Annotated in this window: 55 protein-coding genes, 2 tRNA genes and 3 pseudogenes (1 of these 60 only partly in view); 25 read left to right on the plus strand and 35 right to left on the minus strand. The window is 72.8% G+C overall.

What is annotated here, in order from left to right:
- Positions 1 to 62 precede the first annotated feature (62 nt).
- The 3 genes and pseudogenes from AB0D08_RS12005 to AB0D08_RS12015 form a co-directional block, all read right to left on the minus strand.
- A complete protein-coding gene (locus tag AB0D08_RS12005) occupies positions 63 to 851 on the minus strand; it encodes an HAD family acid phosphatase (RefSeq protein WP_033819078.1) in 789 nt (262 codons plus the stop codon).
- 736 nt (positions 852 to 1,587) lie between these two features.
- On the minus strand, positions 1,588 to 2,154 hold the full coding sequence (locus AB0D08_RS12010; RefSeq protein ID WP_359888106.1) for a hypothetical protein: 567 nt from the start codon (positions 2,152 to 2,154) through the stop codon (positions 1,588 to 1,590).
- Positions 2,155 to 2,266: 112 nt separating this feature from the next.
- A pseudogene (locus AB0D08_RS12015) lies at positions 2,267 to 2,404 on the minus strand (fasciclin domain-containing protein); the annotation flags it as partial.
- Here AB0D08_RS12015 and AB0D08_RS12020 point away from each other — a divergent pair.
- Complete coding sequence (locus tag AB0D08_RS12020; protein ID WP_359888109.1) at positions 2,382 to 2,810, plus strand: anti-sigma factor; 429 nt, start codon at positions 2,382 to 2,384, stop codon at positions 2,808 to 2,810. The pseudogene AB0D08_RS12015 and the gene AB0D08_RS12020 overlap by 23 nt on opposite strands.
- A gap of 125 nt (positions 2,811 to 2,935) precedes the next feature.
- Here the strand turns inward: AB0D08_RS12020 and AB0D08_RS12025 are convergent, their stop codons facing one another.
- From AB0D08_RS12025 to AB0D08_RS12035, 3 genes are all read right to left on the minus strand, one after another.
- Positions 2,936 to 3,202, minus strand: a complete 267-nt coding sequence (locus AB0D08_RS12025) for a hypothetical protein (protein WP_082526330.1) — start codon at positions 3,200 to 3,202, stop codon at positions 2,936 to 2,938.
- A gap of 208 nt (positions 3,203 to 3,410) precedes the next feature.
- Positions 3,411 to 4,205 (minus strand): alpha/beta fold hydrolase, encoded by a 795-nt coding sequence (locus AB0D08_RS12030; RefSeq protein WP_359888112.1) that lies wholly within the window; start codon positions 4,203 to 4,205, stop codon positions 3,411 to 3,413.
- A gap of 172 nt (positions 4,206 to 4,377) precedes the next feature.
- Positions 4,378 to 5,286 carry an NADP-dependent oxidoreductase gene (locus AB0D08_RS12035; RefSeq protein ID WP_033819081.1) on the minus strand — a complete coding sequence of 303 codons (909 nt, stop codon included), beginning with the start codon at positions 5,284 to 5,286 and terminating at the stop codon, positions 4,378 to 4,380.
- Between the two features lie 157 nt (positions 5,287 to 5,443).
- On the opposite strand from AB0D08_RS12035, the gene AB0D08_RS12040 reads away from it, so the two are divergent.
- Positions 5,444 to 6,034, plus strand: a complete 591-nt coding sequence (locus tag AB0D08_RS12040) for a TetR/AcrR family transcriptional regulator (protein WP_033819082.1) — start codon at positions 5,444 to 5,446, stop codon at positions 6,032 to 6,034.
- Positions 6,035 to 6,166: 132 nt separating this feature from the next.
- Here the strand turns inward: AB0D08_RS12040 and AB0D08_RS12045 are convergent, their stop codons facing one another.
- A complete protein-coding gene (locus tag AB0D08_RS12045; protein WP_359888115.1) occupies positions 6,167 to 7,132 on the minus strand; it encodes an alpha/beta hydrolase in 966 nt (321 codons plus the stop codon).
- 111 nt (positions 7,133 to 7,243) lie between these two features.
- Positions 7,244 to 7,651, minus strand: a complete 408-nt coding sequence (locus tag AB0D08_RS12050; RefSeq protein ID WP_033819084.1) for a hypothetical protein — start codon at positions 7,649 to 7,651, stop codon at positions 7,244 to 7,246.
- Positions 7,652 to 7,846: 195 nt separating this feature from the next.
- Between AB0D08_RS12050 and AB0D08_RS12055 the strand changes: the two genes are divergently transcribed.
- Together AB0D08_RS12055 and AB0D08_RS12060 are read left to right on the plus strand one after the other, a co-directional pair.
- Positions 7,847 to 8,821, plus strand: a complete 975-nt coding sequence (locus AB0D08_RS12055; protein WP_359888117.1) for an ArsR family transcriptional regulator — start codon at positions 7,847 to 7,849, stop codon at positions 8,819 to 8,821.
- A gap of 69 nt (positions 8,822 to 8,890) precedes the next feature.
- Complete coding sequence (locus AB0D08_RS12060) at positions 8,891 to 9,730, plus strand: alpha/beta hydrolase (RefSeq protein WP_359888118.1); 840 nt, start codon at positions 8,891 to 8,893, stop codon at positions 9,728 to 9,730.
- Here AB0D08_RS12060 and AB0D08_RS12065 read toward each other — a convergent pair.
- The gene (locus AB0D08_RS12065) at positions 9,720 to 10,244 is read right to left on the minus strand and encodes an AAA family ATPase (protein ID WP_359888120.1); all 525 of its coding nucleotides are present in this window, start codon (positions 10,242 to 10,244) and stop codon (positions 9,720 to 9,722) included. The genes AB0D08_RS12060 and AB0D08_RS12065 overlap by 11 nt on opposite strands.
- Before the next feature lie 190 nt (positions 10,245 to 10,434).
- Here AB0D08_RS12065 and AB0D08_RS12070 point away from each other — a divergent pair, with 190 nt between their 5' ends.
- The 4 genes from AB0D08_RS12070 to AB0D08_RS12085 all read left to right on the plus strand — a co-directional run bounded on the left by AB0D08_RS12070 (position 10,435) and on the right by AB0D08_RS12085 (position 15,237).
- Positions 10,435 to 11,913, plus strand: a complete 1,479-nt coding sequence (locus AB0D08_RS12070) for a hypothetical protein (protein ID WP_359888123.1) — start codon at positions 10,435 to 10,437, stop codon at positions 11,911 to 11,913.
- A gap of 60 nt (positions 11,914 to 11,973) precedes the next feature.
- Positions 11,974 to 13,287 (plus strand): AAA family ATPase, encoded by a 1,314-nt coding sequence (locus AB0D08_RS12075; RefSeq protein WP_359888125.1) that lies wholly within the window; start codon positions 11,974 to 11,976, stop codon positions 13,285 to 13,287.
- On the plus strand, positions 13,284 to 14,654 hold the full coding sequence (locus AB0D08_RS12080) for a VWA-like domain-containing protein (protein ID WP_359888128.1): 1,371 nt from the start codon (positions 13,284 to 13,286) through the stop codon (positions 14,652 to 14,654). Before AB0D08_RS12075 ends, AB0D08_RS12080 begins: the two co-directional genes overlap by 4 nt.
- Positions 14,655 to 14,826: 172 nt before the next feature.
- Complete coding sequence (locus tag AB0D08_RS12085) at positions 14,827 to 15,237, plus strand: hypothetical protein (protein ID WP_051814020.1); 411 nt, start codon at positions 14,827 to 14,829, stop codon at positions 15,235 to 15,237.
- A 142-nt stretch (positions 15,238 to 15,379) separates the two neighbouring features.
- Here AB0D08_RS12085 and AB0D08_RS12090 read toward each other — a convergent pair whose 3' ends face one another.
- A complete protein-coding gene (locus AB0D08_RS12090; protein ID WP_051814019.1) occupies positions 15,380 to 15,934 on the minus strand; it encodes a GNAT family N-acetyltransferase in 555 nt (184 codons plus the stop codon).
- Between the two features lie 169 nt (positions 15,935 to 16,103).
- Between AB0D08_RS12090 and AB0D08_RS12095 the strand changes: the two genes are divergently transcribed.
- Positions 16,104 to 16,200 (plus strand) — tRNA-OTHER (locus tag AB0D08_RS12095).
- 29 nt (positions 16,201 to 16,229) lie between these two features.
- Here the strand turns inward: AB0D08_RS12095 and AB0D08_RS12100 are convergent.
- Positions 16,230 to 16,670, minus strand: a complete 441-nt coding sequence (locus AB0D08_RS12100; RefSeq protein WP_149038573.1) for a hypothetical protein — start codon at positions 16,668 to 16,670, stop codon at positions 16,230 to 16,232.
- Between the two features lie 142 nt (positions 16,671 to 16,812).
- Here AB0D08_RS12100 and AB0D08_RS12105 point away from each other — a divergent pair, with 142 nt between their 5' ends.
- Together AB0D08_RS12105 and AB0D08_RS12110 are read left to right on the plus strand one after the other, a co-directional pair.
- Positions 16,813 to 17,466 carry a TetR family transcriptional regulator gene (locus tag AB0D08_RS12105; RefSeq protein ID WP_033824539.1) on the plus strand — a complete coding sequence of 218 codons (654 nt, stop codon included), beginning with the start codon at positions 16,813 to 16,815 and terminating at the stop codon, positions 17,464 to 17,466.
- 266 nt (positions 17,467 to 17,732) lie between these two features.
- Positions 17,733 to 19,304, plus strand: coding sequence for an MFS transporter (locus AB0D08_RS12110; protein ID WP_359888131.1), 1,572 nt, complete (start codon positions 17,733 to 17,735; stop codon positions 19,302 to 19,304).
- 65 nt (positions 19,305 to 19,369) lie between these two features.
- Here the strand turns inward: AB0D08_RS12110 and AB0D08_RS12115 are convergent, their stop codons facing one another.
- The 4 genes and pseudogenes from AB0D08_RS12115 to AB0D08_RS12130 form a co-directional block, all read right to left on the minus strand.
- Entirely contained in the window at positions 19,370 to 19,654 is a 285-nt protein-coding gene (locus AB0D08_RS12115; protein ID WP_359888133.1) for a hypothetical protein, read from the minus strand.
- Positions 19,655 to 20,181: 527 nt separating this feature from the next.
- Positions 20,182 to 21,489 (minus strand): pentapeptide repeat-containing protein, encoded by a 1,308-nt coding sequence (locus AB0D08_RS12120; protein WP_359888135.1) that lies wholly within the window; start codon positions 21,487 to 21,489, stop codon positions 20,182 to 20,184.
- Positions 21,490 to 21,684: 195 nt separating this feature from the next.
- On the minus strand, positions 21,685 to 22,533 hold the full coding sequence (locus AB0D08_RS12125; protein WP_359888137.1) for a serine/threonine-protein kinase: 849 nt from the start codon (positions 22,531 to 22,533) through the stop codon (positions 21,685 to 21,687).
- Positions 22,534 to 22,833: 300 nt separating this feature from the next.
- Positions 22,834 to 23,187: pseudogene (locus AB0D08_RS12130) on the minus strand (MFS transporter); the annotation flags it as partial.
- Here AB0D08_RS12130 and AB0D08_RS12135 point away from each other — a divergent pair.
- Both AB0D08_RS12135 and bfr read left to right on the plus strand, forming a co-directional pair.
- Positions 23,162 to 23,888: pseudogene (locus AB0D08_RS12135) on the plus strand (FTR1 family protein); the annotation flags it as partial. The pseudogenes AB0D08_RS12130 and AB0D08_RS12135 sit on opposite strands and share 26 nt — an antisense overlap.
- A gap of 64 nt (positions 23,889 to 23,952) precedes the next feature.
- Positions 23,953 to 24,429, plus strand: a complete 477-nt coding sequence (gene bfr, locus AB0D08_RS12140) for a bacterioferritin (RefSeq protein WP_359888140.1) — start codon at positions 23,953 to 23,955, stop codon at positions 24,427 to 24,429.
- A gap of 64 nt (positions 24,430 to 24,493) precedes the next feature.
- Here the strand turns inward: bfr and AB0D08_RS12145 are convergent, their stop codons facing one another.
- The 3 genes from AB0D08_RS12145 to AB0D08_RS12155 are packed head-to-tail and all read right to left on the minus strand — an operon-like array spanning position 24,494 to position 26,101.
- Positions 24,494 to 24,775, minus strand: coding sequence for a DUF6510 family protein (locus AB0D08_RS12145; RefSeq protein ID WP_033824513.1), 282 nt, complete (start codon positions 24,773 to 24,775; stop codon positions 24,494 to 24,496).
- A 1-nt stretch (position 24,776) separates the two neighbouring features.
- Positions 24,777 to 25,532 (minus strand): ferredoxin reductase, encoded by a 756-nt coding sequence (locus tag AB0D08_RS12150; protein WP_033824512.1) that lies wholly within the window; start codon positions 25,530 to 25,532, stop codon positions 24,777 to 24,779.
- Positions 25,502 to 26,101 carry a molybdopterin-dependent oxidoreductase gene (locus AB0D08_RS12155; RefSeq protein ID WP_033824511.1) on the minus strand — a complete coding sequence of 200 codons (600 nt, stop codon included), beginning with the start codon at positions 26,099 to 26,101 and terminating at the stop codon, positions 25,502 to 25,504. Before AB0D08_RS12155 ends, AB0D08_RS12150 begins: the two co-directional genes overlap by 31 nt.
- A gap of 239 nt (positions 26,102 to 26,340) precedes the next feature.
- Here AB0D08_RS12155 and AB0D08_RS12160 point away from each other — a divergent pair, with 239 nt between their 5' ends.
- Both AB0D08_RS12160 and AB0D08_RS12165 read left to right on the plus strand, forming a co-directional pair.
- Positions 26,341 to 28,254, plus strand: coding sequence for a M12 family metallo-peptidase (locus AB0D08_RS12160; RefSeq protein WP_359888143.1), 1,914 nt, complete (start codon positions 26,341 to 26,343; stop codon positions 28,252 to 28,254).
- A gap of 213 nt (positions 28,255 to 28,467) precedes the next feature.
- Positions 28,468 to 28,725 (plus strand): hypothetical protein, encoded by a 258-nt coding sequence (locus AB0D08_RS12165; RefSeq protein ID WP_359888145.1) that lies wholly within the window; start codon positions 28,468 to 28,470, stop codon positions 28,723 to 28,725.
- A 38-nt stretch (positions 28,726 to 28,763) separates the two neighbouring features.
- Here the strand turns inward: AB0D08_RS12165 and AB0D08_RS12170 are convergent, their stop codons facing one another.
- From AB0D08_RS12170 to AB0D08_RS12190, 5 genes are all read right to left on the minus strand, one after another.
- Complete coding sequence (locus AB0D08_RS12170) at positions 28,764 to 29,330, minus strand: hypothetical protein (RefSeq protein WP_359888146.1); 567 nt, start codon at positions 29,328 to 29,330, stop codon at positions 28,764 to 28,766.
- A gap of 135 nt (positions 29,331 to 29,465) precedes the next feature.
- Positions 29,466 to 30,506, minus strand: coding sequence for a hypothetical protein (locus AB0D08_RS12175; RefSeq protein WP_359888149.1), 1,041 nt, complete (start codon positions 30,504 to 30,506; stop codon positions 29,466 to 29,468).
- A 275-nt stretch (positions 30,507 to 30,781) separates the two neighbouring features.
- The gene (locus AB0D08_RS12180) at positions 30,782 to 31,192 is read right to left on the minus strand and encodes a transglycosylase SLT domain-containing protein (RefSeq protein ID WP_033824508.1); all 411 of its coding nucleotides are present in this window, start codon (positions 31,190 to 31,192) and stop codon (positions 30,782 to 30,784) included.
- A gap of 596 nt (positions 31,193 to 31,788) precedes the next feature.
- The gene (locus tag AB0D08_RS12185; protein WP_359888152.1) at positions 31,789 to 31,986 is read right to left on the minus strand and encodes a hypothetical protein; all 198 of its coding nucleotides are present in this window, start codon (positions 31,984 to 31,986) and stop codon (positions 31,789 to 31,791) included.
- 353 nt (positions 31,987 to 32,339) lie between these two features.
- Positions 32,340 to 33,332 carry a helix-turn-helix domain-containing protein gene (locus tag AB0D08_RS12190; RefSeq protein WP_359888153.1) on the minus strand — a complete coding sequence of 331 codons (993 nt, stop codon included), beginning with the start codon at positions 33,330 to 33,332 and terminating at the stop codon, positions 32,340 to 32,342.
- Positions 33,333 to 33,384: 52 nt separating this feature from the next.
- On the opposite strand from AB0D08_RS12190, the gene AB0D08_RS12195 reads away from it, so the two are divergent.
- The 5 genes from AB0D08_RS12195 (at position 33,385) to AB0D08_RS12215 (ending at position 39,765) form a co-directional block, all read left to right on the plus strand.
- Complete coding sequence (locus tag AB0D08_RS12195) at positions 33,385 to 33,780, plus strand: cupin domain-containing protein (protein ID WP_359888156.1); 396 nt, start codon at positions 33,385 to 33,387, stop codon at positions 33,778 to 33,780.
- A gap of 313 nt (positions 33,781 to 34,093) precedes the next feature.
- Positions 34,094 to 34,546, plus strand: a complete 453-nt coding sequence (locus AB0D08_RS12200; protein ID WP_033824504.1) for a DUF1801 domain-containing protein — start codon at positions 34,094 to 34,096, stop codon at positions 34,544 to 34,546.
- Positions 34,547 to 34,979: 433 nt separating this feature from the next.
- Complete coding sequence (locus AB0D08_RS12205) at positions 34,980 to 36,371, plus strand: ATP-grasp domain-containing protein (RefSeq protein WP_359888159.1); 1,392 nt, start codon at positions 34,980 to 34,982, stop codon at positions 36,369 to 36,371.
- Positions 36,368 to 38,407, plus strand: a complete 2,040-nt coding sequence (locus AB0D08_RS12210) for a PEP/pyruvate-binding domain-containing protein (protein ID WP_359888161.1) — start codon at positions 36,368 to 36,370, stop codon at positions 38,405 to 38,407. The genes AB0D08_RS12205 and AB0D08_RS12210 overlap by 4 nt, the downstream gene beginning before the upstream one ends.
- A gap of 71 nt (positions 38,408 to 38,478) precedes the next feature.
- Positions 38,479 to 39,765: an MFS transporter gene (locus AB0D08_RS12215; protein ID WP_359888163.1), complete on the plus strand. Its 1,287-nt coding sequence runs from the start codon at positions 38,479 to 38,481 to the stop codon at positions 39,763 to 39,765.
- Between the two features lie 52 nt (positions 39,766 to 39,817).
- Here the strand turns inward: AB0D08_RS12215 and AB0D08_RS12220 are convergent, their stop codons facing one another.
- The gene (locus tag AB0D08_RS12220) at positions 39,818 to 40,873 is read right to left on the minus strand and encodes a PAS domain-containing protein (RefSeq protein WP_359888166.1); all 1,056 of its coding nucleotides are present in this window, start codon (positions 40,871 to 40,873) and stop codon (positions 39,818 to 39,820) included.
- 526 nt (positions 40,874 to 41,399) lie between these two features.
- Here AB0D08_RS12220 and AB0D08_RS12225 point away from each other — a divergent pair.
- The gene (locus AB0D08_RS12225) at positions 41,400 to 41,714 is read left to right on the plus strand and encodes a hypothetical protein (RefSeq protein ID WP_359888168.1); all 315 of its coding nucleotides are present in this window, start codon (positions 41,400 to 41,402) and stop codon (positions 41,712 to 41,714) included.
- A gap of 70 nt (positions 41,715 to 41,784) precedes the next feature.
- Here the strand turns inward: AB0D08_RS12225 and AB0D08_RS12230 are convergent, their stop codons facing one another.
- Positions 41,785 to 42,720, minus strand: a complete 936-nt coding sequence (locus AB0D08_RS12230) for an NADP-dependent oxidoreductase (RefSeq protein ID WP_359888170.1) — start codon at positions 42,718 to 42,720, stop codon at positions 41,785 to 41,787.
- 271 nt (positions 42,721 to 42,991) lie between these two features.
- Here AB0D08_RS12230 and AB0D08_RS12235 point away from each other — a divergent pair.
- From AB0D08_RS12235 to gap, 3 genes are all read left to right on the plus strand, one after another.
- Positions 42,992 to 43,088: transfer RNA gene (locus AB0D08_RS12235), tRNA-OTHER, on the plus strand.
- Positions 43,089 to 43,158: 70 nt separating this feature from the next.
- Positions 43,159 to 44,115, plus strand: a complete 957-nt coding sequence (locus AB0D08_RS12240) for a helix-turn-helix domain-containing protein (RefSeq protein WP_051814013.1) — start codon at positions 43,159 to 43,161, stop codon at positions 44,113 to 44,115.
- Positions 44,116 to 44,253: 138 nt separating this feature from the next.
- Entirely contained in the window at positions 44,254 to 45,252 is a 999-nt protein-coding gene (gene gap, locus AB0D08_RS12245) for a type I glyceraldehyde-3-phosphate dehydrogenase (RefSeq protein WP_033824499.1), read from the plus strand.
- Positions 45,253 to 45,505: 253 nt separating this feature from the next.
- Here the strand turns inward: gap and AB0D08_RS12250 are convergent, their stop codons facing one another.
- The 9 genes from AB0D08_RS12250 to AB0D08_RS12290 form a co-directional block, all read right to left on the minus strand.
- Complete coding sequence (locus tag AB0D08_RS12250) at positions 45,506 to 46,363, minus strand: siderophore-interacting protein (RefSeq protein WP_359888174.1); 858 nt, start codon at positions 46,361 to 46,363, stop codon at positions 45,506 to 45,508.
- Positions 46,363 to 47,892 carry an MFS transporter gene (locus AB0D08_RS12255; RefSeq protein ID WP_359888177.1) on the minus strand — a complete coding sequence of 510 codons (1,530 nt, stop codon included), beginning with the start codon at positions 47,890 to 47,892 and terminating at the stop codon, positions 46,363 to 46,365. Before AB0D08_RS12255 ends, AB0D08_RS12250 begins: the two co-directional genes overlap by 1 nt.
- A gap of 225 nt (positions 47,893 to 48,117) precedes the next feature.
- A complete protein-coding gene (locus tag AB0D08_RS12260; protein ID WP_359888178.1) occupies positions 48,118 to 48,522 on the minus strand; it encodes a nuclear transport factor 2 family protein in 405 nt (134 codons plus the stop codon).
- A gap of 333 nt (positions 48,523 to 48,855) precedes the next feature.
- Complete coding sequence (locus AB0D08_RS12265; RefSeq protein ID WP_359888181.1) at positions 48,856 to 49,341, minus strand: NUDIX domain-containing protein; 486 nt, start codon at positions 49,339 to 49,341, stop codon at positions 48,856 to 48,858.
- A 32-nt stretch (positions 49,342 to 49,373) separates the two neighbouring features.
- A complete protein-coding gene (locus AB0D08_RS12270; protein ID WP_359888184.1) occupies positions 49,374 to 50,264 on the minus strand; it encodes an aminoglycoside phosphotransferase family protein in 891 nt (296 codons plus the stop codon).
- Complete coding sequence (locus tag AB0D08_RS12275; protein WP_359888186.1) at positions 50,261 to 50,431, minus strand: hypothetical protein; 171 nt, start codon at positions 50,429 to 50,431, stop codon at positions 50,261 to 50,263. The genes AB0D08_RS12270 and AB0D08_RS12275 overlap by 4 nt, the downstream gene beginning before the upstream one ends.
- Entirely contained in the window at positions 50,428 to 51,798 is a 1,371-nt protein-coding gene (locus AB0D08_RS12280; RefSeq protein ID WP_359888189.1) for an NUDIX hydrolase, read from the minus strand. The genes AB0D08_RS12275 and AB0D08_RS12280 overlap by 4 nt, the downstream gene beginning before the upstream one ends.
- A 475-nt stretch (positions 51,799 to 52,273) precedes the next feature.
- Positions 52,274 to 52,516, minus strand: a complete 243-nt coding sequence (locus AB0D08_RS12285; RefSeq protein WP_149038569.1) for a hypothetical protein — start codon at positions 52,514 to 52,516, stop codon at positions 52,274 to 52,276.
- 13 nt (positions 52,517 to 52,529) lie between these two features.
- Entirely contained in the window at positions 52,530 to 52,706 is a 177-nt protein-coding gene (locus AB0D08_RS12290; protein ID WP_359888192.1) for a hypothetical protein, read from the minus strand.
- Between the two features lie 527 nt (positions 52,707 to 53,233).
- Here AB0D08_RS12290 and AB0D08_RS12295 point away from each other — a divergent pair.
- A complete protein-coding gene (locus AB0D08_RS12295) occupies positions 53,234 to 54,508 on the plus strand; it encodes a helix-turn-helix domain-containing protein (RefSeq protein ID WP_359888194.1) in 1,275 nt (424 codons plus the stop codon).
- Between the two features lie 369 nt (positions 54,509 to 54,877).
- On the opposite strand, the gene AB0D08_RS12300 is transcribed toward AB0D08_RS12295, so the two are convergent.
- Positions 54,878 to 55,089 carry the 3' end of a hypothetical protein gene (locus AB0D08_RS12300; protein WP_359888197.1) on the minus strand. 409 nt of this gene lie beyond the right edge of the window, so only the last 212 of its 621 coding nucleotides appear in the window; its start codon lies off the right edge, out of view; the stop codon is at positions 54,878 to 54,880.

A 55,089-nucleotide genomic window follows, 5' to 3' on the forward strand; every position in this document is an offset into this window, starting at 1 on the left:
CGCCCGCAGCCGGGGGGGCGGCGCGGCCGGGCTCCCCGGCCGCGCCGCCGCACCGACCGGGATCAGGGCAGGTAGTACATCGGGTTCGGGATCTTGTACGTCTTGCCGGCGTGGCCGCCGGACAGGTCGCTGTACTGGTCACCGAAGTTGGCGACGATCTCGTAGCCGAGGCTCTCGATGTGCGCGCGGGTGCCGGACTTGTACTCGATGGTGGTGCAGGTCGCACCACAGGGCAGGTACGCCGGCGGGTTCTCCTTGTTCTTCAGGTACAGGTGCGAGGCGTCCGCGGTGGGGAAGCCGACGGCGGCCAGGTTGGCCGCGGTGTACGAGCGCTGCGCCTCGGGACGGCCGGTGACGAAGAAGACGGTGTAGCCCTGCTGCTCGGCCCACTGGGCCAGGGTGTTCATACCGAACACGGCCGGCATGGTCTTGGTGGCGATGTACTGAGCGTTGCCGGCGGGGTTGTAGACGAAGGTCGTCTCCAGCTCGTAGTTGTACGTCGACAGCGAGGTGTCGTCGACGTCGAGCACGATCGCCTTCTTCTTCTTGCCCTTGTCGTGGCGGGCCCGGTTGTCCAGGTACTTCTTGGCGTCCTTCTCGATCCCGGCGACCTGGTTGGCGTAGTTGCTGGTCGGCGACGCCCAGTGCTCGCCCTGCGCGTCCACGGTGTCGCCGTAGTACGCCTTGATGTCGCTGACCTCGTTGGTCATGTTGGTGATCTGACGGTCGGTCCGCGGCGCCTTGGTGTCGGCGAGCGCGTAGCCGCCTCCCGCGACCACACCTCCGACCACCACGCCGACGGCGAGCGTGGCGATGGTCCGTGAGCGGTTCCCGAGAGTCCTGCCGGCCATTGTGGTTCCTCCCCAGCGCTGCGCCGGAAGGGGAACGCCAGTCGTCCCCTCGTGGCCCCGGCGAGCGCGTGCGGGGATGAACGTACGGGCGGGTAACCAGGCAGGTCAAGCAGACTCTACGCGCAATGTCTACGCGCGCTGTCTACGCGCCTCGTCTACGCGTGATGCGTGCGGTCCGTCCGATCGCCGCCGGGCCCGCCGGGTCCTGCCTGTCACCGCGCCGGCCGCTCGAAACGCCGCCGCCTCCGCGGCCGTACCGCCGTCTTCCGGTGCCGCGCCCACCAGGTGCTCCGCGGCCGGTCGTCGCGCGCCATCCCGATGACCGGAGGTGCAGCAGTCCGGCCGCCTCCGGCCGGTGGAGCGCCCGGAAGGTCGTCCTGCGGGCGTCGGCGGTCGTCCGAGGCCGTCGCGGTCGAGCGGCGAGGACCGGAACCCGCCAGGCAGGTCATTGCTCATGAAGGCGGCGAGGAGGCGCAGATCTCCGGCACGCCCGCATGCCGCCCGGTGTCGTCGCGGCGCAGGCGGCTGTGGCGGCCGACAGGTGACGGGCCCGCGGGCGGCGTGGGCGAACGGTGTGCCGGGCCCCGCGAAGCCGCCGTCGTCGCGGGTTCGGCGCGGGCGGCGGTCGGCTTCGCGAGGCGCGGGTGGCCCGCCGGTGGACCGACGGGCGGAGCGGGCGGTGCTGACGGTCCGTGGCCGGTGACCACGGTGGGGGAGCGGTCGTCCAGGATGCGGGTCAGCGGCCGAACAGCCGTCGCAGGCCGCGGCGTTCGGGCTTCGCCGGCGGGCCGGTCGGGGTCGGGTGGACGGCGGAGTTGGCGGGCGCCGATTCGGACAGGAGGTCGACCACGGCGGTCAGGAAGCCGGACAGTTCGGCTGCCGGGCCGGTGCCGAGGTTGAGGTGGCTGCCGTTCGCCCATTCACCGAGCACCGTGTACGGCTCGCCGGTGAACGGGTTCATCGCGTGTTCCAGGGTGAAGTACCGGCAGTGGTCGGCGCCGCCGGGCTGGACGACGGCGGTGTAGTAGGCCTCGGCCGCCGCGGAGGGCCGCGGCAGCACGACCACCAGCAGGCGGTGCGGGCCCAGCGTGATCAGGTCGGCCCTCAGGCCGTCGCTCGGCAGCCGTTCCCCGGCGGGCAGCCGACCGCCGAAGTCGTCCCAGAGGGAGGCCAGCGCGGCGCCGGTGCCCTCCTCCGGGATGCGGTCCAGCATCCGTGGCCCGAGGTCCATGGCGAGGCCCGCGAGCACCTTGTGCGCGAACTGGTAGTGGTGCGGCCGGGGGTCGTTCTCCACGAGGTCCATGGCGTGAAAGTATGCCGATCGCACCGGGCTGGGCCGAATCGTTTCTCCGACAGGTGCCTTGGTGTGACGGACTGTCGGAGGTCCGGCGGGGCAGAACGCTCCGGGCGGTCGTTCACGAGGACGGCATCAGGACGGTGTCAACGAGGTACACCGTGGCGTTCGCGGTCCGGACGTTGCCGCAGACGATCTCGGCGCTGCCGTTGACGGTTAAGTCGGCGCCGGAGCCGGTGACCCTCACCTCCGCGCCCTGGCAACGGCAGTCCCTCACGCTCGCCTACTACCGCGGCCTCACCTGCCGGGAGGTCTCCGACCTGCTCTACGCCCCCCTCAGCACGGTCAAGACCCGGATGCGCGACGGACTGATCCGGCTGCGCGACTGCCTGGGGGCGGACGCGACTGCCGTCCGGTCCGAACACCGCGACCGGGCCGCCTTCCTCGCCGCCGACCTCCCCGCCCTGCCGGCCGGCAAGGCGTACGAGCTGTGGCTGGACGACGGCGGTGCCGCCCGGCCCGCGGGGCTGCTCCACCACTCCGACGGCAGCCTGATCCTGGACGGACCCCTCGACGGCGCCCGCGGCACAGGTGTGACCGTCGAACCGGCCGCCGGCTCGGCCGGCCCCACCTCCGACCCGGTCCTGCTGCTGCCCCTCACCTGACGCACCGCGCGCGCCGCGTACGGCTCGAGGGGGCCGGGGCCCGTCGGCCACCGCTGTTCTCGGCGTCACCTTCCGTGACTCCGCGGGCCCCGACGGCCGCTCGGTGCCTGCTGTGTGACGCTGGATCAGGGATGCTGTGGCGGCCCGGCGAGCGGGCTCATCCGGAGGTAGGCGGGGCGGTGTGTCCCGCGGGGCGGCGGGGGAGTGGTGCCGGGTGCCGTCGCTGCGGGCGGAGGGTGGCGGTAGAGCGCGGTGCCGGCCCGGATGAACGCGGTGTAGGCGTCGGGGTCGGTGGGGTCCGAGCTCCACCGGGCCTTCGCCCGTTGCCAGGCGAGCAGCAGGTCGGCTCGGGCGGGCGGTTCCTGCTCGGTGTGGGGCCGATGGCTGGTCACGGCCGACATCGTAGGCCGGGCCCCGGCGGCGGCCGTCCGGCGCGCCCGGTGCGGTGCGGCGGAGACCGCGGACGCGCGGGTGCGGTGGGCCGATCGGGTGGATCCGAGGGGCCGGGCAACGGCGGTGCCGCACACCGGCGTTCGGCTCGGGACGGGCGGTCCGCCTGCTGTCGTTCTCCGGCCGCCGGCCCGTTCGTTGTCCGCTCGGTCAGGCGCGGTGTTCGGCGAGGAAGGTGGTGATGAGGTTCTGCCACTCCTCGGGGCGTTCGACCATGGGCAGATGGCCGGTGGGGATCTCGGCGAGCCGGGCGCCGGCGATGTTCTCGGCGAGGTGGCGGTGCAGGGCGGGCGGGACGAGGTGGTCGACGGTGGTGGAGATGATCAGCGTGGGGACGCGGATCGCCTCGAGGTCGTCGCGGACGTCGATCCGGGTGGCGAGTTCGGCGTGCTCGGGGGTGCCGTCCGCGATGTCGGCCGCCGCATGGGTGACGGCCTGCGCGAGTCGGTCGGCGGGCATGGCCTCCAGGGCCTGGGGGCTGAGGGCGTGCGGGAAGAGGAACTCGCTGACCAGGTGACGGTCGCCGGTGGCGGCGAGCCTGCCCCAGACCCCGAGGGTCAGGGCCTGCTGGTTGTTGGGGTGGGCCATGGTGGCGGTCAGGACGAGGGCGGTGACGCGTTCGGGGTGGCGCGCGGCGGCGCGGATGGCGACCGGGCCGCCGAGCGAGTAGCCGTGCAGGGCGAAGGTCTCCAGGCCCTCGGCGACGGCGGCGGCGACGAGTTGGTCGGCCATCGCGTCCAGCGACAGCGGTGCGGTGGCGCGGGGGGTTCCACCGCTGCCGGGGTAGTCGACGCCGACGACGGTGTGGTGGGTGGCCAGGCCGTCCAGGACGGGTCCGTAGGTGCCGGCGAAGCTGCTGCCGGCGCCGTGGGCCACGGCGAGGCCGGGTCCGGAGCCGAGGCGGGTGCGGGCGTAGGTGGCGTCGGGGAGGTCGCGTGCGGACATGAGTGATCTCGCTTTCGGGAGGGGCGGCCGGTGTTTCTGCTCCGTTGCGGGAGGCAGGGCCCGGTCATGGAGGACGAGGAGGTACGGGCCGGGGCAGGCGGATTCGGTGGGGCCGTCGTGCCGGCTCCCGTACGAGGTGGAGCGGGAGCCGGGCGGGGACGGCGATCCTCGGTCAGGGCAGGAGGACGGTCTTGCCCCGGGCGCGCCGGGCCTCGATGTCGGCGTGGGCGCGGGCGGCCTCGGCCAGGGGGTAGGTGGCTCCGATCGGCAGGTCGAGCCCGCCGGCGGCGACCCGGTCGGCCAGCTCGGGAAGGGCCTGCGGGAAGCGGTCGGTGGGGTCCGCGCCGGTGAACCGCACCCCGTGCTCGGCGGCGGCCATGTCGGCGATGGTGATCACCCGGGACGCGTCCCCGGTCAGGGCGACCGAATCCGCGAGCACGCCCGCACCGGAGGCGTCGAACACCCGGTCCACGCCCTGCGGCGCGGCAGCCTTCACCCGTCCGGCCCAGCCGTCCCCGTAGGCGACCGCGGTCGCGCCGAGTGCGGTGAGCCGGTCGAGGTCGTGGGCGCCGGCGGTGGCGACCACGTTGACACCGCGGGCGAGGGCCAGCTGGAGTGCGAGGGTGCCGACGGAGCCGCCAGCGCCGTGGACCAGCAGGGTCTCGCCCGCGCCGAGGTCCAGGTGGTGCAGGCCGCGGTACGCGGTCTCGCCCACGGTCACCAGGGCGGCGGCGGTCTCGAACGAGACCTCCGCGGGCTTGGCGACCGGTCGCTCCAGCAGTGCGTACTCGCTGTAGCCGCCGGCGGCGGCGACACCGAACACCTCGTCGCCGACCTCGGCAGCGGCGCCCTCACCGGCTCGGTCGACGACGCCGGCCACGTCCCAGCCCGGCAGGTGGGGGAAGTCCACCGGCATGATGCCGGCCATCATCCCGGAGCGGATCTTCAGGTCGATCAGGTTGACGGCGACGGCCCGGACCTTGATCCGGACCTGGCCGGGACCCGGCTCGGGGGCATCGACCTCGGCCAGGGTGAGCACGTCAGGGCCGCCGTAGCGGGTGAAGGTGATCGCGGTGGACATCGGGACCTCCAGAAGAGGGGGCGGGGCACCCACCGGGAATCATCCGGCGTGTGTGATTTCCCTTTCAGGTGTATCACACGGTCTGTATGAAACGCGAAGCCGATGTGGAGTGGTTCGCGTCACACGCTGTGTGTGATTCCTGGATAAGGTGGACCCCATGACGTCCAAGCCGCCCGTGCACCTCCGCCAGCCGAACCCGGACAACCCCCGCGTCCGGCGCACCCGGGAACGCATCCTCGCCGTCGCCCGCGAGCTGCTGCCCGAGGTCGGGCTCACCGGGCTGACCTACGCGCTCCTGGCTGAACGGGCCGGCGTCACCCGCCAGACCATGTACCGGCACTGGCCCACCCGGGCCGCACTGCTCTCCGACCTCACCCTGCAGGGCCCCGACCTCGGCTACCCCGAACCCGGCACCGACGTGCGGACCGTCGCCACCGAGTGGCTGGTCAGCCTGCGCGCCGGTATCACCGTCCCCGCCACCCGGGCCGCCGCCCTCGCCATGGCGGCCCAGGCCGACCACGACCCCGACAGCGCCCAGGCCCTGCAACGCATCGTCGAGGACCGCCACGCCGCCCTCAACGAACTCCTCGAACCGTCCGGCCTGAAGATCACCGCCGAGCAGTACACCCTGCTCTACGGACCGCTGCTCGCCCGCCTCTTCTTCGACCGCGCCGAAGCGAGCGACGACTTCATCGACACCACCGTCACGCAGTGGCTCGCCACCGTCGACGGCGTCACCGGGCAGTGACCGGCGCCGCCGTCGCGGCAGCCTCGCTCGCCGCAGCTGCGCCCGGAACGGCACAGCACCGGGCGCGGCGCCCGTACGGGCGCCGGTCGACCCGGTGCGGGCGGACCGTCGCCGCCGTGGCTCGATGCAGCGTCAGCCGATCCGCTCGAGCAGGTCGGTGACATCCGCGAACACCCTCTCGCCCGCCGCCGCGGCGGCGGGCGAAAGGGTGTCGAGGGTGAGGAAGCCGTGCACCATGCCGGCCTCGCACCGGTGGCCGACCGCGACGCCCGCCGCAGCCAGCCGCGCGGCATAGGCGTCGCCCTCGTCCCGGAGCGGATCGTGCTCCGCGGTGACCAGGACGGTCGGCGGTAGCCCGCCGAGATCGACGGCGTGCAGCGGGCTGACCCCGGGGTCGGCGAGCCGGGACGGGTCCGGCACCCACTGCTCGGCCCCCCAGGCGACGTCGTCCGTCGTCAGGCCCCACCCCGTGGCCTTCGACCGCGCGCTGGGACGGGAGAGGGTCAGATCGGTGTTGGGGTACGCCAGGACCTGGGCGGCCGGCAGCGGTCCGCCCCCGTCGCGCAGGCGCAGGCAGGCGAGCGCGGCGAGGTTCCCTCCGGAACTGTCCCCCATGACCAGGGTCGGCCCGGCGACCCCGGTACGGGGGTCCCCGCCGGAGAGCGCCCACCGGAGGACGTCCACGCAGTCGTCGACGGCGGCCGGCCACGGATGCTCCGGGGCCCGGCGGAAGTCGACACTCAGCACGGCCGCCCCGGTCCCGAGCGCGAGCCTGCGGCACAGCCGGTCGTGCGACTCCAGATCGCCGATCGTCCACATCCCGCCGTGCAGGAACACCACCAACGGACCGATCGCGGCCGACGGCCGGTAGAGGCGGCCCCCCACGGCCGTCGGACCGACCGTCAGGTCCTCGATGTGGGCGATCCCGGGGCCCGGGGGCCGCGCCTCGGCGCGGAGCCGCTGCGCCCGCCTCAGCTCCGCCGCGCCCATGGCACGGGCCGGAGGTCCGGGGTCCTGCCGCACGGCCGCGATGAAGGCGGCCAGTTCGGCATCGGCCAGTTCGGCATCGGCGAGCGGGGGATCGGTGGGGTCGGCCATGCAGGCCAGGATGCCACCTCGATCCGAACGGCCGTACCCAGAACCGGGTTTCCGGTCCGAAGCCCCCGTGCCGCACCGGCCACGGGCCGACGAGGTTTCACGGGCGGCCTGTCAGCACATGTCGAAGCTCCAGACCGGGTTGAAGTCGGTGTCCGCCGAGGACGTGCCGGGGCTGGCGTGTCCCACGATCTCGCCGCCGGGCCCGCGGAACCAGATGATGTGGCCGGAGTTGTTGACCCAGGAGCCGTGGGCGTTCCAGTAGTCCATGGTGTAGTGGTTGCACGAGGTCGGGAACGCCCACGTGTGGAAGTTGTCGTACTGGGTGTGCGCGAACATGCAGAAGCTGCCGGACGGACAGCTGCTGCCGAAGAACATGCTCTGGGCCACCCCGTTGCGGCGGATGACACCGTTGTTGTTGTCGTTGGTGCCCGCCTGTGCGGTGGCTGCCACCGCACCACCGGACAGCAGCAGGGCTGCGAGCGCTGCCACGACGGTGGAGGTCCTGCGTCGGTTGAACATGCTTCTCCTCGGTGCTGACGTCGTCAGGGATTTCGCCGGTCGGCCGGCGCCGCGATCCCCGCTGCTGCGGGGGCGGCGGGACCAACCTTGCCCCCTGCGCCGACCGGCGCACGAGCTGTTCACACCGGCCTTAAAACCCGTGGTCACACGGGTATACAGTGATGTGCTCGAGCTGTCGGCGGACCGGGGGGAACCGTGCTCAGGCTTCACTTCACCATCGACGACCTGGCCGACACCCGGCTGGCCACCGCCCCCGACCTGGCCCTGGAGACCGTGCTGAGCCTGCGGGTGCTGGACGCCGGCGCGAACGACCTGCGGTTTCGCCAGTGGCGGCGGACGCTGCAGCACAGGTGGGACCCGCACAGCCTGCTGCTGGGCGACCTGTGCGCGCCCACGGTGCTGCCGGCCTTCCTGACCGACCACATCGAGCCCGACCCCCGGGCGACCGCGGCCTCGGCCACCGGACCCGACCTGGCGCACCGCCGCGCCTACATCGAGTTCCTGGCCAAGTTCCGGCCGCTGACGCCGTTCGCGCGCCGCCTCGCCGACGAGGACCTCGGGGCCCGCGCGCTGTTCGGCCGCGCCCTGGGCGGCTACCAGGCCACCGCGATCGACCCGTTCCGGTCCCAGATCCACACACTCGTCGCGGCCGACCGGGCCCGGACCGCGCACAGCGCCGCCGCCGGCATGCAGCACCTGTTCGACTCCCTGCACCCGTGCGTCCGGTGGAAGTCCCCGGTGCTGGAGGTGGACGTGCTGCGCCCCGACGACGTCGACGTCCACCTCAACGGGCGCGGTCTGCTGCTGCAGCCCACCGTGTTCGGCTCCGCCCACCCGGTGGTCGCCGGTTACAACACCCCCGACGGCCGGCCCACCCTGTGCTACCCGATCCGCAGTCAGGCCCTGCTGGGCCGGGACGACATCGTTCCGGTACGCGGTCTGGTCCCCCTGCTGGGACGCACCCGCACCGCCGTGCTGACCGCCATCGCCGAGAGGGGCCTGCACTCCACCGGAGAGCTCGCCCGCCACATCGGCTGCAGCCCCGCCGCGGTCAGCCAGCACACCACCGTCCTGCGCGACAGCGCGCTGCTGCGGACCGACCGGGTCGGCCAGAGCGTCCGCCACGTCCTGACCGACCTCGGGGAAGCACTGCTCGACGCGAACCGCTGATCGGCCGGCCCCCTGCACGAGCGAGCCCCAGGTGAGGGGGCGCGGGACCGATGGTGCATGCTCGCGGACATGACTGAGTTCCGTGCGACATCGGCCGACGGCACGCGCATCACCGCTCTCGACGACGGCCGCGGTCCGACCCTGCTGCTCGTGCACGGGGGCGGTGAACGGGCCACCTCCTGGGGCGGGGTGACGCGGACGCTGACCGGCGACTTCCGCGTCGTCCGGATGGACCGTCGGATCTACGTCCCCGGCGCCGTCATCGAGCCCACGCACTCGGTCGCGGTCGAGGCCGCGGACATCCTGGCCGTCGCCGGGGCGCTCGACCGGCCGGTGCTCCTGGTGGGGCACTCGTCGGGCGCCGTCGCCGCCCTGGAAGCGGCGCTGCTCGCACCGGCGGCGTTCGCCGGGCTGTTCCTCTACGAGCCGCCGATGCCGACACGGTCACTGGTCGGCGGCCGGGCGGCGAGGCGCGCACGGGCCGCACTCGCCGCCGGTGACCCGGCCGAGGCCGTACGGATCCAACTGCGCGACATCGTCCGCATGTCGGCGGACGTGGTGGACGCCCTGGCCGCCGCACCCGGCGGACAGGAGCTACTGGCGGCCAGGGCGCCCGCGCAGCTCGCCGACGTGGAGGCCGTCGACCGTCTCGGCATCGGCGTCGCCCGCTTCGGTGCCCTGGACCTGCCGACCACCCTGCTCGAAGGGGACCGGAGCCCGGCGCACCTGCGGGAGCGGGTGGCCCACCTGGCCGCCGTCCTGCCGAACGCACGGGTCCTCACCCTGGCCGGCCACGGCCACGTCGCCCACCGCACCGCTCCCGCCGAACTGGCCCAGGCGATCAGGGAGATGGCCGAACGCGTGCTCGTCGGCCGGGCGCATCCCCACCGTGCGGGCCTCAGTTCCTGACGGACTCCACGATCCGCTGGGCGGCCCGGGCGGGCGTGAGGTGCGTGGTGTCGACGACCTCGGCCTCGGCGTGCAGCCAGGTACGGGCCGCCTCGGCGTACGGCTCGAGGTATTTGAGACGGAACGGGGAGTTGGGGCCGACGACGGTGTCGCCCGCGATACGCCCACGGAGGGTGTCCTGGTCGGCGTGGAGGACGAAGTGCCGTACCGGGATGCCGTGGTGGGCCAGGCCCGCACTGATCTCGCGCCAGTACTCCTCGACCAGGACGGTCATGGGCATCACCAGCGTGCCACCGGTGTAGTCGAGTACCCGCCGGGCGGTCTCGACCACGAGCGTCCGCCACGGCGGCCAGTGCTGGAAGTTGTCCGTCCGGGGCAGCCCCGGCGTGATGTCCATCAGCGTCTCGCCGACCTTCTCGGCATCGAACACCCGTGAATCGGGGAGTAGTTGCTGTACGAGTGCGCTGGTCGTCGTTTTGCCCGCACCGTGGGTGCCGTTGAGCCATACGATCATGGGACCGATGCTAGCGCCGTGCAGGCCGGGGCGACGGGCCGGGCGCGGACCCGGTGCGGAGCCGGCGCGGCCTCCGGGATCGGGTACCGGAATTGCCTGGTGCGGTGAGCGGGAGTGACGCTATGCTGCCCGCGATGATCACTTCTCCTGCTCTCAGATCGGGGGTCCCGTCCGCGCAAGGTGAGTGCTGATGCTCACCACGACCGCGAACAGGGATACCCGCCTCTCCTTCTGGCTGCGCGTGCGCGAGTTCGCCGTGCCGCCCTCCATGATCGAAGCCGCCACCGCCCGCCGCTCGGCGGGTGACTGGGCGGCGGCATACGCCGCCGCAGGCATCGACGTCGACCTCGACCTGCGCCGCCTCGCGCGCACACACGGCCGGGAACTCGCCGCCCGGATCCGTACGGACCTCCGGCATCTGGCACCCGACCTGCTGCGCTGGCACATGCCGCGGATCGCCCCCGACGGACTGCTGCGCCCCGGCCTGACCGTCTCGCTGGCCCGGTACGACCAGGCTGCGGACCGGGACAGCCGGCTCCCGGTACACCTGGTGGTCCGGACCGCCCCGGCCTGGGCCGATGCCGGCCAGCGGATCAGTCTCGCCCTGTGGCACGGACCCCGGTCCGCAGCCGACTCCTCGAGACACCCGAACCTGCACCCACACCCGCATCCGCGGCCCGACCGCCGGTTCCGCCTCGACCTGCACCGGCACCTCTGGGACGCGCGCCGGGCCCCCGAACTGCGTACCCGCTCCGGGGCCGACCGCCCACCCGCGGGCGGTCACCCGCCGACCGACGGCACGGTGCCGAGCGGGATCGGCTGCAACGTCGACCGGTGGGCCGACGAGGCCCGGATCCTGCTGCACGACGAGGGCAGGTCCGGGGGCGCCGTCACCGTACGGCTCGGCGCCCGGCACCGCCTAGTGCTGGACCTGGCGGACCCGGACCCGCACCCGCACCCGGAGCTCTCCGGCCCGCCCGTGCTGCGGATCGCGGGTGCGCCTGGCGACGGCAGTGCGTCCGTGCTGCCCGTCCTGCCCGAGGCCGCCACCTGGGTGCCGCCCGACCTGGAACTGCTCCGGGCCGGCGCGATCGGGCCCGGCCGGCTGCACCCGCTGGTCGCCGCCGCACTCGTACCGGACCGGCCGCCGCCCGACGCGCCGGCCGACCGGTCCGCCACCCGGTCCGGCGCCCGGTCCGGGCATCGGGAAGGGCCGGGTGCGCCGCACCTCGTGGACTGCCGGGGCGCCCGGCACCGGATCGGCCTGGTCGACGGGGTCCTCGCCCCGATGGACCACCACCCGGACGAGGTCCGCCGCGAGGAACTGCTCGCCGCCCTGACGGGCACCCCGTTGCCCTGCCTGCAGGCCATCGACGAAGCCCACCGGCGCCCGGAGTGTCTGGCCGGTGTCCGCGAACGCCTCGACCACGGCGACATCGCCGGGGCCCTGGCCGTCGTCGAGGGACTGCTCGGGCCCGCCGCGCTCCTGCGCAGCGGCGAGCTGCGGGACGAACTCGAGGCGGCCGCGCAGCAGCGGATCACCCACGGGCTGTTCCGGGCGGGCCTGGCCGGGCCGTCCGCCGACCGCCCGCGCCCGGACCGTACGGACCCGGCCCGTCCCCGCCCCCACGTCCACCGCGCACACCCGCGCCACGCGTCGGGCCGCTGACCCACCCGGCCACGCACTCCACCCACCTTCCACGCGCCACGACCCGACAGGTGATCAAACATGCCCACCGGCACCCCGTTCGCATACCCAGAAACCCCCGAAGCCCCCGCCGCCGACCGAAACCGGCAGCCCATCCCGCCCTCCCTGCCTACTCCGCCCACCCCGCCCTCCCAGCTCGACATCGCGGGGGAGCTGCTCGCCCTGCTCCGAACGACCACCACCGAACCGCGCCCCGACACCCAACTCGAGGCGCTCACCCTCGCGGTGGCCGCCGACCTCCCCGTCCTGCTGTGGGGCGAGCCCGGCATCGGCAAGACCGCGGCGCTCACCCAGCTCGCCGCCGCCCTCGACCTGCCGCTGACCACGGTGATCGCCAGCGTGCACGAGCCGTCCGACTTCTCGGGCCTGCCCGTCATCGGCGACAACCCCGCCGAGCAGGGCGTCCCGATGGCCCCGCCGGACTGGGCGGTCCGCCTGGTCCGGGCCGGGCGCGGACTGCTGTTCCTGGACGAGCTGTCCACCGCACCGCCCGCCGTCCAGGCCGCGCTGCTGCGCCTGGTCCTGGAACGGCGCATCGGCGCACTGCAACTGCCGCCCGGCGTAAGGATCGTGGCCGCCGCCAACCCGCGGTCCTCGGCCGCCGACGGCTGGGAACTCAGCCCGCCGCTGGCCAACCGCTTCGTCCATCTGCAGTGGACCCACGACCACGAGGTCGTCGTCCGCGGCCTCGGCGGGACCTGGCCGCGGGCCACCCTGCCGCGGCTCGACCCGCGGCGGTCGGGCGAGGCGGTGGACCGGGCCCGCCGAGCGGTCTGCGGACTGCTCACCGCGCGCCCCGCCCTGGTCCACCGGCTCCCCAGCAGCGAGGCCCGCCGGGGCGGCGCCTGGCCGTCCCCCCGCAGCTGGGAGATGGCCGTGTGCCTGATCGCCTTCGCGACCGCGTCCGACTCCTCCCGCGACGCCCTGTCACTGCTGGTCCGGGGCGCCGTCGGCGACGGCCCCGGGCTCGAACTGCTGGCCGCCCTGGACCGGATGGACCTCCCCGACCCGGAAGAACTCCTCGCCGACCCGGCGGGCGCCGTGCTGCCCGAACGCGGCGACCTGCGCCAGGCCACCCTCGACGGCGTCGTGGCGGCGGTCGCCCACCGCCCCGAGAAGTCCCGCTGGGACGCGGCCTGGACCCTGTTCGCCCGCGCGATCGAGACCGGCGCCCCGGACCTGCTGGTCGTCCCGGCGACCACCCTCGCGGCGCTGCGCCGGCAGGATTGGGAGGTCCCGGCCACGATCGAACGGCTGGGCGGGGCGGTCTCCGTGTCCCGGCGGGCCGACCGTGCGGCGGCCAGGGTCGCAGCCGGCGCGGAGGCCGGCCGGTGACCCGGGACGTACCGGCGGCAGCCGCCAGGCCCGTACCGGGACCCCGCACCGTACCGGGACCTCGCACCGTAACTGGGCCCCGGCCGGGCCGGGAGGGGCCCGGTGGGCCGGGGAACGCGAAGGCGAACGCGAACGAGGACGGGCCGGGAACGCTCGACCTCGAGAAGCTCCATGCCGCCCGGCTGTACGCCGTCCGGGTGCGGCCCTACCTGGCGACGGCACTCTTCGCGCTGACCGTCGTGGAGTCACGGCGGGTGCCGACGATGGCCGTCGACCGGTACTGGCGGTGCTACGTCTCACCGGGCTTCGTGGCCCGGACGCCGGTGGAGGAACTGGCCGGCGTCTGGGTGCACGAGGTTTCCCACCTGCTGCGCGACCACCACGGGCGCGGCGACCGGGTCGCACGCGAGCGGGGGCTGACCGGCCGGGGCGAGCGGCTGCGGATGAACATCGCCGCGGACTGCGAGATCAACGACGACGTCTACGGTGACGGCCTGCCCAGCCCCGCGGGCGCCGTCCGGCCCGAACTCCTCGGGCTGCCCGAGGGGCAGTTGATGGAGGAGTACCTGCGGCTGTTCCAGCTCGGTCCGCGGACGGCGTTCCTCGACTGGCTGGACTGCGGCAGCGGCGCCGACGGGCTGGAAAGGGAGTGGGACCTCGGTCCGGACGGTGCCCACGGCCTCAGCGCGCAGGAGTGCGACGCGGTCCGGTTCCGGGTGGCGCAGGGCATCACCGCGCGCCCGGGGGACACCCCGAAGGCCTGGCGTCGCTGGGCGGACGAGGCGTTCCATCCGCCGCAGGCGTGGCGGGAGTTGCTCGGGGCGGCGGTCCGGTCGGCAGCTTCCGGACCCGGCGCGGGCGAGGACTACAGCTACGGCCGGCCGTCGCGGCGCTCGGCCGGGCTGCCCGGTGTCGTCCTGCCCAGCCTGCGGCGGCGTCCGCCCAGGGTCTCGGTGGTCATCGACACCTCCGGGTCGGTCAGCGACGCCGAACTGGGCAGTGCCCTGCTGGAGGTCGCCGCGATCTCCCGCGCGGTGGGCGGGCGCCGCGACCTGGTGAGCGTCATCTCGTGCGACGCGGCCGCCCGGGTTGCGCACCCGCTCTGCCAGGCGGAGGGCATCACACTGATCGGCGGCGGCGGCACCGACCTGCGGACGGGCTTCGCGCGAGCCCTGCACGCCCAGGTGCCACCGGACGTGATCGTGGTCCTGACCGACGGTCAGACCCCCTGGCCCGCGACCCGGCCGCCGTGCCGAACGGTCGTCGGCCTGTTCGCCGGGCGCAGGATCAGGTCCTGGAGCGAGGACAACCCCGACTACGTACCGGACACCCCGCCCGCCTGGGCCCGTGTGGTCGAGATCGGTTAGGCGTGGGGGCCGGCACCGCCTCGGGACTGAGGTGGTGACGTGGCGGTGAGGGCCCGTCGAGTAGCTGATGAGACGTCAATTCTTCCCGGCCGCGGACCCGTAGCAGGACGATCTTGGTCGCTGCTATCGTGCCTGCGGCAGATTCCAACAGCCAGGTACGAAACGGGGATTCATGCACAAGTCACAGCGGGCGGTGGCCCTCGCGCTCAGCGCTCTGGGTGTCGCCGCGGGAATGGTGTCGGTGGCCGCTCCGGCCGAGGCGGCCACGACGCCGAGCGGGGCCTGCGGCAGCGGCTACTACCAGATCGACCACCACGCCCTCGGCTCGGTGGCCGACGTCTACCTGTTCTACAACGGGTCGAGCAACTGTGCCGTCACCTGGGTGCGGAGCCCGAACGGGACCAGGACCTACGACCTGCGGGTGAACATCGAGCGGCAGAGCGACCTCAAGGAGGCCGCCGACGGCGGCTACTACAACTACTACGCGGGCCCGGCCAAGCTCAGCGCCGCCAACACCTGCATCTCGTGGGGCGGCTCCGCGGAGGGTATCCGCTGGGCGTCCGGCTGGGAGCACTGCGGCTGATCGGTGAACGGCCCCGGAGGGCCGGGGCCCGGGAGGACGCGACCTCGAGGCTGCGAGGACCTGCGATGACACGCGGTCACTTCGGGGCCCGGCGTGCTTCCCGGGCCCGACCCTCGGGTCCGAATGGTGCACCGGTTCCGTGCTACTTCCCGGGTGAGGTGGCGGCGCCGGCCGGGACCGTGGTGTCGAGGCCGGGCGTCGCCCGGGCCGTCAGTACGTGCGTGGTGCTGCCGTCGTCCTCGGTGATGTCGCGGACGTGCTCGAAGCCGATCCGGCGCAGCAGCGCCAGCGAGGCGAGGTTGGGCGCGGCCACGGTCGCGTGCACCTCGGACAGGCCGAGGACGTCGAAGCCGTACGCCACCAGTGCCTCGGCCAACTCGGTGCCGAGGCCCGAGCCCCAGGCTCCCGGCGCCAGCGCGTAGACGATCTCGTGGCCGCCGACCGCCTCGGTCGGTTTGATCTCGGCGTGCCCGACCAGCAGCCCGTCCCGGCGGACGGCCCAGACGGCGAACAGGTCCCCGGCGTACACCTTGCTGAAGATCCGGCCGAACAGGGCCCGGTCCTCATGCTCCGCAGCGGTGCCCTCACCCATCCACCGCGACACCCGCGGATCCTGGAAGAGCGCGACGAAGTCCTCCTCGTCCGCGGGGACGTACGGGTCCAGGAGCAGGCGCGCGGTGCGCAGGGTCGGCATCACGGACCGGGACGCTACCCAGGGCAGCCCCGCCCGGCAAACCGGTTTTCCCGGTCGGTGCCGGGCGCCCGGCGTGCCGTCCCGTCAGGTGCGGGTCAGGGCGGGGTCAGCGGTCGCGGGCAGAGTGGTGCACGTGAACGGCGCCGGGGGCGGACCCCGGGGCCGGGAGCTGGGAGAGGTGCCCGGAGTGGTTGATCGGGGACCAGGGCCTTCGGGCCCGGATCGGGTGCCTTCGGGTGCCCACGCAGGTTCGAATCCTGCCCTCTCCGCCCAACGGCCGGGGCCCTCGCCTCCGCCCTCAGTGGGCCGAGAACCACACCTCCGGCAGATAGCCCGTCGAGGTCCCGGCGGACGGCAGCCGGACGCCCGGGCGGTCGGACGGATCCAGGGCGGCCAGCACCTCGTCGGCCGGGTAGCCGAACAGGTCGACGCCGTCGAGGACCACCGGCGCCGCGGACGGCCCGCCCGGCGCGGTGCCGTACCGGCCGAGCCGGACGGCGGCCAGGCCGGGGCGGTCGTGGTCACCGCGGCCGAGCCGGTCGGTGACATCGCCGTACGCGAGCAGTTCCAGGCCCTGGTAGCAGGCCCAGAACGCCCAACCGGCCTGGCAGACCCAGGTCGTACGGACATCCGCCAGCGTGGCCACCGCCCACTGCGACTCCCGCTCGGACCCGCCGAACCGCAGCACCCCGGCACCGGCCGGCAGCGCGAGACCCGTTTTCGGTAGCAACTCGAACATCCCCCGATGGTGGTGCCGTCACGGTCACCACCGCAAGCCCGGTGCCCGGCGGCCCGGCGGCCGAAGGCCGTCGGTCCGGTCCCGGCCACTCCCGCGCGCTCGCGACGGGAATTGTCGGACCGGCCCTACCATGGCCGTGCCGATGAACGACACCTCACCTCGCGGACGCAGGCCCGGCAGCCCGGACACTCGCGCCGCCATCCTCGACGCCGCCCGCCGCCGCTTCCTGGCCGAGGGCTACCACGCCGTCACCCTGCGGTCCATCGCGGTCGAGGCCGCCGTCGACCCCGCGCTGATCAGCTATTACTTCGGCTCCAAGAAGGGCCTGTTCGGCGCGGCCCTCGCGCTGGCCGTCAACCCGGCCGACGTCCTCGCCACCATCCTGGCCGGCGACCCGGCCACCTTCCCGCAGCGTGCCCTGCGCGGCCTGCTCGCCGTCTGGGACGGCCCCGACACCGGCCCGACCCTGCTGGCCATGTTCAAGAACGCGGTCCAGGACGACACCGTCGCCGCCCTGGTCAGAGAAGCCGTCGAACGCGAGATCGTCGACCGCATCGCGGCCCGGATCGGCGGCACCGGCGCCCGGCAGCGGGCAGCGGCCTTCTGCTCGCAGATGGCCGGCATCATCGCCACCCGCTACCTGCTGAGGCTGGAACCCGTCGCCTCGATGACCCCCGACGAAGTGGTCCGCCACCTGGGCCCACCACTGCGCCGCGCCCTCGAGGGCCCCGCATCGCGCCCGTCGGCCCGTCCCGCCGCGGCGGGGGACCGGCGCCGCGCCCGTCCCGGGAGCTGAGCCGCGGGCGGGTGGCCCGGATTTCATCAAGTGCCGACTTCTGACCGCACCCGAGCCGGCGCGCGCCGCACCATCACGCCGTACGTACCGGAACGGCCCAGGTGGGAAGGGTGGCGTGGAGGCCCTCGGCCGGGTCGGCGCGGCCCAACGCCTGCACCGCGGGCCCGGGAAGAATTCATCGCCCTGGAAATCCGCGGACCGCCGCGGCCAGCCTGGAGCACAGGTAGCCGGACCCGTCCGGATCCGCCTCCAGGAAGAAGAATCCGATGCAAGCAGTCCAAGCCTCCGCGCCTGCGCCGCAGGCCCGGCACGGCCTCGTCCTCGCCGTCACCTGCCTCGCCCTCGGCGCCGTGGTCGCCGCCATGGCCTCCCTCAACGTCGCCCTGCCCGACCTGGCCCGGGAGACCCACGCGAGCCAGACCCAGCTCTCCTGGATCATCGACGCCTACAGCCTGGTGTTCGCCTCGCTCCTGCTGCCCGCGGCCGCCCTCGGCGACCGGTTCGGCCGCCGCAGGGCCCTGCTCGTCGGACTCGCCCTGTTCGGCGGAGGCTCCGGACTGGCCGCCCTCACCACCGACCCGAGCGCGCTGATCGCCCTGCGCGGGCTGCTCGGCGTCGGAGCCGCCCTGGTCATGCCGGCCACCCTGTCCACGATCACCACCACCTTCCCGCGCGCCGAACGGGCCCGCGCCGTCAGCATCTGGGCCGCCGTCGCGGGCGCCAGCGCCCTGGTGGGCCTGTTCGCCTCCGGCGTGCTGCTGGAGCAGTGGTCCTGGCGCTCGGTGTTCCTGCTCAACCTCGCCGTCGCGCTGGCCGCCCTGGTCGGCACCCTGCTGTTCGTCCCGGAGTCGGCGGAGCCCGGCCGGCCGCGCCTGGACAGGACCGGCGCGCTGCTCGCCGTGGTCGGCCTGGTCGCCCTGGTGTACTCCGTGATCGAGGCACCCACCCGGGGCTGGGCCGACCCCGCCACCCTCGGCGGCATCGCCGCGGGGCTCGCCGTGCTCACCGGCTTCGTGCTCTGGGAGCTGCGCCGGCCCCACCCGCTGCTGGACCCGCGGCTGTTCCGCAACCGCCGGTTCGCCGCCGGTGCGCTCTCGGTGATGCTCCAGTTCTTCGTCTTCTTCGGCTACATCTTCGTGATGATGCAGTACCTCCAACTGGTGCGCGGCGACAGCGCGTTGATGGCCGCGGTGGCGATGCTCCCGATGGCGCTGACCATGGTCCCGACCGCTCGCCTCACCCCGCGGCTGACCGCCAGGTTCGGCCTCGGCGGCCCCTGGGTGGCGGGCCTGCTGGCCGTCGCCCTCGCCATGGCCGTACTCGCCCGGCTCGACGCCGACAGCCCGTACTGGCTGATCGCCGCCGGACTGGTCCCGCTCGGCGCCGGCATGGGCCTCGCGATGACGCCCGCCACCACCGCAATCACCGACTCGCTGCCCCGCTCGCTGCAGAACATCGGCTCCGCCATGAACGACCTGTCACGCGAACTCGGCGGCGCGCTCGGCATCGCGGTGCTCGGCAGCATGCTCAGCGCCGCCTACCGCAGCCACCTGCAGCTGCCCGACGCACTGCCCCCGCACCTGGCCGACGCCGCCCGTTCCTCCCTCGCGGCCGCGAGCACCATCGGCGGCCCCGTCGCCGACCACGCCCGCATCGCCTTCGTCGACGGCATGCACCTGGCCCTGTACGGCGCGGCCCTGGCCGCGGCCCTCGCCGCGCTCACCGTCGCCGCCCTGCTGCGCCACCAGCGCCCCGCGACCGGTGACGGACATGCCGTCGAGGAGTACGAACCGGACCGGAACGTCGTCGAGTTGCACGCCGCCCAGTCGCCGAGCTGACCGGCCGACGCGCCCGGACGCGGAGTGGCGCCAGTGGGCGCCCTCCCGCCCGGGCGGCCGGTCCGTCAGGCCCTGATGAGTTGGTGGACCGCCGCCACGGCCGCGTCCGGCGCGTCGATCCAGGAGTACTCGTCGGACACCACGAACGGCGGCCGTCCGCCCGGCCCGCACTCCACCTCGACCGCTTCGGGGTTGCTCGCCAGCCGTACGAAGAAGCTGTCGCCGTCGGCCCCCGCCCGGTCCACCCCGCGCTCGACCACCAGCGCGGGCAGCCGCTCCCGCAGGCAGCGGAGCACCTCGTCCACCGGGGTGCCCGTGCGCGCATCGGCGGGCCATTCGCGTGTGTCCACGCCGCAGATCCTGCCAGCAGTGCTCCGCAGCGACGACAACCCCGATGCTCCGCCGCCAGATCCGATGCCGGAGTACCGGATCTTTGAGGATGGGACATCCTTCCTGCCGGTGGTGTTCGTACGGGTGCAGCAGCCACGGATGGACAGCCTGCAGGACCCGTCTGTCAACTTGTTGTCCGCGATGCTTCCACTGCACGAACTCGGTCGCGCGGTGTTGGGCGCGGTGGAACCGCAACTCCAGGGCGAGTCCTACGCGTACTGGATCGAGCTGCGGACGATCCTGTACTTCGTCCAGAGCGGCCCAGGGCATCGCGGGAGTCCCGGGCACCATCGACCGGATCGCCACCGTGCTGGAGGCCGCAGGCCTCCCCCAGGCCCGGCGTCACCGCACTCCAGCAAGAGGCTGGCCGGCTACGGGCCATGCAGGTGTGAGCGGCGAACATCTCAGGCCCGAGTCGGCCGTGTGATCGCGCCCGTGGGCGGGCTCGTGATCATCCAGCCCCGGCCACACCGCGCGGCCCCGCCGGTCACGCCGTCCATCCCTCTTGTGGCCGGACGCGCCCCCATCGGATGCTGACATCGCTGAACTGCGCTTCATCGCAGGTAAGGACACCTTCGGTCACCTGGGCGCGAACGAACGAGAGCGTGCCGCCGGTGAACCTGGCGTGGCCCAGCGCGACCCCGCCCCCGACGAACCGTGCGTGGTGGAAGGTGACCGTGCTGCCGGTGAATTGTCCGTAGTCGAAAGTGAGGGTTCCGCCGGTGAACCGTGTCGCGTAGAAGCTGACCGTGCTGTCAGTGAACTCAGCATCGTCGAGGGCAACCGCGCCTCCGCTGAACTGCGCATGGTCGAAGCTGGTCGTACCACCTGTGAAGTGCGCTCGGTTGAAGGCGAGTGACCCGTCGGCGCACACGGCACGGTTGAGGTTGACCGTGCTGTTGGAGAACTGCGCGTACCTGAAGTCGACCGTGCCGCCGTTGAGCTGGGCGTCGTCCAGGTCGACCGTCCCGCCACTGAACTGCGCGTGGTGGAACGTGGCGATACCGGACGGATCGAACACGGCGCCGCGGAGGGCGAGGATGCCGCTGCTGAACCTTGCCTGGCCGAAGTCGACGGTGCCGCCGTCGAAGCGAGCGCGGTCGAAGCTGATCGTACCGATGTCGAAGCGTGCGCCACGGAAGTCGACCACGCCGTCGCTGAATCGCGCGCCGTCGAAGCTGAACGAGTCGCCGATGAACTCGGTATCGGAGAAGGAGACGTTTCCGCGGAAGTGGCTGTCGGAGAAGTCGCCTCCGTCGAAGGTCGCCCGCGTGAAATCAAGAGTGAAACCCGACCACGACCGCCGCTCCTGCGATCCTTGAAGGTGGTCGCGGATCACTCGGATGATGGTGTGCCGGACCTCCCGTTCTCCCTTTCGGTACTTGTCCGACTCGGGATCCCACTCATAGGGCATGCGCAGGTAGGCGCAGAGAACGTCGATGCAGACCTGGCGTTGTTCATCCCAGTCGTCGGCCAGCTGGGTCATCGCGTAGACGCCGGCGAGGCGTACGGCTGGTGTTTCATGGCCGAGCTGGCCGGCGGCGGTGGAGTAGCGCTCGGCGAACTGGGTGGCGTCCGCGCGGTGGGCGTCCCCCTCGGCGATTCGCTGCTTGCGGTAGGCGTAGACGCCGGTGAGCACCGCGCCGATGACCGTCAGGATGGCGAGGGTGAGCCTGATGGCGTCTGCAGGGTTCGACGCGTCGGCCGCGCCTTCCGTGAGGTGGCTCACGAGCCAGTACGCCCCGATTCCGGCGACGCACACCACGGTGACGGCAAGGCCGGCCACGATCCACACGGGCCACAGATCCGGTGCGTACCGACCGCTTGGATTCCGCGATCGGCGTTGCCACCAGCGTCCACGGGTCACCGGTTCAGCATGCCCGATGATCAGATCTTGGAGACCGCCGCGGCCTCTCAGCCCTCCCGCATGTCGCCCGGACGGCGCATCATGACGCCTTGCGTGCCGACTGCTCGAACTGCTCGCCTCTCCTTACGCAGGGGAGTCGGTCTCCGAGATGCATGCCGCGGCAAGCAACTCGGCCGCGAACTCCCCACACGATCCGTAGCGATGCTCAGGAGGCTTCGCCAATGCTTTCGCCATCACGCCGTCGACAGCCGGCGCGAGCCCTGGGCACTGCAGGGACAGGTCCGGCGGGGGATCGTACAGGTGTGCCCACAACTCGGCCAAGGAGTCGTCGCGCCGGAAAGGTGACTCACCGGCCAGGATTTCGTGGACAACGCACGCCAAGCTGTACAGATCCGCCCTCTCGCCTGTGGGGTCGCCGGTGATCTGCTCGGGCGCGACGTACTCGACGGTGCCCACGAATGCGCCAGCCGCAATTGGGCCGCCCGGCGATTCCGCCGTGCCGAAGTCCGTGAGGTACGCATAGTAGGGATCTTCGATGCTGTTGCTCCTGGCGACCAGGATGTTTCCGGGCTTGACGTCCCCGTGGACGAGCCCATGCTCGTGCGCCGCATCCAGTGCCGACGCCATCTGGGTAGCGATGCGCACCGCTGCCATGACGGGGAGCGGGCCGTCGCGGTCGACCAGGGCCCCCAGATCCAGCCCGTCGACATAGCGCATGGCGATGTACAGGAGACCGTCGGCTTCGCCTGCTGCAAAGATCGGCACGATATGCGGATGGTCGATGGCGGCAGCCACGCGCGACTCATGGATGAACCGTCGACGAAAATCGTCATTCTGCGCCAGCTGAGGCGCAAGCAGTTTCAATGCCACCGTGCGGTTCAGTCGTAGATCTCTCGCCTGATACACCACGGCCGACCCTCCGCGCCCGATCTCGCGTTCGACCTGATAGCCGGCGATCTGTGTACCGATCAATGAGCCACCACTCTCAAACCTCCTCAACGCCGGAGTCTAGCCAAGACGCCGGTGATCCGACTGTTGTCCCGACGGTGTGGGCGGAGATTGCCATCGCTGGACGCGGGGGCGCGGTGGTGGGCAGCGCCAGTGTCCGGTACCGGACTGACGTCAGGTCAGCGGGAGGTGGTGTGGCGGCGGTGATGCGGATCGTCCATGCTGAGCGCCCGGGCGGTACCGCGCGCGCCGGGCACCGCCACCCGACGCGGGACGGCCGCGGTGGCGCGTCAGGCGCGGGCCGGGACGGGCTCGGGCTGCGGGGCCGATCGCACTGCCGTCCAGCGGCGGTCCGATGATCGTGGTCGTCCAAGCCGTCGACTCGAACCGGGCGCCCGCGGCGAGGAGGGCGTCGGGCGGCGCGAGTGTCTTCAGATAGGAGCCGAAGGCGGCGCGGAAGGTGATGTCGGCCGCCGTGACGACCACCGAGACCAGCAGGAGCTACAGGAAGGTGAGTGCGCCGAACCACACCAGGTCGGTCGCGATCAGCACCGGCCGCTTGCGGCGGTACTCCACCCACGGGCCGAGCGGCACCGCCGCCACCGCGCCCACCGACGCGCCCACCGAGGACAGTGGCGGAGACCGCCGTCGGCTGAAGTACGGGTCCAGCCAACTCAGCTCCGAGGCGCAGGAGGCGCTCGGCGGCACCCTGTCGATCATCGCGGTGGCCCTGGTGACCTGGACGGTGTTCTGGATGCGCCGCACCGCCCGCCACCTCAAGTCCGACCTCCAGGGCAAGGGCGACTCCGCCGCCGCGCTCGGCACCCTGGTCCTCGCCGTCACCACCTTCCTCGCCGCGGGCCGCGAGGGACTGGAGACCGCCCTGCTCATCCGGCCCGCCGTCCAGGCCACCCAGGCCGCCGCCACTGGCCGGGGCCGCCCTCGGCCTGGTCACCGCCGTCCTGCTCGGCTGGCTGTGCTACCGCGGCGCCCTGCGCATCGACCTCGCCAAGTCCTTCACCTGGACCGGGGCCCTGCTGATCGTCGTCGCGGCCGACGTCCGCGCCTACGGCGTCCACGACCTCCAGGAGACCGGCCGGCTGGGTGGCCTGGACAACCTCGCCTTCGGCGTCTCCGGCACCATCCCCAAGGACAGCTGGCACGGCACCCCACTGAAAGGCGTGTTCACCTTCCAGCCCGACCCGACCGTCCTGCAACTCGCCGTCCGGGTGGCCTACCTGGTCCCCGAGCTGGTTCTGTTCCTGCGGCGCCCGCGGCCCGCCCGGCCGGCGGGGGTCACCGGCGGCGCCGACCACCGCGAGCACTGGAGCGCCGCCGACCGCTGCGGTGGCAGCGCCCCGCCGGGTGGGCTGGAATGAGAAGGGTCCGCCGGACCGGTGCCGTGCCGCGCCCGGCCCCGAGCCACCGGAACGGAGAGCCACCGTGCAGGGCGACGCCGAGGTCATCGAATTCCTCAACGAGCAGCTCACCGCCGAACTCACCGCCATCAACCAGTACTTCCTGCACGCCAAGATGCAGGAGCACTACGGCTGGCCGAAGCTGGCCGCCCACACCAGGGCCGAGTCCTTCGACGAGATGCGGCACGCCGAGATCCTCACCGACCGGATCCTGCTCCTCGACGGACTGCCCAACTACCAGCGGCTGTTCCACCTCACCATCGGTCAGAGCGTCAAGGAGATGCTGGAGGCCGACCGCGTCGTGGAGGCCGAGGCGATCGACCGGCTGCGCCGCGGCATCGTGTTGATGCGGGCCAAGAACGACGTCACCTCGGCCAACCTCTTCGAGTCGATCCTCGCCGACGAGGAGGAGCACATCGACTACCTCGACACCCAGCTGCAACTGCTCGCCTCGCTCGGCGAACCGCTCTACACCGCGCAGCTGGTCGAACAGCCCTCCTGAGGCCACCCGCCGCTCGCTCGCGCCGCTCGCGCGCCGGCCAGCCGTCCGCGAGGGCCGGTGCTGGTCAGCTGCCCAGCGGGATCCGCAGCGCGACCGTGCCGCGCAGGTCCAGCCAGGCCGCCCGCGGGCCGCGGACCAGCCGCAGGACCACCTGTCCGCAGCCGGGACACCGGCCGACCAGTCCCGGCGCGTGCGCGTAGACCCGCAGCCCCGCCAGCGGTCCCGCCGCGCCGCAGCCGGTGCAGCGGGTCAGGGCCGTGGTGAGGTCGACCGTGAACAGCTCCGAGAGCGGGCCCGCGAGGGCGTTTCCGTCCTGGTACGAGGGGGCGCCGGCGTCGGTGGTCATGTCAGCCTCCGGTGGGTCCGAAGCGTTCGGTGCGGATCCGGGCCGCGTCGTGGCCCAGCGTGACCAGCTGGTCCGCGACGCTCTCGACGAAGCCGGTCGGGCCGCAGACGTAGCACTCGGGGAAGAAGTCGGGCGGCCAGCCCCAGGTCCGCAGGTCGGCGGCGCCGATCCGGCCGGGCGGCCGGGGCCAGCCGTCGGGGGCGGACCGGGTGTACAGGAACGTGGTGTCCAACCCCGGGTCGCCGCGGCGCAGTTCGCCCAGGTACCAGCGGTCCTCGGGGGTGCGCACCGAGTAGATCAGCCGGAACGGGCTGCGGCCGCCCGCCGCCCGCCGGGCGCGGATCATCGCCATCAGCGGGGCGACGCCCGAGCCGCCAGCCACCAGCAGGACCGGGGTGTCCTGCTCCGGGCGCCACACGAACCAGCCGCCGACCGGCCCGCGCAGCTCCAGCAGATCACCGACCGCCACCTGCCCGGCCAGGTAGGGGGAGACCTCGCCGTCGGCGACGCTCTGCACGGTCAGCTCGATCCGTGAGCCGTCCGCGGCGGAGGTCAGCGAGTAACTGCGCTGGGTGCTGTAGCCGTCCTCGGCGGTCAGCCGGACGTCGACGTGCTGCCCGGCGAGGTGGCCGGGCCAGCCGGGTACGTCCAGGGCGATCGAGACCGCCGCCGCGGTCTCGCGGCGCCGTTCGAGCACCGTGGCGACCCGCCAGCGCAGGCGTTCGCCTAGTCGCCCTGGTACCGCTGCTCGCGCCATGGGTCTCCGTAGTCGTGGTAGCCGACGCTCTCCCAGAACCCCGGCTCGCTGCGCGCCGTCAGCTCGATGCCGCGCACCCACTTCGCTGACTTCCACAGGTACAGGTGCGGGACGAGCAGCCGGGCCGGGCCGCCGTGCTCGGCCGGCAGGTCGGCGCCCTCGTAGCGGTGGGCGATCCAGGCCTGGCCGTTCAGCAGGTCGGCGAGCGGCAGGTTGGTGGTGTAGCCCCCGTAGGCGCTGACCAGGGCGTAGTCCGAGGCGCTCTGGACCGTGCCCAGCAGGACGTCCAGGGAGACGCCCTCCCAGGAGGTCCCGAACTTGGACCAGCGCGTCACGCAGTGCAGGTCCACGGTGAAGCGCTCGGCCGGCAGGGACAGCAGATCGCCCCAGGTCCAGCGGTACCGGTCGCCGGTCTCCGTGGTGACGGTGAACTCCCAGTCCTCGCGGGCGACCCTCGGCGTCGGACCGGCGGACAGCACCGGGAAGTCACGGGTCTCGTACTGGCCCGGCGGCAGCCGGTGGCCCGAGGTGCGCGGGCGGCCCCGGAACCCCGGGGAGATCACGGTCATGGCCCCACCCTTCCTGTCGGGGCGACCGGACGGTCCAGCTGCCATTGTCACCCCGCGCAACCCCCGGGCGCCTCTCACCGGAGCACCGGAGCACCGGAGAGCCGCACCGGAGCGCCTCACCGGAGTGCCGGGCCGACGCGCCGGGCCGACGCACTCCCCGCCGTCGGCCGGGGGCCGTCGGAGTGACGGCGCGTCATGTCGTGACGGAGTGTCGTCAAGCGCACGCTTAACGTGAACGCATGATCGATGAACCTCCCCTCGGCGCCGCAGGCGGACCGAGCACCCCCGGAGCGCCCCGGCGAGGCGGCCTGACGGCGCTCTTCGTCCTGGTCGTGGCCCTGCTGACCACGCTCGCGGTCGTCACCCCGGCCGCCGCCGCGCGCCGGGTGGCCGGCACGGTGACCGTGCAGTTCGACAACAAGAGCGACCGCGACGTCACGGCCGCCAGCGCCAACGTGCCCGAGGGCTGCGTGATCCCGTTCGTGCCGTCCGTGATCGCGGCCGGCACCACGGCCAGCTGGACCGTGGCACCGTGCAACTCCTCCTACGGGGCCAAGGCGACGGTCAACCTCTTCGTCCAGGGCGAGGGCAACGCGACGCTCCAGATGGGCTGGGACGTCCCGTTCACCGGTCCGAACAGCTTCTCGGAGTCGGCGCCGACCGGCTACGTGATCAGCCACAGCGGCGGCCAGGACCAGAACACCCCGGTCCGGTTCTCCTTCGACTGCAACTCCACCACCTGCGACGGCATCCCGGACGACTGGAAGCGCAACGGGGTCACCCTCAACCCCGGCGACGGCAGCCCGAACAAGTTCATCGACCTCAAGGCGATGGGCGCGGACGTCAACCGGCCCGACATCTTCATCCAGCTCGACTGGATGGCCGACGACAAGCACAGCCACGCGATCAGCCCCGCCGCGATCAAGCAGGTCGTCGACGCCTTCAAGAACGCCCCCTACCGCAAGCGCCAGACCGGCACCGGCATCAACCTGCACATCGACGCCGGCCCCGACAGCATCATGGACTTCGCCACCAACGCGACCTGGGGCACCCTCAGCCGGGCCAAGAAGCTCACCGAGACGGCGAACCTCGGCACCAAGGTCGACGGCATGTACCAGTGGAACGCCTTCACCACGCTGAAGAACGCCACCGGCGGCTTCCGCAGCACCGCGCGGGCGCCGATCTTCCACTACGCGATCTCGGCGCACAACCTGGAGGCCGGATCCGGTTCCAGCGGGATCTCCGCCGGCACCCCCGGCAGCGACTTCATCGTCAGCCTGGGCAGCTTCACCAACCAGACCGGCACGGTGGCCGAGCAGGCCGGCACCCTGATGCACGAACTCGGCCACAACCTGGGCCTGCGGCACAGCGGTGACACCGACCTGCCCAACCGCGAGCCGCAGTACTTCAGCGTGATGAACTACACCTACCAGTTCGGCCTGACGGTGGGCACCACCACCGGTCTCGTCGACTACTCCCGCCAGGACCTGTTCCTGAACGAGACCACGCTGGACGAGCGTGTCTACCCGCCGACCACCCCGCTCTACGACGTCAGCCACTACTGCCCCGGCGTCGACGGGACGGTCGGCAAGTTCGTCACCATCCCGTCGAGCAAGGGCGCCGTCGACTGGGACTGCAACGGCAAGGTCGGCAGCGACCCGGTCATGGTCGACGTCAACGGCGACACCGACAGGACCAGGCTCCCCGGCCACGACGACTGGAGCGTGCTCCAGCTGCGCGGCGGCTCCGTCGGCCACCAGGGCGACACCGCCGGCGTCCCCGCCCCGACCCTGGACAACGAGGCCGACCCGGACGACGAGGCCATGGACCTGCCGGTGGACACCACCGCACCGGTCACCACGGCCAGGATCCGCCCCTCGCACGGCCACAAGGACGCGGCCGGCCGCGACGACGAGCAGCTGGTCGTCCTCACCGCGACCGACGACATCTCCGGGGTGGCGCTGACCGAGTACAACCTCGACGGCGCGGGCTGGACCACCTACACCGGCCCGATCCCCGTCCGCGGCGAGGGAGAGCACCAGCTGCTCTACCGCTCGGTCGACCGCGCCCAGAACCAGGAGGCCGACCGGACCCTGGCCCTGCGGATCGACTGCGACGCCCCGTGGCACCCGGAGGCCGGCACCGAGAGCTGAACCACCCCACCCCACCGTCCACCTTCCCACCGTCCACCGCCCCCGGGCCGACCCTCGGCCCGGGGGCCGCTACGCTGCGTCGGCGGGCCGATCCGCCCGCGGACCGAGCGAGCGACCGGAGGCGACGGACGGATGGGTCATCAGTGCCCGCAGTGCGGAGACGACCTGACGGGCTTTCGGGTGAAGCGGCGGCACAACGCCTGGGGGGCGTCGGTGACCGGACCACGGGACCGGCCCGAGCTGTGGTGGGAGTGCGGCGGCTGCGAGTGGCTCGGCGTGCAGGCAGCGCCGGACGACCCGATGCGGCCGCTACGGCGGCTGCCCGGCACCGAGGGCACCTGCGACTTCTGCGGCTGGGAGGACTCGGTCGCCGCCGGCGAGCCCGCGCGCCGGGCCGACGGTCTGCTGGTGCAGTGGATCGTCTGCCTGACCTGCGGATTCAGCGGCTCCCTGCGGCTGCGCGAAAGCTGACCGAGCCGTTCGGCAGGCCACGCCTCGGCGGGTCCGGCTCACAGATCCACGGCGGAGACCCAGACCACGGGATGCGCCGGATCGGTCGCGCCGTCCACCGCCAGGGACCGCGGACCGGCCTTCCCCGCGTAGCCGCGACCGTCCCGGCTGTAGACGATGGCCGGGCCGACCGGCGGGGTCAGGCCGCACGGGCCCCCGGCAGGCCGGACAGCTGCCCCGGGCTCGTAGGTGGTCCAGTCGCCCGTGGACACCGTCGTGGCGGCGCTCGGTGGTTCGAAATCGCCGGCCGAGAGGAACGTGGCGAGATCCGCGGGCGTGGTGGTGAACCGCAGCGTCAGGCTGAAATCGCCCTGCAGACCGCCCGCGTCCGCGGTGAAGACGAGGTCCGTGGCGGCGGGAGGCACCGCCAGACCGAAGTGGGCCGTCGCCTCGGCGAGGGGGAGGTTGTTGCCGCCGGTCTGCGCGCACACCCGGGAATCGGCCGCCGCCACCCGGTTGTCCGGCCCCCCGGACGCCGGGTCGAGCACCAGCGCCGTACACCTGCCGAGCAGGCCCAGCACGATGGCGGCACCCACCGCGGCCAGCAGACATCCCGGTCTCTTCACAGCCCAGGCTCCCCCCGTGAGCGACCACCGGAGCGTGATCCTAACGGGAGCGCGATCTGCACGGGCACCCCGGCTCCCACCGACGTCCGGGTCGCCGCGCGTGCGCCCTGTCGCTTACCGGGGACGGCCGCCGGGTCAGCGGCGGGTCGCCCGCAGCAGCTCGATCCGCCAGCGGGCCGCGCCCTGCTCGGGCCGCTCCTTCACCCGGGCCGTGAGGCCGTCGGCGAAGAGCCGGACCGTCCGCGGACCGACCGCCACCGGCCCCGCGAACAGGGACGGGCCGAACGCAGCCAGGAACGAGGCCGACACCTCGCGGGCGTACGCGTCGAGATCGCCGTCGGCGCAGTACCTCCCCCACATCGGGTCCTCCAGCACCACGAACTCCGCCTCCTCCAGCCGGAAGCGTTCGGCGAGCGGGCCGCCGCGCAACGGGCCGAGGTACTCCGCGGCGGTCCTGTTCCAGGTCGGGACGGTCATGGCCGCCAGCTGGCCGGCCGTCAGCTCACCCCGGCCGACCAGCTCGTCGAGCTGCTCGAGCGCCAGGTCGAAGAGGCCCTCCGCGCCGCTCAGCCCGTCGTCGGTGGCGGCCCCGCCCACCACGACCAGCTGCCCGCCCGGCACCAGCTCGGCCGCCCGGTGCACGAGGAAGTCCGCCCAGTCGGCAGCCGACTGCCCGCGCAGGGCCTCGCGGGCCGCCCCGGTCGCCCGGGGACCGTAGACGTGCCCGTCGACCGGCACCGGGAGCCGGGACAGCCAGTGCACCGCGATCGAGGACCAGGCGAGGTGCAGCTCGCCCGGCGGGAACAGCGGCTCGTAGAAGGAACGGGCCTGGGCGCAGCCGAACACACCGGGGCCGCCCAGATAGGAGGTCGGCCCGGACAGGGTGGCGAACAGCGCACGGAAGTCGTTCCCGGGAATATCGGTGTGGGTGACCCAGACCGGGGTCCCGGGACGGCGGGCCCGGACGGCCGCCACCGTGCGCGCCATCGGCTCCATCGCGTTGGTCCCGGCGGCGCAGCCCAGGTCGGCGACGCGGAACGCCCGCCCGTCGTCCGGCACCGGGACGACGCTCAAGGCCCGGTCCAGCATCCCGACGGTCGCCGCCAACCCCGCGTGCTGCGCCGCGGAGTGGCTGCCGTACCCGCTCCCCATCACCCCGGACCCGCTTGCGGCCATCGACCGAACCTCCTGTGTGCGGCGGGTCTGCGGGTCTGCCACGCTAGCCCGCGCCCGGGGCACAGCCCGGCGGCGACACGCCTCGGGATGGCGGGGGAGCGAGGGCGGGAACGCCGAAGGACCGCCCCTACCGGGTGAGGTAGGAACGGTCCTGAGCCGGCGCGCGCGATCACCTGGGCCCGGTGGGGCCGGTGGCGCTGAGGGCCGGGTGAGCCGTCACGACGTCGGGTGTCGTCGGGTGGCGGCGGTCACACCTGAGGGGCCACGTGGTCGGCTTAGTACCAGTGGTGGGTCTGCCAGAACGCCCACGCGGCGTTCGGGCTGCCGTAGCGCTCGTTCATGTAGTTCAGACCCCACTTGATCTGGGTCGCGGGGTTGGTCTTCCAGTCGGCGCCGGCCGAGGCCATCTTGGAGCCCGGCAGGGCCTGGACCAGGCCGTACGCGCCGGAGGAGGCGTTGGTGGCCGTCACGTTCCAGCTGCTCTCGTGCGAGACGATCTGGTTGAACGAGGCCAGCTGGTTGGCGGGGACGATCTGGGCGGCGATGGCCTGGACCGAGCCCGGCGAGTAGGCGGGGGTGGCGGCGGACGCCATCGCGGGGGCGACGGCGGTGCCGAGAGCGGCGATACCGGCAGCGGAGACGAGCACGGCGGCCGAGGTACGCACACGGGTGGAGAACTTACGCATAAAGGTTTTGCCTCAATCGGTTGGCTACGCTCCCGTCCGCTGCGCCTCTCGACCGGATACCGGCCTGGGCGGGACGGGGCGTGGGGCACCTCATGGAGCGAGGGCCTGAACGGGCGCCGCAGCCTGACAGGTTGCTGCGGCGTCTGACGACTCCGCCATTGTTAGCGGGCGTCCGGCACGCCGCCAAGACCCCTAATTACGACGCCCGGTAGTAGTAAACATCCGGGTTCGACCCGCTCCGGGGGGTCGGCTCGGACGCCTCCACGGGGATCTAAACCTCTAAAACCGGTGCATTTCGGACAGATTTCCGAGGCTGAATGGCCCGCGATCCCGGTTCCGCCCGCAGATCGGCACCGATCGGCATGATCCGCGGTGGGGGCGCCCATGGGCCGCACCTGGCGGCCCGGACGATCAACTATCGATGGTCGTAGACCCTGGGGGCCGTGTGAGCACCCTCACCGCCCGGCCGCGCCGGAGTGGTCGGCGGGCGCTGATTCCACTACGCACCGCAGGCATCCGTATGCGCACGAAGCCTGTGGCGCAGCGCACTTGGGCCCGCCCGGGCCGCTGAGGTGCTCGCTGGGGCACCGGCGGGGTCAGGAGGCGGCGAGGGCGGCGACCACCATGACCAGCAGCAGCCCCAGCACGAACAGCCACCGCCGCCCGCTCGACGGCCACCGCACGGCGCCGGGGTCGCGACGGCGGCCGGCATTCGGCACCTGCTGGCTGCTGTCCCAGCCGAGGCCGCCGCCGGAGTCGCTGCTGGTGCCGCTGCCGTAGTCGGTGTCGCTCATGATCGTGGGTCCTTCGGGGGAGAGGGGCCGCCAAGCCTCCCACGCGGGCCGACCGGGTGAGCGGCGGCCCCCCACTGGGCCGTCGGTGCCGCCCGGAGCCCGAGGATTCGCCTCCGGACCGCTGTGGACCAGGTGCGAAGGCGCCGGCCGTCGTCGACCTCGGCAGGGGAGAGGGGAAGCCGACCGCTACCTGGCACGCATGGGGCGCGTAGGCCCGTGCCCGCACCGGGGACGCCGTCCGGCGGCCATCCGCACCGCGGTGCGAAACGTCCTGGCTTAACGGCGCAGGATCAGCAACAGAGGCACTTACCACTACGTGGCTGAGAGCCATAGGGGATGGACCACCCCCGCCGTCAGCTTCCCTCGGGCCCGAACCGGCGCTTGTACGCCGACGGAGTGATACCCGTCTCGCGACGCATGAGCGACCGCAGGTTGGTAGCCGTACCCAGTCCGCTTCGGCGTGCGACGACCTCGAATCGTGACTCGCCTCGCTCGATCAACTGGCATGCCAAGGCGAGCCGCTCTCCCGTGAGCCACGTCAGGGGGGTCGTCCCCAGCTGCGCCCGGAAGCGGCGGTGCAGTGTCGCCGGGCTGACCGCCGCCCGCGCCGCGAGGTCGGAGACCGTGAGCGGCGAGTCGAGCCGTTCCTGGGCCCAGGCCAGGACCGGGGCCAGGGATTCATCGGGGAGGTCGGGCATGGGGCGCTCCACGAATTGCCGCTGTCCGCCGTCGCGGTGCGCCGCGAAGACCAGTCGCCGGCTCACGGCGTTGGCGATTTCGGCGCCGTGGTCGCGGCGGACCACGTGCAGCCCGAGGTCGAGTGCGGCCGCGCTTCCCGCGGCGGTGAGGATGTCACCGTCGTCCACGAACAGCACATCCGATTCGAGGCGGACGGCGGGGAATCGGGCACGGAAGGCATCCGCCCACTGCCAGTGGGCCGTGGCCCGGCGCCCGTCGAGGACTCCGGCTTCGGCCAGGGTGAAGGCGCCGCTGCAGAAGCCGATCAGCCGTGCACCGCGGGCGTGCGCCCGTCGGATGGTGTCGAGCACGGCGGGTCGGCGGGGCACTTCGACGTCGGGGCGGTTGGGGACGATCAATGTGTCCGCCGTATCGGACGCCTCCAAGCCGGCGACTCCCGTGAGCGTGAAGAATCCGTCTCGCATTGCCGTGCGGGGCTCTGGGGAGCAGAGGCTGAAGTCGTAGAGATCGCGGCCGATCTCCGGCCTGCGGAGGCCGAAGACCTCGGTTGCACAGCCGAGCTCGAAAGGGTTCGAGTTCTCGTCCACGATCACGACCACCCGGTGGACGCCTGCTGCACGAGCCTGATGCGAGGATTCTTTCGCCATCTGCTATTCCTAGCACTCACACCGGCCCGGTGAAACAGCTCAGGATGAGCCCATGAGCAACCAACCCATCTCCCTTCGCCACGCGCTGGCCTCCTTCGATGCGCTGTGGAGCCCCCGCATCGTCACGCGCGTCAACGACTACGACGTCCGGATCGCCAAGGTCCAGGGCGAACACCTCTGGCACGCCCACGACGACACCGACGAGTTCTTCCTGGTACTCGACGGTGAGCTGCACATCTCCTTGCGCGAGCCCGAAGGGGAACGCACGGTCAAGCTGCCCCAGGGTGCGGTCTTCACCGTCCCTGCGGGTACGGAGCACAAACCGTCCGCGCCGTCCGGTGCCGCGATCCTCCTGTTCGAGCCGACCGGGACGCCGACAGTGGGCGACCGCCACGACGAGATCCCCGACCACGTGGACGCGACCACCGGACACATCCTCAACGCGTGAGCGGACGGACAGCGGCCGGGATCACAGGCGGCCGAGGTATCCGTCCGACATGAGCGACGCGGACCAGGCGCGTCGCTGGATGCAGGCAGCGTCATTGCCTCGGGGGCATCGTCCGACGCTACGTCAATTACCCTCCAGGCAGGCCGTGCACCGGAAGGCGGCGCACTGGATCTCGTCCGGACCTGGAGCGCGACACGATCTGCGCGGGACGCGGTGCATGCCCGTGCAGCGCGGGACGGTTGATGTCGGTGGGGCGGGATATGGTCCCCTCGCAAGGTTCCGCGCATCAAGGTCATCAACGGGGAGATCTTTCATGAGCAGTACCGGACGCAGCACGCACGAGGGGTTCACGGCCGAGGAGCGGGCCGCGATGAAGGACCACGCCAAGGAGTTGAAGGCGGCGGCCCGCCGTGGCTCGCAGGCGGACAAGGCGGCGGAGGCGGCGCGGGACGTGGTCGCCAAGATCGCGGAGATGCAGGACTCGGACCGGATCATGGCCGAGCGCGTGCACGCCGTCGTCACCGCCGCCGCCCCGGTCCTCGCCCCGAAGCTCTGGTACGGGATGCCCGCCTACGCGCTGGACGGCAAGGTGGTCTGCTTCTTCCAGAGCGCGGAGAAGTTCAAGTCCCGCTACGCGACGCTCGGGTTCAGCGACCAGGCGAAGCTGGACGACGGCCCGATGTGGGCGGCGGCTTTCGCCCTGACCGAGGTGACGCCCGAGGTGGAGGCGCGGATCACTGAGCTCGTGAAGCAGGCGGTGAGCTGAGGCCGCTCGTGGTGGCCGGGCTGGCCCGTCCGGGGCTGCGTGCGGTGGTCGTACGCGCGCCCGGGCGGGCCCCGGCACGCCTCTGTCGAAGTCGGCGATTCCCGCCAGGGGGCCGCCGCTGGGCCATCGGCCGGTTCAACTCCGCCGTCAGCACCGGGGCGAGGAGCGAACCGGTCGTGCTCGCCGCGTCCCGCCGCCTGATCGTTCCCTGATCCAGCCGTCGCGCTCCGGCGCGAGAGCGGCGGGATGGGTCGGTCGGGTGACGGTGGTGTTTCGGTCAATGACGCGGAATTTTGGCGTACGCCCAAACAGCAGAGCCCGTTGACGTGTTTCGATCACTCTTGGTTGTGATGTGGTTGCTCTTGGTCCGTTCGTGGCCGTCGTGTCTGATGCGCGGCATCCGGCGGCCCCACCCTCGAACCCTGGAGTGACGTTGAACCCGATCCTGTTCGTCTATGCCAAGGGCGGCCCGCCGCTCGAGTACGCCATGCCTAAGATCGCCGCCCGGGCGCAGGTGCACGTGCTGGCCCTCGCGCCGCTGCCGTACCGCTCCGCGGAGACCTGGCGCCCGCACTGCGCCTCCGTCACCGAGCACGAGCCGCTCGACGGCACCGAACTGGTCGACCTGATCTGCGAGCACGCCCGCCGGGTCGGGGCGAAGGCGGTCCTGACCCTGTCGGAGTACGCGGTGGTGGCCGTCGCCCACGCGGCCGGCCGGCTCGGCCTGGCCGGTGCCGGGGAGCGCGTCGAGGCAGCCCGGGACAAGCGCCTGATGCGCCGGGTGTGGCAGGACGCCGGCGTCCCGGTGCCCGGTTTCGCCGAGATCCACGACACCGCCGACATCGCCGCCGCGTTCGAACGGCTCACCCCGCCGCTGCTGCTCAAGGCGGCTTGGAGCGCCGGCTCCACGGCCCACGTCCGGGTGCACGACCGCGACCAGGCGGAACGCGCCTGGCAGCTCGGCCGCACCGTGATGGCCGACTCCGCCGAACTCGGCTACGCCGAACTGCACCGCGCCGAGGCCGGGGTGAGCGACTTCCTGCTCGAGGAGATCGTCACCGGCAGCGCCCCCGACTGGTTCCCGGACCGGGGCTGGGGCGACTACGTCAGCGTCGAGGGGATCGTCGCCGACGGTGTCTACCACCCGCTGTGCGTCACCGGCCGGATGCCGACCGTCCCGCCGTTCACCGAACGCGCCGGGCTCGCCCCCGCCGCGCTGCCCGAGCCGCTGCAGCGCCGGGTCGAAGAGGTGTCCCGGGCCGCCGTGGACGCCCTCGGCCTGGACACCTGCGCCACCCACACCGAGATCAAGCTCGGCGCCGACGGGTCGATGTGGGTGATCGAGACGGCCGCCCGGTTCGGCGGCGTGCTGACGACCCGCCAGGCGGAGACGGTCTTCGGCCTCGACATGATCGGCATGCTGGTACGCCAACTGCTCGGCGAGCCCGTCGAGTACCCGCCCGCGATGCTCACCACCGGCACGGGCGCGGCCGCCTCGCTGGCGATCCTGCCGGTCGACGCCGACGGCCGCCCGTGGACCGAACTGCCCTGCTGGGACTTCGACGCGGTCGACTGGCCCGCCCTGCTCGGGCCGGGCTCCACCGTCGAGCCGGTCCGCGAGCACAGCCTCAAGCCGGGCAGCGCGATGCCGCCCTACGAGGAGGCGGGCGGCGCCAACGCCATGGCCGCGCTGCTCTTCGTCACCGCCGACTCCGCGCAGGCACTGCTGGCCGACTGCGAGCGCATCGTCGCCGCCCTGCCGCAGGCCCTGAACGCGCTACCGCAGGCCCTGAACGCGCCGCACACCGACGGAGCCGCCCGATGAGCACCCGCATCGACACCACCGGCCCTGCCCCGTCCTCGGACCCCCGCCCGGCCGCCGGACGGAAGGCGCCGCACGGCGCGGTCGTCGGCGCCCGGCTGACCCTCCCGCTGTTCGAGCAGCTCTCCGGCGTGCTCGGCGGGCACCCGTACGTGAAGGTGGTGGTCGACCGGCACGAGGACGCCTGGCACATCCTCGACAGCGCCGTCCACTCGTTCCACGTCAACTACATCGCCACCGAGATCCACGGCCTGACGCTGGCCGAACTCGACCAGGACCTGGACGGGTTCAACCACAGCGTCTACCAGGACCCCCAGCGCCGGTTCCTGCTCGGTGTGCTCTCGCTGCACGTCGACACCGGGCAGCAGGAGCACCCGCAGCCGTTCCTGGTGCTGGAGACCACCGAGGCCGACACCATGGGCGTCGACCTGCTCACAGAGTTCTACACCTTCGTCCGGGACCGGCTGGACCCGGCGCTGACGCTGCGGCTGAAGCCCGCCAACCACAGTCAGCAGAACGCCCTGGCCGAGGTCCCCGAGAGCGCACTGCCCCGCACCCGCGGCGAGGAGCTGTACGCCGCCGCGCCGTTCGTCCCGCTCTCCCTCGGCTCGGCGGTCGGCCGGCTGCGGGTGTTCGCCGACCCGGCCGCGTACCGGGCCGCCCGCTCCGAGCTGACCTGGCACGACATCGTCGCGATGCCGGTCGTCCCGGACGACATCCCGCGGCTGGCAGGCCTGATCAACGCCCGGCCCACCACCCCGCTGTCGCACACCAACATGCTCGCCGCCGGCTGGGGGATACCCAACGCGATCGTCCGCGACGTGCTCACCCGGATCGCCGACGACGGCCTCGACGGCGCCTGGATCCGCTACCGGGTGACCGCCGAGGGCGCCACCATCGAGCGGGCCGAGCAGCCCGCCGACCTCACCGAGCCCACCTGGCACACCCAGCGGATCCGGCTCGACGCCCCGCAGGTCGACGACGTCCCCATCGTGCCGCTGTCCGAACTGCGCGCGGGCGACAGCCGCCGCTACGGCACCAAGGCCGCCAACCTCGGCGAGCTCCACCACGTCCTGCGGCACGGATCCGCCCGGCTGACCGGCTACTACGCCGTACCCCGGCCCCCGCGCGCCGACCTGATGGGCCACCTCGCCGCCCGCCTCGACGCCCCGGACGGGACCTCCCCGGCCGAGGCCGCCGCCGGGTTCCTCGCCCGGCACGTCAGCGCACCCGACGGGGTCGCGCTGCCGTTCGCCTTCCAGCAGCGCTTCCTGGACTCCTCCCGGGCGGTGCAGCAGAGCATCGGCAAGCTCAAGATGGCCCTCGAACTGGGGGCGATGGACGCGGTGGACGCCGTCTGCGTCCAGCTCCAGCACCTGGTCCGTGCCACCCCGGTGCCCGAGGACCTGGTCCGCGCCCTCGACGCCCAGCTGGTCGAACACCTGGCGGGCGCCGGTCGGCTGGCCGTCCGCTCCTCCTCCAACGCCGAGGACCTGCCGGGTTTCTCCGCCGCCGGCATCTACGAGTCCCACACCAAGGTCACCGACCTGCCCGGTCTGCTCGACGCGGTCCGCGGCGTCTGGGCCTCCCTGCTGTCGCCGCGCAGCGTACGGCTGCGCCACCAGGCCGGCATCGCGCTGGACGACACCTTCATGGGCGTCATCGTCCAGCGCTACGAGCCCTCCCCGCTCGGAGGGGTGATGGTCACCTGCAACCCCACCAACCGCGCCGACTTCCGCAACGTCTACCTCAACTGCGTGCACGGCTCCACCGCGGCCGTGGTCGACGGCACCACCCCGCCCATGCAGTACCTGTACAACACCGTGGAGGGCGGCGGACGCACCGTCTCGCTCGGCGCCGCCGAGACCGACCTCGACCCCGCGACCCGGGAACAACTCGGCCGCCTCGCCCTGGCCGGCCGCCTGCTGCAGTCCCACTTCGCCACCGACTACACCTTCGCCGCGCCGCTCGACATCGAGTGGCTGCTGACCCCCGGCGGCCGACTGCACCTGCTCCAACTCAGGCCCTACAACGCCTGACCCGGCCGGCATCGCCGCCACCCGCGAGACCCCCGAAGCCCCGAAGCCCCGAACCCCGAAGGCCGTACGCCGTGTCCCTGCTCACGCGCGCCCGCCGGCGCGCCCCCCTGTCCGCCTCCGACCACGAACCCGGCCGCGTCCCCGGTCCCGTGCCCGCGCCCGTCCGGCGGGTGATCCGCCTGAACAACGGCTTCCAGCTGCTGTTCAACCTGCTCTGGTGGATGCCGGTCTTCTACGAGTACCAGCGCCAGGCCGGCCTGACGGACGGCCAGATCTTCGGCATCCAGAGCATCTACTACGTGGCGTTCTGCCTGCTGGAGATCCCGACCGGCCTGATCGCCGACCGGCTCGGCCAGCGCCGCTGCCTGCAGCTGGGCGCGGCCGTGATGACCGCCGCCAACCTCGTCCCGGTCGCCTGGCCCACGGCAGCGGGATTCCTGCTGCACTTCCTGGCCATCGCCGCCGCCCGCTCGCTGGTCTCCGGCGCCGCCAGCGCCTACCTGTACGAGTACCTGCACGCCGAGGGCGCCGGCGACCACTACGTCCAGGCCGAGGGCACCGCCCGGTCCCTGGGGCTGTGGGCGAAGATCGCCTGCTGGCCGCTGGTGGGCCTGCTGATGTACCTTCAGCACGCCGCCCCGTACCTGCTCACGGCCGCCTGCACCCTCGGCTCGCTGGCCTGCGCCACCGCGCTCCCCGCCCTGGCACCGGGGCAGGACGGTCGCAGGCCCGCCGCCGAACGGGTCGGGCTGTTGGCCTCGGCCTGCCGGGCGCTCGCCGTGCTGCGGACCTCGAGGACGCTCGGACCACTGATGGTCCAGGGCGTGGCGATCTTCACGCTGGCCAGGATCTGCCAGGTCAACCTCTTCCAGCCGCTGCTGCTCGCCAAGGCCGTCCCGGTCGCCGACCACGGCGCGGTGCTGTCCGTGATGACCGTCGCGGAGGCGGTCGGCTCGGCCAGGCCCGGCTGGGTGCGCTCCCGGCTCTCGGACACCGCGGCCGTCACCGTCCTGAGCCTGGTGATGGCCCTCTCGCTGGCGGCGACCAGCATGGCGGGCGCGGTGGCGACGGTCGGCTGGCTGTGCGTGTTCGCCGCGGCCACCGGACTGGCCTACCCGGTCCAGCGCAACCTGATCAACGCGGCGATCCCGCCCACGCCGTACCGCACCACCCTGCTCTCCCTCGAATCGATCATCGACCGGGGTGTGTGCGCACTGGTCGCACTGGCGGTCGGCGTCTACCTGTCGGCCGGCCGGCTGGACGCCCTGCTGGTCCACGCCGCGATCGGCACCTGCCTGCTGCTCGCCCTGGTCGCCCTCGCGCTGCGCCTGGTGCGCCGCGACCGGCCCGTGAAGTGATCGTCTGTCAGGTGGTGATTCGTCGGGCCGTCCCTGGTGGCGGCGGTGCCGTTCAGCGGCCGGGGGGCGGGCCCGCGGCCGGGCGGGGCGGCCAGGCGTTGGCGTCCAGGATCCCCAGGGTGTAGGCGCGGGCCACCATGGCCGGACGGGAGGGGGCGTCCAGCACCGAGCGGAGCCGGCGCAGGTGGTAGTCCAGGGCCTGCCGGGACAGGCCGAGACCCTCCGCTATGTCGCTGTTCGGACGGCCCCCGGCGAGCAGCAGCAGGACCCGCAACTGGAGCGGGGTGATCCTGGGCGGCTCGGCGAACTCCGTACCCAGCGGCGTCAGGACGGCCAGCACACGCACCGGCGCCCCCCGGTGCCGGACCACCGCCAGATCGGTACGCAGGAGCCGGGTGGCGCCACCGGCCACCCGAACCCGCAGCACGTCCCCGGCCCGGGAGATCCGGCCCTGGACCAGTTCGCTCCAGAGCCGTCGCAGCACGGCCGGAACGGCGCTGCCCTTGAGGTGCGCCGTCACCGGTGTGCCCTCGAGGTCCGCGCGTCCGACGCCCAGCAGGCCCGCGGCGCCGCCGCTGGCCCGCTCCACCCGGCCGTCGAGGCCGACGGTGACCACGGCCAGGCCCGAGCGCTCCCGCAGGGCGTGCAACTCCTCGTGGACGGCGGCCTTCTCGTCCAGCGCCCGGTCCCGCTCGGTGACGTCGACGTAGACCCCGCCGACGCACGGCTCGTCCCGGCCGTCCAACGCGAACCGGTGCCCGACCGCCCGGCCCGGCCTGCCGTCCGGGTGCCGGAACGCCAGCATGTGGCGCACCGGGCGGCGGGTGCGCAGCACCTCGCGGTCCAGGGCGCGGAAGCCCGCCGCGTCGAGCGGCGGGTCGACCTCCTCGACGGAGCGGCCGACCACGGCGGCCGGTTCGAGGCCGTAGAGGTGCGCGTAGGCGGCGTTGACCCAGAGGTAGCGGCCGTCGCCGTTGCGGACGAAGGCCATCGCCGGTGTGTAGGCGGCGAGTTTGGCGAACCAGCGGGCCGTCTCCGGGGCGAGGGCCTGGTCCGGTGGGTCCGGTTCCGTTCCGCGGCCGGGCACCGGCCGTCGTTCCGCGTCCATCCCGGGTCTCCCTCGTGCCGCACGGTAGGCCGTTCCCGGTCGGACCGGCCCCTGTGATGATCATGAAGGACGCCGGTGGCCACCCGGGCCGGCCACGGTAGGGATTCGGCCGCCCCGCCCGTCCCCGGCCGTCCCATCCGCCCCTGCCGGTGCGGTCCGCCGTAGGCTGACGATCCGTCAGATCCGTTCCCCTTCCGTGCCCGGCGGGACCTCGGACAGGTCCCGGCGGCCGTGCGGCGGCGACCGCGGCCCCGCCCGCCCGGTGGGCCGGACCGGGCGCGATTGGCGCAAACCAGCCGCTGCCGGCGCCGCCGGTGGTGCGAGCCGCACACGCATGCCGTCGGGTACCCGCGTCCGGGCCGGGTAACCGCCCGGTGCGCAGCCGTTCCGGACCGGAGGGCGGCGGTGTGGTCGGCGGCACGCCGCGGGCACGGTTCGCCCGGACGGGCCCGGGTACGTACCGCACCGAAGCGCACGGGGGCGCCGGAGTCGGCGGCCGCGCGGGGGACGGGGGTCCGGAACGGCCATGGCAGTAGTGATCCTTCTGGTGCTGCTCGCCGCGAGCGCGGGCCTGATCCTCTCCGGGTTCAGCAAACTGCAGACCGACGTGCCCACCTGCTACGGCCGGCCGATGGTCCCGGGCGACGTCTGTGTCGCCAAGGTGGCGGGACCGGTCACCGACGGGATGCCCATACCGCAGGACACCACCTACCAGGAGCAGTTGGAGAGCCTGACCAGCGGGGGACGGACCTCCATCGGGCTCGGCGTGGTGCTGCTGGTGATCTGCATCGTGATCGGGCTCGCCATGGCGGTCGACCCCGACGGCGGGCGGCAGCGGTGAACCGGCCGCCGCCCTGCCCTGCCCTGCCTTGCCCGGCCCGCGCATCCGCCGTCCCGGCCGGGCCGGGCCCTCAGGGGACGGTGATGACGACCTTGCCGCGGATGTGGGTCCCGGCGAAGTCGGCGACCGCCCGGGCCGCGTCGGCGAACGGGTACCGCGCACCGATCTCCACCCGGAGCCGGCCGTCCGCGGCGCGCGCCGCGAGGTCGTCGAGATCGCCGGGCTCGGGGACGAAGGACCCGATGTAGACGGGCGTCACGTCGCGGTCCAGGGTCTGCGGCCCGAAGAGCGGCGAGACCAGCCGGCCGCCCGGGCGCGCGGCCCGGGCGCTGCCGACCAGCCCCTCGCCGTTGTTGATCAGGTCGACCACCAGGTCGACCCCGCCGGGCACCAGCTCCAGGGCGGCCGCCACGACGTCGGCCGTCCGGTAGTCGACCGTGTGGGCCGCACCGAGCTCCCGGATGTACTCGGCGTCCTGAGCGCCCGCCGTGGCGATGACCCGGGCGCCGAGCGCCGTGGCGAGCTGGACGGCGTACAGGCCGATCCCGCCGGTGGCCCCGATCACCAGCACCGTCTGCCCGGGCGCCAGGCCCGCCGCCCGGAGCAGGCAGACCGCCGTCATCCCCGACTCGGGCAGGGCCGCCGCCCGTTCGGCGTCCAGGCCCGCGGGCCGGTGGGCGAGCCGGGGCCCGGGCGTCGCCAGCGTGTACTCGGCCACCGACCCGGTCTGCCCGGTGAACGCGAGGACGCGGTCACCCGGTGCGTAGCCGGTGACGTCCGGCCCGACCTCGTCCACGGTCCCCGCCGCGTCCATCCCGATGACGAGGGGGTGCTGGACGGGATAGACGTCCTTCAGCGCACCGGTGATCAGCGCGAGATCGAGGGGGTTGAGCGCGGCGGCCTCGACGCGCACCACCACCTGGCCCGGCCCGGCAGCCGGTTTCGGCCGGTCGGTGAGGGCGATGCGGTCGAGCGGCTGGTACCCGGCGGCGACGAGGGCTTTCACGGTGACCTCCTGTGGACGTGCTGGGAAGCCGTCCGCCCGGCGGCGGCCCGCTGCCCGCGGAGCGACGGCCATCCGTTTCTACGCCGTCCGCTGCGCCGGGCCCGGGAGGCTGACCGTCCGTCCGGCGGACGCGACACGGACGGAGGCGCTCGTCGCCCGATGTGCCGTCCCGTCAGCCGCGGGTCAGGGTGAGGTCAGGGCGGGGTCAGTGGTCGCGGGCAGAGTGGTGCACGTGAACGGCGCCGGGGGCGGATCCCGGGGCCGGGAGCTGGGAGAGGTGCCCGGAGTGGTTGATCGGGGACCAGGGCCTTCGGGTCCGGATCGGGTGCCTTCGGGTGCCCACGCAGGTTCGAATCCTGCCCTCTCCGCCCTCGCCCCTCCGGCGGCCGGGCGCCGCCGGGCCCCGGTCCCCGTGCCAGGCCGCGTACCCTCGTCCCCGTGGCAGCCTCACCCCTCCGACGCGTCGCCGTCCTCGTGCTCGAAGGCGCGAAACCGCTGGACATCGGCATTCCCGCGCAGGTGTTCACGACCCGCGCGAGCATGCCGTACGAGGTGCGGGTGTGCGGCGCGGCCCCCGGGCCGGTGGCCGGCGGCGACGGCCTGTCGTACCACGTCGCCCATGGCCTGGAGGCACTGGAGTGGGCCGACCTCGTCTTCGTGCCCGGCTACCGGTTCCCCGACCGCGAGGACCCGCCGCAGGCCGTCCTCGACGCGCTGATCGCCGCCCACCACCGCGGTGCCCGGCTTGCCGCGATCTCGACGGGCGCCTTCGCGCTCGCCGCCACCGGCCTGCTCGACGGCCGCCGCGCCACCACCCACTGGCACTACGCGCGGGCGCTCGCGGCGAAGCGCCCGCTGGTCCGGGTCGACGAGAACGTGCTGTTCGTCGACGAGGGCAGCGTGCTCACCTCGGCCGGCGCCGCCTCCGGCATCGACCTGTGCCTGCACATCCTGCGCGGCGACCTCGGCGTGGCCGCCTCGAACCACGCGGCCCGCCGCCTGGTCGCCGCCCCCTACCGCAGCGGCGGACAGGCCCAGTACGTGCCGCGCAGCGTCCCCGAACCACTGGGCGAACGGTTCGCCGCCACCCGCGAGTGGGCGCTGCACCGGCTCGCCGAGCCGCTCACCCTGGAGGCGCTGGCACGGCACGCGGCGGTGTCGCCGCGCACCTTCTCGCGGCGCTTCGTCGAGGACACCGGCTACACGCCGATGCAGTGGGTGATGCGTGCCCGGATCGACCTCGCCCGCGAACTGCTGGAGCGCTCGGAGCGCAGCGTCGAGCAGATCGCCGCCGACGTCGGACTCGGCACCGGCACCAACCTGCGGCTGCACTTCCAGCGCATCCTCGACACCACCCCGAGCGAGTACCGGCGCACCTTCGCCCGCGGCGAGTAGCGGCGCACCTGCGCCCGTGGGCGCCCTACGGGTGCCCGCCGGCGCGTGGCGAGATCCTTTCGGACCGTGGCGATCACACCGCTGTCACCGGCCCTCGCCACGGGCGACCCTGGTGGCGAACCCGAAAGGACGCCACCCATGACTCGCATCGCCATCAACGGATTCGGCCGCATCGGACGCAACGTGCTGCGCGCGCTGCTGGAGCGTGACAGCGACCTCGAGGTCGTCGCCGTCAACGACCTCACCGCGCCCGCCACCCTCGCGCGGCTGCTCGCGTACGACACGACCTCGGGCCGGCTCGGCCGCCCGGTCACGGTCGACGGTGACGCGCTGGTCGTCGACGGCCGCCGGATCACCGTGCTCGCCGAGCGGGAGCCCGCGCAGCTGCCCTGGGCCGAGCTCGGCGTGGACATCGTGCTGGAGGCGACCGGCCGCTTCACCTCGGCCAAGGACGCGCGCGCCCACCTCGACGCGGGCGCCAAGCGGGTCCTGGTCAGCGCGCCCTCCGACGGCGCCGACGTCACGCTCGCGTACGGGGTGAACACCGACGCGTACGACCCGGCACTGCACACCATCGTCTCCAACGCCTCCTGCACCACCAACGCGCTGGCGCCCCTGGCCGCGGTGCTGGACGACCTGGCCGGGATCGAGCACGGGTTCATGACCACGGTGCACGCCTACACGCAGGAGCAGAACCTCCAGGACGGCCCGCACCGCGACCCCCGCCGCGCCCGCGCCGCCGCGGTCAACATCGTCCCGACCACCACGGGCGCGGCCAAGGCGATCGGCCTGGTCCTGCCGGCGCTCGACGGCAAGCTGTCCGGCGACTCGATCCGCGTGCCGGTGCCGGTGGGGTCGATCGTCGAGCTCAACACCACCGTCGCCCGCGAGGTGACCCGCGAGGAGGTGCTGGCCGCCTACCGCGCCGCCGCGCAGGGTCCGCTCGCCGGCGTGCTGGAGTACTCGGACGACCCGCTGGTGTCCTCCGACATCACCGGCAACCCGGCCTCCTCGATCTTCGACTCGGAGCTCACCCGCGTCGACGGCCGCCACGTCAAGGTGGTCGCCTGGTACGACAACGAGTGGGGCTTCTCCAACCGGGTGATCGACACGCTCGAACTCCTCGCCGCGGGCTGACCCGCAGCGGGAACCGGAGCCGCCTGCCCGCCCCGAGGAGCCGGAACGGGGCGGGCAGCGGGATGTCGGGATGTCGCGGTGGGCGGCGACCGCGCGGCGGACGCGCGCCTCGGGGTCGGCGGCGGACGCGCGTCGCGGGCTCGGGGTCGGCAGCCGTCCCCGCCCGGCCGGCCCGCCGTACGCCGCGCAGCCCGGCCCGCCGCAGTGCCTGGACAGCGATGCCCGATCCGTCCGCGACGATGCGTCCGCGTCTTCAACGATCCGATTCGCTTGCGCTCTCCACTTCCTCGTCGGCCTCCATCCCGGCGATCCAGTCACGTTTCACCGCGCGCCAGGTCTCGTCGTTGTGACCGAGCCGCCAGTAGCCGGAGATCGAGACCCGCTCCCGCGGGACGCCGCGTTCCAGCAGCAGGTGACGCCGCAGTTCCCTGACGAAGCCGGCCTCGCCGTGGACGAAGGCGCAGACGTCGCCGGCCGGGAAGTCCAGCGCACTCACGGCCGCGACCAGCGCCGCACCCACCTGGCGGTCACCCCGGTGGAGCCACGTGACGCCGACACCGTCGGGGGTTGCGACATCCTGTTCGTCCTCCGGCCCCGCCACCTCGACGAAGGCGTGGACCAGCGCACCGGCCGGCATGCGTTCCAGCGCCGAGGCCATGGCGGGAAGGGCGCTCGCGTCTCCCGCCAGCAGGTGCCAGTCCGCCGTGGGGTCAGGGCTGTAGCTGCCGCCCGGTCCGGCGAACCACACGGTCTCTCCCGGCCGAACTGCGGCCGCCCAAGGCCCCGCCACCCCCTCGTCGCCGTGCACCACGAAGTCCACGGCCAGCTCGCACAGCGCGGCATCCCACGACCGCACCGTGTAGATCCGGGGGACGGGCCACTGCTCAGGGGGAAGCTCGTCCTGTATCCGCCCCGGATCGAAGGGGTGCGGATACTCGATTCCCTCCCGCGGGAACAGCAGCTTGATGAACGGGTCGGCGTACCTCCCGGATTTGAAGGCCGCCACCCCCTGGCCGCCGATCACGACTCGAATCATGTGCGGGGCGATCCACTTCGTGCGGATCACCTCCGCCTCAAAAGCCGGTGTCTGCCGACCCTGCCGTCCGGTCATCACCGCTCCTCCCTGGACACTGCCCCGACTGCCCCGACTGCCCCGGCAGATGGCGACGCGACGCGAAGGAGACCCGCACTGTCGGCCGTGATCTGTTCCGTGCCGCGCCGGGGCGATCCCGCGTGGCTGCGGTCGTTCCGCCCGTGCCGGACAGCCGGGACGGCGAAGGCAGCGGCGGCGGCGAGTACGGCGCTGGCGGTCAGGAACCAGAACGTGGCCGTGTAGCCGGTGTCGTGGGGGAACGGGTGGGCGGTCGTGACCCCGGAGGACAGGATGCTGGCCGTCACCGCGCTGCCGATCGCGCCGCCGATGGTACGGATGTTGGCGTTCATGCCGCTGGCCACGCCGGTCTGCGCCGGCTGGACGGCTTCGACGACGATGGCGGACATCGCGGAGAAGGCGAGGCCGAGGCCGACGCCGAGCAGGGCGGACGCGGTGTAGATCTGCCAAGCGCGGTCGTGGGCCGTGGCCAGGACGGCGAACGGGGCGACGGTGACCAGGCTGCCGGCGATCAGCACGCGCTTGGAGCCGAAGCGGGCGGCCAGCGGCCCGGCCAGCACGCCGAGCACGAACATGCCGCCGGTCAGCGGCAGCATGTAGATCCCGGACTGGGTGACACTCGCGCTGAAGCCGTAGCCGGCGAGGCGCTCGGGCGTCTGGACCAGCTGCGGCAGGAAGGTCATCGTGGTGTACATCCCGACGCCGATGAGCAGGGCGACCAGGTTGGCGGTCCACACCGCCGGGACGCGCATCATCCGCATGTCGATCAGCGGGGCGTCCGAGCGCAGCTCGACCATGACCCAGCAGACTGCGGAGACCACGGCGACCGCGAACAGGCCCAAGATCCGGGTCGAGCCCCAGCCCCACTTCGTCCCCTCGCCGGCGGCCAGCAGCAGGGCCACCAGCCAGACGGAGAGCAGCACCGCGGCGCCCCAGCTGATCCGTCCCGGGGTGCGCACCGGCGACTCGGGGACGAACAGGTAGGTCGCGAGGGCAGCGAGTGCCGTGAGGATCGTCGGTACCCAGAAGAGCCAGTGGTAGTCCAGGTGGTCGACGATCGGTCCGGCCAGGATCAGCCCCAGTCCGACGCCGACGGCGGACAGCGCCGCCGTGACGCCGACGGCGCCGCGGACCTTCTCGGCGGGGAACTCGTCGCGGATGATGCCGAATGCCAGCGGAACCACGGCACCGCCCGCGCCCTGGATAACCCGCGCGACGATCATCGGGCCGATGGAGTGCGAGAGGCCGGCCATCGCGGACCCGGCGGTCAGCGCCGCGAGGGTGACGAGCAGCATCCGCTCCTTGCCGGCCTTGTCGCCGATCCGGCCCAGGATCGGCGTGGCCACGGAGGCGGAGAGCAGGTAGCCGGTCATCATCCAGGTCGCGGTGGACTGGGTGGTGTGCAGGTGCTGCGTCAGGGTCGGCAGGACCGGGACCACCAGCGATTGCAGCAGCGAGTATGCGCCGACGCCGAGCAGCAGGACGGCGAAGGTCAGGTTGTGGTGCGGGCGGGGGCTTTTTCCGTGCATGGGTGTGGGCTCCAGGGAGGACGGGGCGATGCTCCGTAGGGATGTCGAGCCGTGGCCGCGGGCCGCTCGGCGGTGGTGGTAGAGGTGTTCGGTGTGGTCGGGGCCCGGTGGATCTCGCGGGCGCTGGACCGATCGGTTGAGGCAGTGGATGGCCCCGTTCAGGACTCGGGGGCAGTCAGAGGGCCGGTCGGCCTGAACGGGAACCACTCATGAACACCCGTACTGTCAGCGGGCGCTGCCGATGTTGCGGTCGCTGTCGGCGCCCTGGAGCATCAGGGTGGTCTCCTCGATGCGCCGGAAGCGGCCGTCGGGGGCGAACTCGCCGAAGAGGTAGACCTCCACGCGGACGGAGGAGCCGTCGGTCTTGTCGACGTCGATGATGTGCCGGTCGGCGTACAGGTCGCCCTGCACGAGTTCCTCCAGCACACGGATCGCGCCACCCGCGACGATGCCGCGCAGGTGGGCGATGTGAGCCGTGAACTCGCTCCGGTCGGCCCAACTGCCGTCGGTGCGCTGACGGTAGTCCGGGGCGAAGTGCCGGTCCACGGCCTCGGACAGCTCCAGCTCCGGCGTGAAGAGCAGGTCGGTCATGGCGGAGGTGACGTCGGTGCGGAAAGCAGTGCTGGTCATGGCGGTCCTCACAGAAGGGATCGGGAACAAGAGTTCCCGGGTCCGAACGTTGCGTGCGTCGGGCACGCATCTGAAGACTACAGCAGACTGCGTGCGTCGCGCACGCTAATCCGGGAGCGTGCCGAACGACGTAGGGCGCGAGACCGCAGACACACTCGCAGCGCTGCTCAAGCGCGGCACCCGGACCCAGCTGTACCAACACCTGACCGAGGGTCTCGGCGGCGTCGCGGACCTCGTGGGACAGACCCCGCGCCCGCGAGGATGGTCCCGACATCACGTTCGGTGCGAACCAGACCGAGGCCTGCTCTCCACGCCCGGTTGGGGTCGGTCATCTCAGGCCCCGACCAGGGCGCGCAGGTCCTCCGAGGCGTCCCAGCCGTAGGTGGAGAACCCCCGCCCGTCGCCGGAGAGGTAGGCGGTGAGGGCGGCATGCGAGGTGGGGAACATCGGGGTGGGCAGCGCGGCGGTGTCCATCCACAGGACGGCGAGATGCTTGTCCGGCTCGGTGTTCGTCAGCTCGCCCTGCCACGAGGTCGCGGCGAAGACCGAGAGGAGGAACGGGCCCTTGCCGTCCCACCCGGCCTTGACCTGGATGGTGTGGACCAGCCGCAGGTCCTCGGGGGCGACGATCAGGCCCGACTCTTCGTGCAACTCGCGGGCGGCGGCCTCATCCAGGCGCTCGCCTTCCTCGACCCTGCCGCCGGGGACGGTCCAGGCGGGCACCGTGGACCAGGAATCGTTGGCGTAGTGGACGCAGGCGACCTTGCACTCCTTCTCGTCGTGGACGATGACACAGACGGCCTGACGCAGGGACTGCATGGGACTCCAACCGGTAGTGAGGAAAGGGGTGTTCACGCGAAGAGGTTCGGATGGCGCAGCAGGTCGAGCACGGTGCGGGCGTAGCCGAGGACCTCCTCGTCCTGGTGGTGGGCCAGGGCCCAACGCAGGGCGGCGGGACAGTCGATCGCGGCCCACGCCCGGCACGCTTCCTGCACCTGCGGGGTGAACTCGCGCCCGTACCCGGAGGCGAACGCCGCGCCCAGGTCGCCCCGGTGCGGGGCGAGCTGGATCGCGATCCGCATCAGGTCACGGCGCACTGGCTCCTCGACCTGGCTACGCTCGAAGTCGATCACCCCGATCACCAGGCGGCCGTCGTTATCGCGGCGCACGATCCAGTTCCGCGGACCGAAGTCACCGTGGCAGTAGACGAGCCCGGTACGCGGGGGTTTGGTATGGGTCGCGTCGGCCAGGACCTCGATGTCTTCCTCGGTGGGCCGGGCGTCGCGGGCTTGGGCGAGTGTTCGCTCACGCTCAGCGGCCCAGGACCGGTGCTCGCCGACGGGGGCACCGGTCGTCGGCTGCGCGTGGATGACGGCGGCGAGGTGCCCGGCCTGCCGGTACACCTCCTGCGCCTCGGCGGCGGTGAGGGTCGCGCCGGTGACCGGGGTGCCGGGCAGAGCCGTGGCGACGAGGAGCAGCGACCGGGCATCCTCGGCCGTCAGCACCGGGGCCCGGCCGCTGCCGATGGCCGGTGCGAGGCGCCAGTAGCCGGCGGTTTCGCGCTGGTGGAAGAGCAGGTCCTTGTAACGCTTGGCGAACAGCTGGCGCCCGTCGTCAGCGACGACCTCCCAGACGGCCGGGTGCCCGGTACGGGCGAGGGACCGCGCGCCCACCGGCTCGTAGGGGCCCGCGGTTGCGCGCAGCAGCCGGTCGACGTCGTTCGGACGGGCGGCGGCGCTCACGCGGTCCACCCGACGGTGGACAGAGCGCTGCCGCGGGTGACCTCGGTGAGCGCGTGGACGGTGCAGGGCGCGGTGTCGACCTCGAGGAGGCCGAGGTGGCCGCCGACGACGAGCGTCAGCGGGTCCTCGCCGGCGGCTGGCCACAGGGTGTGGTCGCGGGGGTTCACACGGTCCTCCCTGACCGGAGGACCGCGGCGAGCAGCGGCAGGTAGTGCTGCATGTAGGACGGAACCTTGAGCAGTGACACCTCGTCGGGGGGCACCATGCGCACTGCCAGGCCCTCGTCGCCGAGCCGCAGGTCCGACTCGGGTCCGTCCCAGACGGTGTGCAGGACGCGGGTGAGCGGGAGGCCGAGGTCCTGGTGCGGGCCGGGAAGGGGCTGCAAGTCGGAGACGGTGATCCCGGCCTCCTCGGCGACCTCGCGGACCGCGGTCTCCTGGTCCGTCTCCGTGCCCTCGCGCCAGCCCCCGATCGGAGTCCAGAATCCGGGCCAGGGCATGCCCGGCCGGTCCTCGCGCTGATGCATCAGCAGCCGGCCCGCGGGGTCGGTGACGAAGACCAGGACGCCCTCGAAGTCGTCGTCATGCGGGGCGGGGCGTTCCAGGTAGAGCGTGACACCGGCGCGGTGGGCGCGCAGGACTTGCCGGAGGCGCTGGTAGCGGTACGGCTCCATGAGCGCGTGCCAGTCGTGCGCGGTCTCGAACCGCCACTCGGTGTGCTCGGCCGGGTCGAGGCGGATCCGTGCCTGCTGCTCGGGGGTGAGGACGCCGCCGTCGAAGACGTAGCCGCAGACCGGCGCCGGGTACTCGGGCCCGGCCTGTTCGTGGATGACGGCGATCAGGCGCCGTTGGGCGACGATCTCGGGATTTTCCGCGGCGAGGACGAGGCCCAGCTCCTCCTCGGCCTCGATCAGCGCGGTGGCGAACGGTGTGCTGCCGTGCTCGACGTTGCCGCCGGGGAAGTTCCACACGGCCGGGTTGATCGTCGAGCGCATGCCGAGGATGCGGCCCTGCGGGTCGGTGATCAGGAAGCTTCCGTAGGTCGTGGGTCGGGCGATGGTGGTGATGTAGCCGCCGACCGGCCGCCAGCCGGGGACGGCCAGGCGCTGGGCGAGCCACCGGACGACATCTCGATGCCCGTCTTCGGCCTGCGGCAGGGCGTCCGCGCTCGCCCACTGATGGCCGTCGTGGTCGTGGGAGAGACGGATCGGTGTGCTGTCCGGGACGACGGTGGTGAAGACGAATTGCCGCACGCGTCTGCCGTGCTGGTTGGTGAAGTCGAGGTGCCGGGCGTACTCCAGCGGCCACCCGGTGAGCCCCGTCTCCTCGGTGAGTACACGGGCCGCGCCGGCCGGGATGCTCTCGCCGTCCTCCCGGGCGCCGCCCGGGTACTCCCACAGGCCCGGCAGGACGTCCTGCGGGGCCCGGCGGATCGTCAGGATCCGACTGGAGGCGTCGCGTACTACGACGCCGACGCAGATCCGTTCGATGCCTTCACGGGCTGCCAGGTCCGTGAGTGTTCCGAAGTCGATCAATGGCGGGGCTCCTCGGTGGCGCGGGCGGGCACGGCCGGTCGGCCGGAAGGCCGGATCCGGGTGCTGAAGGTCGGGCTGTTCACGGGGCTCCTCCGGGGTCGGCGGTGTTCGGGCACGAGAGGCCCGCCCGTCGGCCCGTGGGTGCATCAAGTGCGCTGCTAGGAAGTTGAGTTGAATGGCTTCACGAGTGGGGAGGTGGCCGATGATGGTGCTGTTCGAACGTGTCGTTCAAGTGGATTTCCTCTGGGCGAGCCCGGGTCGAACGGGGACATTTCGAGCACCTTCCCGGCTCGGTCCAGGGCTTCCTCCAGCCGGTCGTGGAGGGGGCCGGGCAGGGCAGCACAGTCCAGTGCGCAGACGGCGAGCGCCCGTTCGAGCGCCTTGCGCCGACCCGGTTCGAGGCGGTTGCGGACGCCCTCGTGGGTGAGGAGGTCACGGAGGGCGTAGCCGTCACCGGATTCACCCGTTCGGCTGGTCAGTTGTGCCAGGAGGCCTCGGCGGCGGCGCGGTGGGCGATGCGGGCGAGCCCGGCGTAGCCGTGGCAGGCGGACAGGTCGGTGGTTTCGGCGAGGGCTTTCGGGTCCACCAGCGCGGCGGCCAGCGCGCTCTCGGCGTCGTATCGCAGGCGCAAATCGGCGAGGGCGACTGCGGCGAGTTGCTGGGCGCGGGCGATGCCGGCAGGCCGCGTAGTTGTGCAGCAGCGAGCCGAGGACGTCATTCGCGTCCCCCCTTTACGTGGGCGCTGGGGAAGAGGCGCGGGCCACCGCGCGGGCCGCCCGGCGGGGGTGGACGAGGAGCTGGCGGCGGGTGAGCGGCTGCTCGGGCAGGGCGATCTCGGCCCAGACCTTCTTGCCCCGCGTGGTGTGCTGGGCCCCATGGGCGAGGGCCAGGCGCTCGACCAGGAACATGCCCCGGCCGGCCTCCGCGTCCCGGGCCCGGGGCCTGGTGACGGGGCAGGCACTGCGAGCCGTCGTAGACCTCGATGATCAGGCGCCGCAGGTCGAGATTGGCATGCACCCCGACGGTGAGCACCGCCCCGGTGGTGTGCCGCACCGCGTTGGTGACGAGTTCCGAGATCACGGTGTCCAGGGCCAGTCGGCTGTCGTTGTCCGTGCGGACGCCCCACTGTCTGATCAGCCGGCCGAGCCGTTGGCGGCTGACGGGGACGGAGAAAGGGTCGCGGACCAGGAAGAAGCTGCTGCTGCACACGCGCATGTCGAAGGAACCCTTCGGGGCGTCAGGCCGGAGCCGCTGGCTTGGAGGGGCCGAGTGGGGGGAAGGAACCGGTCTCGCCCGATCTCCGCTCGGCTGGTACACAGTCAACTACCGTGTGTAGTAGCTCTGGTGGTGCCAGCAAGGGGTGCATTTTTCGCGCGGGGGCCGCTTTGGGGGGCCAGAATCGGGCACCAGTCAGTCAGACGCTTGGGGGACGGGCATGATGGCACCAGACGGCATCGGCGCCGTGCTGAGGCGGATCCGGGAGACGGCCGAACTCACCCGCGACGAACAGGCCCTGCTCTTACAGGATGCTCAGCGGGGCACGTGGTTCGACGCGGAGAACCTGAAGCGTTGGGAGACCGAGCGGCGTCTGCCCACCCCGAGGTGGCATCAGCTGCTGGCCGACGGGTACGGGCTCTCGGTGGAGGAGATCGCCCGAGCAGTGGCCACCTCGCGGCGCTGGCGCAGGCTTCACCAGCAGCCGATGGAGGACGACGGGGAGGAGGGTACGGCGGTGAATCGACGACAGTTTCTCGGCGCGGCGGCACTGGCGACAGGGGTCGCCGCGCTGCCAGGCATCGCGGAGGCGCGAGAGGGGATCGACGCCGGACTGTCCGGCTCCGACGCCGGCGATCTCGCTTGCCTCGCCGGGGCGTTCGAACGCCACCGCGGCGGCTACCACGGTCGGGCGCCGGGGGTCGTGCTGGCTCAGATGCGTCAGGACCTCGGCCTCCTGCAAGACGTCCTCAGCCGCCCGCACCCCGCCGGCACCCGTACCGACCTGGCGCGGACGGCGGCCGGGATCACCGGCCTGGTCGCGATCATCCAGCACGACCGAGGCGACCAGCGCGACTCCCACGGCTGGTTCGCCACCGCCGAGAAGGCCGCGCGCGAATCCGGCGACCGGAACATGCTCGCCTGGGTCCTGGCCCGGCACGCGATGGTCCCGCTCAACTACGGCGCCCCGAACGCCGCCGCGAGCCTGGCCATCAGCGCTCGCCGCGAGGCGGGCCGAACCACCACGGCCGCCGCAGCCCTGGCCGCCGCCGTCACCGCAAGGGCCCTGGCCTGCATCGGTGACCACCGAGCGGCCCTTCACGCGGTCGCCGACGCCCGCAACATCGCCGAACACCTCACCACCGCGCAGGCCGCCGACACCTGGTTCGGCTACCCGCTCCAGAAACACCACGTCCACCTGTCCCAGGCGTTCACGCTGATGGGCCGCACCCGCGAGGCCAACGCCGAACAGGAAGCAGCCCTCGCCCTCACCAGATCGCCGTCCGTCATGACCCGGGCCCTGCTGACCATGGACACCGCGACGTGCCTGAACATGGACGGCGACCCGGCCACCGCCGCCGACATGGCAGTCGGGGTCTGGCGGCAGCTACCCGAGGCGTACCGGGACGGCCTGATCCGGTCCCGCACCGAGGCCCTGCACCAGTCGCTCGTGGGCCCAGCTCATGCGCAGCTCGGGGAAGCTCTCGCCGGCTGACCAGGTCGGACCTGGCGGGGGCGCGGTCCGGAGCAATCAACGGATGCGCGTGAACAATGACCGGGCCGCCCTGGCCGTCGACGCCCGCCGTCGGTGGCTGCGGGTCGACCGGACCTCGCCGGCCCTGGGCGACGGCTCACCACCTGCTGGCGCAGACCACCCAGCTGCCGGCCGCAACCTTCCACCGGGGTACTGGCGTGATCCTGGAGCGCCTCGCTGGCGACCATCGGCTGCTGACCTGCCTGGTGGCTGAGATCGAGTTCGATTGGGAACGGCTCGCCGCCAGCAAGGTCACCCTGCTGCTCGACCGCCTGTGCCTCTACAAGGCCGACAGGCGGGGCTTCGAGATCCGGGTCCGGCCGGTCGGGTTCAGCCGCAGGTGTCGCAGATCCCGGCGCTCGGGAGCTCGATCGAACAGGTGGGGCAGACCGGAGCCTTCCGCTCGGCCGCGGCGGCCGCGCGCCGCCGGGAGACGACATCCTGGTAGCGGGGCGCGAGCGCCGGACTTCCGCCACCCGCGGGCAGCGAAGCGCAGTACTTCCGGTAGCAGGCCAGGCGGGAACCGGCGGCGTGCACCTCGC

This window comes from Kitasatospora sp. NPDC048540 (genome assembly GCF_040651175.1).
Taxonomy (GTDB): domain Bacteria; phylum Actinomycetota; class Actinomycetes; order Streptomycetales; family Streptomycetaceae; genus Kitasatospora.

Excerpts from the sequence above, each read along its gene's own strand:
- AB0D08_RS12005 (WP_033819078.1), bottom strand. The coding sequence starts at position 851 with ATGGCCGGCAGGACTCTCGGGAACCGCTCACGGACCATCGCCACGCTC.
- AB0D08_RS12010 (WP_359888106.1), bottom strand. The coding sequence starts at position 2,154 with ATGGACCTCGTGGAGAACGACCCCCGGCCGCACCACTACCAGTTCGCG.
- AB0D08_RS12030 (WP_359888112.1), bottom strand. The coding sequence starts at position 4,205 with ATGTCCGCACGCGACCTCCCCGACGCCACCTACGCCCGCACCCGCCTC.
- AB0D08_RS12035 (WP_033819081.1), bottom strand. The coding sequence starts at position 5,286 with ATGTCCACCGCGATCACCTTCACCCGCTACGGCGGCCCTGACGTGCTC.
- AB0D08_RS12040 (WP_033819082.1), top strand. The coding sequence starts at position 5,444 with ATGACGTCCAAGCCGCCCGTGCACCTCCGCCAGCCGAACCCGGACAAC.
- AB0D08_RS12045 (WP_359888115.1), bottom strand. The coding sequence starts at position 7,132 with ATGGCCGACCCCACCGATCCCCCGCTCGCCGATGCCGAACTGGCCGAT.
- AB0D08_RS12050 (WP_033819084.1), bottom strand. The coding sequence starts at position 7,651 with ATGTTCAACCGACGCAGGACCTCCACCGTCGTGGCAGCGCTCGCAGCC.
- AB0D08_RS12060 (WP_359888118.1), top strand. The coding sequence starts at position 8,891 with ATGACTGAGTTCCGTGCGACATCGGCCGACGGCACGCGCATCACCGCT.
- AB0D08_RS12065 (WP_359888120.1), bottom strand. The coding sequence starts at position 10,244 with ATGATCGTATGGCTCAACGGCACCCACGGTGCGGGCAAAACGACGACC.
- AB0D08_RS12070 (WP_359888123.1), top strand. The coding sequence starts at position 10,435 with ATGCTCACCACGACCGCGAACAGGGATACCCGCCTCTCCTTCTGGCTG.
- AB0D08_RS12075 (WP_359888125.1), top strand. The coding sequence starts at position 11,974 with ATGCCCACCGGCACCCCGTTCGCATACCCAGAAACCCCCGAAGCCCCC.
- AB0D08_RS12085 (WP_051814020.1), top strand. The coding sequence starts at position 14,827 with ATGCACAAGTCACAGCGGGCGGTGGCCCTCGCGCTCAGCGCTCTGGGT.
- AB0D08_RS12100 (WP_149038573.1), bottom strand. The coding sequence starts at position 16,670 with ATGTTCGAGTTGCTACCGAAAACGGGTCTCGCGCTGCCGGCCGGTGCC.
- AB0D08_RS12105 (WP_033824539.1), top strand. The coding sequence starts at position 16,813 with ATGAACGACACCTCACCTCGCGGACGCAGGCCCGGCAGCCCGGACACT.
- AB0D08_RS12110 (WP_359888131.1), top strand. The coding sequence starts at position 17,733 with ATGCAAGCAGTCCAAGCCTCCGCGCCTGCGCCGCAGGCCCGGCACGGC.
- AB0D08_RS12145 (WP_033824513.1), bottom strand. The coding sequence starts at position 24,775 with ATGACCACCGACGCCGGCGCCCCCTCGTACCAGGACGGAAACGCCCTC.
- AB0D08_RS12150 (WP_033824512.1), bottom strand. The coding sequence starts at position 25,532 with ATGGCGCGAGCAGCGGTACCAGGGCGACTAGGCGAACGCCTGCGCTGG.
- AB0D08_RS12155 (WP_033824511.1), bottom strand. The coding sequence starts at position 26,101 with ATGACCGTGATCTCCCCGGGGTTCCGGGGCCGCCCGCGCACCTCGGGC.
- AB0D08_RS12160 (WP_359888143.1), top strand. The coding sequence starts at position 26,341 with ATGATCGATGAACCTCCCCTCGGCGCCGCAGGCGGACCGAGCACCCCC.
- AB0D08_RS12175 (WP_359888149.1), bottom strand. The coding sequence starts at position 30,506 with ATGGCCGCAAGCGGGTCCGGGGTGATGGGGAGCGGGTACGGCAGCCAC.
- AB0D08_RS12180 (WP_033824508.1), bottom strand. The coding sequence starts at position 31,192 with ATGCGTAAGTTCTCCACCCGTGTGCGTACCTCGGCCGCCGTGCTCGTC.
- AB0D08_RS12185 (WP_359888152.1), bottom strand. The coding sequence starts at position 31,986 with ATGAGCGACACCGACTACGGCAGCGGCACCAGCAGCGACTCCGGCGGC.
- AB0D08_RS12190 (WP_359888153.1), bottom strand. The coding sequence starts at position 33,332 with ATGGCGAAAGAATCCTCGCATCAGGCTCGTGCAGCAGGCGTCCACCGG.
- AB0D08_RS12195 (WP_359888156.1), top strand. The coding sequence starts at position 33,385 with ATGAGCAACCAACCCATCTCCCTTCGCCACGCGCTGGCCTCCTTCGAT.
- AB0D08_RS12200 (WP_033824504.1), top strand. The coding sequence starts at position 34,094 with ATGAGCAGTACCGGACGCAGCACGCACGAGGGGTTCACGGCCGAGGAG.
- AB0D08_RS12210 (WP_359888161.1), top strand. The coding sequence starts at position 36,368 with ATGAGCACCCGCATCGACACCACCGGCCCTGCCCCGTCCTCGGACCCC.
- AB0D08_RS12220 (WP_359888166.1), bottom strand. The coding sequence starts at position 40,873 with ATGGACGCGGAACGACGGCCGGTGCCCGGCCGCGGAACGGAACCGGAC.
- AB0D08_RS12225 (WP_359888168.1), top strand. The coding sequence starts at position 41,400 with ATGGCAGTAGTGATCCTTCTGGTGCTGCTCGCCGCGAGCGCGGGCCTG.
- gap (WP_033824499.1), top strand. The coding sequence starts at position 44,254 with ATGACTCGCATCGCCATCAACGGATTCGGCCGCATCGGACGCAACGTG.
- AB0D08_RS12250 (WP_359888174.1), bottom strand. The coding sequence starts at position 46,363 with ATGACCGGACGGCAGGGTCGGCAGACACCGGCTTTTGAGGCGGAGGTG.
- AB0D08_RS12255 (WP_359888177.1), bottom strand. The coding sequence starts at position 47,892 with ATGCACGGAAAAAGCCCCCGCCCGCACCACAACCTGACCTTCGCCGTC.
- AB0D08_RS12260 (WP_359888178.1), bottom strand. The coding sequence starts at position 48,522 with ATGACCAGCACTGCTTTCCGCACCGACGTCACCTCCGCCATGACCGAC.
- AB0D08_RS12265 (WP_359888181.1), bottom strand. The coding sequence starts at position 49,341 with ATGCAGTCCCTGCGTCAGGCCGTCTGTGTCATCGTCCACGACGAGAAG.
- AB0D08_RS12285 (WP_149038569.1), bottom strand. The coding sequence starts at position 52,516 with ATGACGTCCTCGGCTCGCTGCTGCACAACTACGCGGCCTGCCGGCATC.
- AB0D08_RS12290 (WP_359888192.1), bottom strand. The coding sequence starts at position 52,706 with ATGTTCCTGGTCGAGCGCCTGGCCCTCGCCCATGGGGCCCAGCACACC.
- AB0D08_RS12295 (WP_359888194.1), top strand. The coding sequence starts at position 53,234 with ATGATGGCACCAGACGGCATCGGCGCCGTGCTGAGGCGGATCCGGGAG.